Annotated in this window: 55 protein-coding genes and 1 rRNA gene (1 of these 56 only partly in view); 31 read left to right on the top strand and 25 right to left on the bottom strand. The window is 56.3% G+C overall.

Annotated elements, in window-relative coordinates:
- Positions 1–5 precede the first annotated feature (5 nt).
- Positions 6–121: ribosomal RNA gene (gene rrf, locus GT756_RS23770) — 5S ribosomal RNA — on the top strand.
- 198 nt (positions 122–319) lie between these two features.
- Here rrf and mobB read toward each other — a convergent pair.
- Entirely contained in the window at positions 320–826 is a 507-nt protein-coding gene (gene mobB, locus GT756_RS23775) for a molybdopterin-guanine dinucleotide biosynthesis protein MobB (RefSeq protein WP_002882596.1), read from the bottom strand.
- On the bottom strand, positions 823–1,404 hold the full coding sequence (gene mobA, locus GT756_RS23780; RefSeq protein WP_043521872.1) for a molybdenum cofactor guanylyltransferase MobA: 582 nt from the start codon (positions 1,402–1,404) through the stop codon (positions 823–825). The genes mobB and mobA overlap by 4 nt, the downstream gene beginning before the upstream one ends.
- Before the next feature lie 71 nt (positions 1,405–1,475).
- Between mobA and GT756_RS23785 the strand changes: the two genes are divergently transcribed.
- From GT756_RS23785 to dsbA, 3 genes are all read left to right on the top strand, one after another.
- Positions 1,476–1,745 (top strand): YihD family protein, encoded by a 270-nt coding sequence (locus GT756_RS23785; protein WP_002882612.1) that lies wholly within the window; start codon positions 1,476–1,478, stop codon positions 1,743–1,745.
- Between the two features lie 75 nt (positions 1,746–1,820).
- Entirely contained in the window at positions 1,821–2,807 is a 987-nt protein-coding gene (locus GT756_RS23790; RefSeq protein WP_065878550.1) for a serine/threonine protein kinase, read from the top strand.
- A 27-nt stretch (positions 2,808–2,834) separates the two neighbouring features.
- Entirely contained in the window at positions 2,835–3,458 is a 624-nt protein-coding gene (gene dsbA, locus GT756_RS23795) for a thiol:disulfide interchange protein DsbA (RefSeq protein WP_004203613.1), read from the top strand.
- A gap of 30 nt (positions 3,459–3,488) precedes the next feature.
- Here the strand turns inward: dsbA and GT756_RS23800 are convergent, their stop codons facing one another.
- Positions 3,489–4,406 carry an acyltransferase gene (locus tag GT756_RS23800; protein ID WP_032425949.1) on the bottom strand — a complete coding sequence of 306 codons (918 nt, stop codon included), beginning with the start codon at positions 4,404–4,406 and terminating at the stop codon, positions 3,489–3,491.
- A 396-nt stretch (positions 4,407–4,802) separates the two neighbouring features.
- On the opposite strand from GT756_RS23800, the gene polA reads away from it, so the two are divergent.
- Positions 4,803–7,595, top strand: a complete 2,793-nt coding sequence (gene polA, locus GT756_RS23805) for a DNA polymerase I (RefSeq protein WP_160125106.1) — start codon at positions 4,803–4,805, stop codon at positions 7,593–7,595.
- A 359-nt stretch (positions 7,596–7,954) separates the two neighbouring features.
- On the opposite strand, the gene yihA is transcribed toward polA, so the two are convergent.
- On the bottom strand, positions 7,955–8,590 hold the full coding sequence (yihA, locus tag GT756_RS23810) for a ribosome biogenesis GTP-binding protein YihA/YsxC (RefSeq protein WP_004203619.1): 636 nt from the start codon (positions 8,588–8,590) through the stop codon (positions 7,955–7,957).
- Positions 8,591–9,175: 585 nt separating this feature from the next.
- On the opposite strand from yihA, the gene yihI reads away from it, so the two are divergent.
- Positions 9,176–9,682 (top strand): Der GTPase-activating protein YihI, encoded by a 507-nt coding sequence (yihI, locus tag GT756_RS23815; protein WP_002882743.1) that lies wholly within the window; start codon positions 9,176–9,178, stop codon positions 9,680–9,682.
- Between the two features lie 188 nt (positions 9,683–9,870).
- Positions 9,871–11,244, top strand: a complete 1,374-nt coding sequence (gene hemN, locus GT756_RS23820) for an oxygen-independent coproporphyrinogen III oxidase (RefSeq protein ID WP_004203620.1) — start codon at positions 9,871–9,873, stop codon at positions 11,242–11,244.
- A 35-nt stretch (positions 11,245–11,279) separates the two neighbouring features.
- On the opposite strand, the gene GT756_RS23825 is transcribed toward hemN, so the two are convergent.
- From GT756_RS23825 to glnA, 4 genes are all read right to left on the bottom strand, one after another.
- Positions 11,280–11,390 carry a YshB family small membrane protein gene (locus GT756_RS23825; protein ID WP_004152951.1) on the bottom strand — a complete coding sequence of 37 codons (111 nt, stop codon included), beginning with the start codon at positions 11,388–11,390 and terminating at the stop codon, positions 11,280–11,282.
- Between the two features lie 110 nt (positions 11,391–11,500).
- On the bottom strand, positions 11,501–12,910 hold the full coding sequence (glnG, locus tag GT756_RS23830; RefSeq protein WP_002882749.1) for a nitrogen regulation protein NR(I): 1,410 nt from the start codon (positions 12,908–12,910) through the stop codon (positions 11,501–11,503).
- 8 nt (positions 12,911–12,918) lie between these two features.
- A complete protein-coding gene (gene glnL / locus GT756_RS23835; protein WP_004203621.1) occupies positions 12,919–13,968 on the bottom strand; it encodes a nitrogen regulation protein NR(II) in 1,050 nt (349 codons plus the stop codon).
- 188 nt (positions 13,969–14,156) lie between these two features.
- On the bottom strand, positions 14,157–15,566 hold the full coding sequence (gene glnA, locus GT756_RS23840) for a glutamate--ammonia ligase (RefSeq protein WP_004203622.1): 1,410 nt from the start codon (positions 15,564–15,566) through the stop codon (positions 14,157–14,159).
- Positions 15,567–15,944: 378 nt separating this feature from the next.
- Here glnA and typA point away from each other — a divergent pair, with 378 nt between their 5' ends.
- The 8 genes from typA (at position 15,945) to fabY (ending at position 24,043) form a co-directional block, all read left to right on the top strand.
- Positions 15,945–17,768: a ribosome-dependent GTPase TypA gene (typA, locus tag GT756_RS23845; RefSeq protein ID WP_002882755.1), complete on the top strand. Its 1,824-nt coding sequence runs from the start codon at positions 15,945–15,947 to the stop codon at positions 17,766–17,768.
- A 201-nt stretch (positions 17,769–17,969) separates the two neighbouring features.
- Positions 17,970–18,680 carry a GntR family transcriptional regulator gene (locus GT756_RS23850; RefSeq protein WP_017899841.1) on the top strand — a complete coding sequence of 237 codons (711 nt, stop codon included), beginning with the start codon at positions 17,970–17,972 and terminating at the stop codon, positions 18,678–18,680.
- Between the two features lie 7 nt (positions 18,681–18,687).
- Positions 18,688–19,668 carry a sugar phosphate isomerase/epimerase gene (locus GT756_RS23855; RefSeq protein WP_017899840.1) on the top strand — a complete coding sequence of 327 codons (981 nt, stop codon included), beginning with the start codon at positions 18,688–18,690 and terminating at the stop codon, positions 19,666–19,668.
- A 100-nt stretch (positions 19,669–19,768) separates the two neighbouring features.
- Positions 19,769–21,031: an MFS transporter gene (locus tag GT756_RS23860; RefSeq protein ID WP_048293950.1), complete on the top strand. Its 1,263-nt coding sequence runs from the start codon at positions 19,769–19,771 to the stop codon at positions 21,029–21,031.
- A 138-nt stretch (positions 21,032–21,169) separates the two neighbouring features.
- The gene (yihX, locus tag GT756_RS23865) at positions 21,170–21,769 is read left to right on the top strand and encodes a glucose-1-phosphatase (protein WP_017899838.1); all 600 of its coding nucleotides are present in this window, start codon (positions 21,170–21,172) and stop codon (positions 21,767–21,769) included.
- Positions 21,763–22,623 (top strand): virulence factor BrkB family protein, encoded by an 861-nt coding sequence (locus GT756_RS23870; protein WP_004203625.1) that lies wholly within the window; start codon positions 21,763–21,765, stop codon positions 22,621–22,623. The genes yihX and GT756_RS23870 overlap by 7 nt, the downstream gene beginning before the upstream one ends.
- Positions 22,620–23,057 carry a D-aminoacyl-tRNA deacylase gene (gene dtd / locus GT756_RS23875; RefSeq protein WP_004203627.1) on the top strand — a complete coding sequence of 146 codons (438 nt, stop codon included), beginning with the start codon at positions 22,620–22,622 and terminating at the stop codon, positions 23,055–23,057. Before GT756_RS23870 ends, dtd begins: the two co-directional genes overlap by 4 nt.
- 44 nt (positions 23,058–23,101) lie before the next feature.
- Positions 23,102–24,043 (top strand): fatty acid biosynthesis protein FabY, encoded by a 942-nt coding sequence (gene fabY / locus GT756_RS23880; protein ID WP_025999202.1) that lies wholly within the window; start codon positions 23,102–23,104, stop codon positions 24,041–24,043.
- Positions 24,044–24,054: 11 nt separating this feature from the next.
- On the opposite strand, the gene GT756_RS23885 is transcribed toward fabY, so the two are convergent.
- From GT756_RS23885 to fdnG, 5 genes are all read right to left on the bottom strand, one after another.
- Positions 24,055–24,972, bottom strand: coding sequence for an alpha/beta hydrolase (locus GT756_RS23885; RefSeq protein WP_135730636.1), 918 nt, complete (start codon positions 24,970–24,972; stop codon positions 24,055–24,057).
- Positions 24,973–25,296: 324 nt separating this feature from the next.
- The gene (fdhE, locus tag GT756_RS23890) at positions 25,297–26,226 is read right to left on the bottom strand and encodes a formate dehydrogenase accessory protein FdhE (protein WP_004203631.1); all 930 of its coding nucleotides are present in this window, start codon (positions 26,224–26,226) and stop codon (positions 25,297–25,299) included.
- Positions 26,223–26,858, bottom strand: a complete 636-nt coding sequence (gene fdoI / locus GT756_RS23895; RefSeq protein WP_004203632.1) for a formate dehydrogenase cytochrome b556 subunit — start codon at positions 26,856–26,858, stop codon at positions 26,223–26,225. Before fdoI ends, fdhE begins: the two co-directional genes overlap by 4 nt.
- Entirely contained in the window at positions 26,855–27,757 is a 903-nt protein-coding gene (fdxH, locus tag GT756_RS23900) for a formate dehydrogenase subunit beta (protein ID WP_002882822.1), read from the bottom strand. The genes fdoI and fdxH overlap by 4 nt, the downstream gene beginning before the upstream one ends.
- A 12-nt stretch (positions 27,758–27,769) precedes the next feature.
- Complete coding sequence (gene fdnG, locus GT756_RS23905; RefSeq protein WP_085956538.1) at positions 27,770–30,820, bottom strand: formate dehydrogenase-N subunit alpha; 3,051 nt, start codon at positions 30,818–30,820, stop codon at positions 27,770–27,772.
- 156 nt (positions 30,821–30,976) lie between these two features.
- Here fdnG and fdhD point away from each other — a divergent pair, with 156 nt between their 5' ends.
- From fdhD to GT756_RS23950, 9 genes are all read left to right on the top strand, one after another.
- Complete coding sequence (gene fdhD / locus GT756_RS23910; RefSeq protein ID WP_049093257.1) at positions 30,977–31,813, top strand: formate dehydrogenase accessory sulfurtransferase FdhD; 837 nt, start codon at positions 30,977–30,979, stop codon at positions 31,811–31,813.
- Positions 31,814–31,941: 128 nt separating this feature from the next.
- Positions 31,942–32,154, top strand: a complete 213-nt coding sequence (locus GT756_RS23915) for a YdgH/BhsA/McbA-like domain containing protein (protein WP_004203637.1) — start codon at positions 31,942–31,944, stop codon at positions 32,152–32,154.
- A 389-nt stretch (positions 32,155–32,543) separates the two neighbouring features.
- Positions 32,544–33,524: a 6-phosphofructokinase gene (locus GT756_RS23920; RefSeq protein ID WP_004203638.1), complete on the top strand. Its 981-nt coding sequence runs from the start codon at positions 32,544–32,546 to the stop codon at positions 33,522–33,524.
- Positions 33,525–33,535: 11 nt separating this feature from the next.
- On the top strand, positions 33,536–33,850 hold the full coding sequence (locus GT756_RS23925; RefSeq protein WP_004203640.1) for a PTS sugar transporter subunit IIB: 315 nt from the start codon (positions 33,536–33,538) through the stop codon (positions 33,848–33,850).
- Entirely contained in the window at positions 33,843–35,210 is a 1,368-nt protein-coding gene (locus GT756_RS23930) for a PTS sugar transporter subunit IIC (RefSeq protein WP_004203642.1), read from the top strand. The genes GT756_RS23925 and GT756_RS23930 overlap by 8 nt, the downstream gene beginning before the upstream one ends.
- Positions 35,197–36,039, top strand: coding sequence for a class II fructose-bisphosphate aldolase (locus GT756_RS23935; protein WP_025999201.1), 843 nt, complete (start codon positions 35,197–35,199; stop codon positions 36,037–36,039). Before GT756_RS23930 ends, GT756_RS23935 begins: the two co-directional genes overlap by 14 nt.
- 59 nt (positions 36,040–36,098) lie before the next feature.
- Positions 36,099–36,368, top strand: coding sequence for a hypothetical protein (locus GT756_RS23940; RefSeq protein WP_004203644.1), 270 nt, complete (start codon positions 36,099–36,101; stop codon positions 36,366–36,368).
- Positions 36,369–36,377: 9 nt separating this feature from the next.
- Positions 36,378–36,815 (top strand): PTS sugar transporter subunit IIA, encoded by a 438-nt coding sequence (locus GT756_RS23945; protein ID WP_004203645.1) that lies wholly within the window; start codon positions 36,378–36,380, stop codon positions 36,813–36,815.
- On the top strand, positions 36,812–37,405 hold the full coding sequence (locus GT756_RS23950) for a hypothetical protein (protein ID WP_004203646.1): 594 nt from the start codon (positions 36,812–36,814) through the stop codon (positions 37,403–37,405). The genes GT756_RS23945 and GT756_RS23950 overlap by 4 nt, the downstream gene beginning before the upstream one ends.
- Here the strand turns inward: GT756_RS23950 and GT756_RS23955 are convergent.
- Together GT756_RS23955 and GT756_RS23960 are read right to left on the bottom strand one after the other, a co-directional pair.
- Entirely contained in the window at positions 37,402–37,725 is a 324-nt protein-coding gene (locus GT756_RS23955; RefSeq protein ID WP_004203647.1) for an AzlD domain-containing protein, read from the bottom strand. The two genes, GT756_RS23950 and GT756_RS23955, sit on opposite strands and share 4 nt — an antisense overlap.
- Complete coding sequence (locus GT756_RS23960; RefSeq protein WP_032431168.1) at positions 37,725–38,384, bottom strand: AzlC family ABC transporter permease; 660 nt, start codon at positions 38,382–38,384, stop codon at positions 37,725–37,727. Before GT756_RS23960 ends, GT756_RS23955 begins: the two co-directional genes overlap by 1 nt.
- A 99-nt stretch (positions 38,385–38,483) precedes the next feature.
- Between GT756_RS23960 and GT756_RS23965 the strand changes: the two genes are divergently transcribed.
- From GT756_RS23965 to GT756_RS23985, 5 genes are all read left to right on the top strand, one after another.
- Positions 38,484–39,032: a helix-turn-helix domain-containing protein gene (locus tag GT756_RS23965; protein ID WP_002882865.1), complete on the top strand. Its 549-nt coding sequence runs from the start codon at positions 38,484–38,486 to the stop codon at positions 39,030–39,032.
- Positions 39,033–39,122: 90 nt separating this feature from the next.
- A complete protein-coding gene (locus tag GT756_RS23970; RefSeq protein WP_032455457.1) occupies positions 39,123–40,118 on the top strand; it encodes a substrate-binding domain-containing protein in 996 nt (331 codons plus the stop codon).
- Positions 40,119–40,232: 114 nt separating this feature from the next.
- Entirely contained in the window at positions 40,233–42,356 is a 2,124-nt protein-coding gene (locus GT756_RS23975) for an alpha-galactosidase (protein WP_004203653.1), read from the top strand.
- Between the two features lie 41 nt (positions 42,357–42,397).
- On the top strand, positions 42,398–43,663 hold the full coding sequence (locus GT756_RS23980) for an MFS transporter (RefSeq protein WP_004203654.1): 1,266 nt from the start codon (positions 42,398–42,400) through the stop codon (positions 43,661–43,663).
- Positions 43,664–43,714: 51 nt separating this feature from the next.
- Positions 43,715–44,308 (top strand): maltose acetyltransferase domain-containing protein, encoded by a 594-nt coding sequence (locus GT756_RS23985; RefSeq protein WP_017899831.1) that lies wholly within the window; start codon positions 43,715–43,717, stop codon positions 44,306–44,308.
- A gap of 122 nt (positions 44,309–44,430) precedes the next feature.
- Here the strand turns inward: GT756_RS23985 and rhaM are convergent, their stop codons facing one another.
- The 9 genes from rhaM to rhaB form a co-directional block, all read right to left on the bottom strand.
- The gene (rhaM, locus tag GT756_RS23990; RefSeq protein ID WP_017899830.1) at positions 44,431–44,745 is read right to left on the bottom strand and encodes an L-rhamnose mutarotase; all 315 of its coding nucleotides are present in this window, start codon (positions 44,743–44,745) and stop codon (positions 44,431–44,433) included.
- Positions 44,742–45,890, bottom strand: coding sequence for a lactaldehyde reductase (gene fucO / locus GT756_RS23995; RefSeq protein WP_017899829.1), 1,149 nt, complete (start codon positions 45,888–45,890; stop codon positions 44,742–44,744). The genes rhaM and fucO overlap by 4 nt, the downstream gene beginning before the upstream one ends.
- 88 nt (positions 45,891–45,978) lie before the next feature.
- A complete protein-coding gene (locus GT756_RS24000; RefSeq protein WP_032455459.1) occupies positions 45,979–46,983 on the bottom strand; it encodes an ABC transporter permease in 1,005 nt (334 codons plus the stop codon).
- Positions 46,980–47,987, bottom strand: a complete 1,008-nt coding sequence (locus GT756_RS24005) for an ABC transporter permease (RefSeq protein WP_017899827.1) — start codon at positions 47,985–47,987, stop codon at positions 46,980–46,982. The genes GT756_RS24000 and GT756_RS24005 overlap by 4 nt, the downstream gene beginning before the upstream one ends.
- Positions 47,984–49,495 (bottom strand): sugar ABC transporter ATP-binding protein, encoded by a 1,512-nt coding sequence (locus GT756_RS24010; RefSeq protein ID WP_004203660.1) that lies wholly within the window; start codon positions 49,493–49,495, stop codon positions 47,984–47,986. The genes GT756_RS24005 and GT756_RS24010 overlap by 4 nt, the downstream gene beginning before the upstream one ends.
- Before the next feature lie 145 nt (positions 49,496–49,640).
- Entirely contained in the window at positions 49,641–50,627 is a 987-nt protein-coding gene (gene rhaS, locus GT756_RS24015) for a rhamnose ABC transporter substrate-binding protein (RefSeq protein ID WP_160125107.1), read from the bottom strand.
- 81 nt (positions 50,628–50,708) lie between these two features.
- Positions 50,709–51,539, bottom strand: coding sequence for a rhamnulose-1-phosphate aldolase (rhaD, locus tag GT756_RS24020; RefSeq protein ID WP_004203662.1), 831 nt, complete (start codon positions 51,537–51,539; stop codon positions 50,709–50,711).
- Positions 51,540–51,688: 149 nt separating this feature from the next.
- The gene (locus tag GT756_RS24025; protein ID WP_004203663.1) at positions 51,689–52,948 is read right to left on the bottom strand and encodes an L-rhamnose isomerase; all 1,260 of its coding nucleotides are present in this window, start codon (positions 52,946–52,948) and stop codon (positions 51,689–51,691) included.
- Positions 52,945–54,411 (bottom strand): rhamnulokinase, encoded by a 1,467-nt coding sequence (rhaB, locus tag GT756_RS24030; RefSeq protein WP_064183869.1) that lies wholly within the window; start codon positions 54,409–54,411, stop codon positions 52,945–52,947. Before rhaB ends, GT756_RS24025 begins: the two co-directional genes overlap by 4 nt.
- 310 nt (positions 54,412–54,721) lie before the next feature.
- Here rhaB and rhaS (GT756_RS24035) point away from each other — a divergent pair, with 310 nt between their 5' ends.
- Together rhaS (GT756_RS24035) and rhaR are read left to right on the top strand one after the other, a co-directional pair.
- Positions 54,722–55,558, top strand: a complete 837-nt coding sequence (rhaS, locus tag GT756_RS24035) for an HTH-type transcriptional activator RhaS (protein ID WP_004203665.1) — start codon at positions 54,722–54,724, stop codon at positions 55,556–55,558.
- Positions 55,559–55,631: 73 nt separating this feature from the next.
- Entirely contained in the window at positions 55,632–56,477 is an 846-nt protein-coding gene (gene rhaR, locus GT756_RS24040) for an HTH-type transcriptional activator RhaR (RefSeq protein ID WP_004203666.1), read from the top strand.
- Between the two features lie 32 nt (positions 56,478–56,509).
- Here rhaR and rhaT read toward each other — a convergent pair whose 3' ends face one another.
- Positions 56,510–57,207, bottom strand: the 3' portion of a protein-coding gene (gene rhaT / locus GT756_RS24045; protein ID WP_004203667.1) for an L-rhamnose/proton symporter RhaT. The gene runs 337 nt beyond the window's last position; 698 of the gene's 1,035 nt are visible here — the last part of the coding sequence; its start codon lies beyond the right edge, outside the window — the gene reads right to left on this strand; its stop codon occupies positions 56,510–56,512.

Below are 57,207 nucleotides of genomic sequence, written 5' to 3' on the forward strand. Positions count from 1 at the left end.
ATTTGCCTGGCGGCACTAGCGCGGTGGTCCCACCTGACCCCATGCCGAACTCAGAAGTGAAACGCCGTAGCGCCGATGGTAGTGTGGGGTCTCCCCATGTGAGAGTAGGGAACTGCCAGGCATCAAACAAGTGAAGAGCCCATCCTGCCGGATGGGCTTTTTGCGTTTCTGTCGTCCGGCCAGCGTGCCGGTATGTCTCCCCGGTGGCGCTGCGCTTACCGGGGCTACGGATCCGACACGGGGCTACGTCCCTGTGGCCGGACAAGGTGCGCAGCACCGCCTCCGGGAAAATCCCTCCTATATCACCGTCGATAAATGACTATTGCCTCTCTAACCAACTCACAATAAATGTCGCGATCTGTGGTACATCATTTAAATCCAGCAACGGAAGTGAGGTCGCGATCGATACATCGCTGGCCACGGCGATGGTATGCTCATCAATTACCAGCTCTTCTACACGATGGCCGCTGTTTTGCCGAAAAAGCAGGATCTTCGGCACGGGTTCATGTTTGAACCCCTCCACTAAAACCAGGTCCAGTTTGCTGGCATCCATTCGACTGACCAGCCACGTGAGATCTAATTCCGGCTTCTCTGGCGTCTCGGTCATCAATGCCCACCGCTGTTCGCTGGCGACAATAGTTTGCGCAGCGCCCGCCTTACGCAGTTCATAGCTATCTTTGCCCGGCTTATCCACGTCCATATCATGATGGGTGTGCTTTATCAGTCCCGGGCGTAATCCTAGAGCGCAAAGCTCAGGGATAAGACGCTTTAATAATGTTGTTTTTCCGGTACCGCTCCATGCGGCGATCGCCAGTAATGGGATCATGATGGCTCCTGCATCTGCTGCAAATCTTCGAGCGTATTTACATTAATGAAAGCAGTTTTCACATCGCTGAAATTCACCGGGCGCCCACCCATTTGTCGCATAAAAACCATCACCCTGCGCTCTCCATGTGCCAGATAAGCCTCCAGTTCCGGAATGATTTGACGATGAACTAATGCAACGGCGGGATGATCCCGTTCGCCGTCATGGGCCCAAACCACCGGTGCAGCGCCTTTTTGCTGGATAAAGCGCTCAACTAAAAATGGCGGAATGAAGGGCGTGTCGCAGGGGCAAAAAACAAACCATGGACTCGCGACCTGCTGCATCACGGCAAGCATACCGGCTAAAGGACCCGGGTACCCCGTCTGCGTATCGCGAATCACCGGATATCCACTGGCTTGCCACTGCGTAAGGTGACGGTTGGCGCTAATCACTAACTCATCGACCTGTGGAGCTAATGCCTCCGCGACGTGTCGCCAGAGAGGACGTCCATTGAGCAACTGTAATCCTTTATCAATGCCGCCCATTCGCGTGGCCCTGCCGCCCGCCAGCACGACGCCGGTTATCGCCTCGCTTTGCATATGAATATCGCCTCTTTCATTGTGGGATTGACCCTGTTAACTTGTCCCTATCAAGAGTAAGGAGCATGACCATGAAATGTAAACGTCTGAATGAAGTAATTGAACTCCTCCAGCCCGCCTGGCAGAAAGAGCCAGAACTGAACCTGATGCAATTTTTGCAGAAACTGGCGAAAGAGGCTGGCTATGATGGCGAACTGAGCGATCTTTCCGACGATATTCTGATCTATCACCTGAAGATGCGTGATTCTTCAAAAGATGCTGTCATCCCGGGTATTCAGAAGGATTATGAAGAAGACTTTAAAACCGCGCTGCTGCGCGCCCGCGGCGTAATAAAAGAGTAAAAGGTTGTAAGCGCTGCCGCGTAAAGCGCAATGAGATGATATCCTGAACTATTCGTACGATTATCGGATGTCAGGATGCACGATAAGGCTTTTACTTTTCAGACGCTTCGCCCGGATACCATTATCGATGGGTTATTCGATCTGGGTATGCGGGTGGATTCCGGTCTTACCCCGCTGAACAGCTATGAGAACCGCGTTTATCAGTTCCAGGACGAAGAGCGTCATCGTTATGTGGTGAAGTTCTATCGTCCTGAGCGCTGGTCGGCAGCACAAATCCTTGAAGAACACAAGTTTGCGCTTCAGCTTGTAGAAGATGAAGTGCCCGTTGCGGCGCCGCTGTTATTTAACGACAGTACGCTTCATCAGCACCAGGGGTTTTATTTTGCCGTTTTCCCAAGCCTTGGCGGCCGACAGTTCGAGGCGGATAACCTTGATCAGATGGAGTGGGTTGGCCGTTATCTGGGGCGCCTGCACCAGACCGGGCGCAAACAGCGCTTTTCTGCGCGTCCGGAGATTGGCGTGCAGGAATATCTGCTGGAACCACGCCAGGTATTTGAACAGTCGACGCTTATCCCCTCAGGCCTGAAGGCCGATTTCCTGAAGGCGACCGATAAACTCATCGCTGCCGTCATGACGCAATGGCACGGTGGCGGGACTACTTTGCGCCTGCATGGTGACTGCCATGCAGGCAATATTCTCTGGCGCGATGGGCCGCTGTTTGTTGATTTAGACGATGCGCGAACCGGCCCGGCGATTCAGGATCTGTGGATGCTGCTCAACGGCGATAAGGCTGAACAGCGTATGCAGTTGGAGACCATCGTCGAGGCCTATGAGGAATTCAGCCCCTTTAACAGCGATGAAATCGCGCTTATTGAACCTTTACGCGCCATGCGACTGGTTTATTATCTGGCGTGGTTGCTCAGACGCTGGGACGATCCGGCATTTCCGGTTAATTTTCCCTGGTTAACCGGGGAGGATTACTGGCGAGGGCAGACGTCTACTTTTCTCGAGCAGGTGAAGGTTCTACAGGAACCCCCGCTTCAGTTAACGCCAATGTATTAATGTGATATATCCAGGAGAGAGTAAATCATGAAAAAAGTTTGGCTGGCGCTGGCTGGTATGATTCTGGCTTTTAGTGCATCCGCTGCCCAGATCACCGACGGCAAGCAGTACATCACCCTTGATAAGCCGGTTGCTGGCGAGCCGCAGGTGCTCGAATTCTTCTCATTCTACTGCCCGCACTGCTATCAGTTTGAAGAAGTGCTGCATGTCTCTGACAGCGTGCGCCAGAAACTGCCAGAAGGCACCAAAATGACCAAATACCATGTCGAGTTCCTGGGGCCGCTGGGCAAGGAGCTGACGCAGGCATGGGCTGTGGCTATCGCGCTGGGCGTTGAAGATAAAATTACGGCGCCGATGTTCGAAGCGGTGCAGAAAAACCAGACCGTACAGAGCCTGGCTGACATTCGTAAAGTGTTCGTCGACGCTGGCGTGAAAGGGGAAGACTACGATGCCGCATGGAACAGCTTCGTGGTGAAATCTCTGGTCGCTCAGCAGGAGAAAGCGGCAGCCGATCTGCAGCTGCAGGGGGTACCGGCTATGTACGTCAATGGTAAGTACCAGCTGAACCCGCAGGGGATGGACACCAGCAATATGGATGTCTTCGTCGCTCAGTATGCGGATACCGTGAAGCAGCTGGTTGAGAAGAAATAAAAAAAACGCCGGTCACTGACCGGCGTTTTTTTATCTACTTTGCCGTGACTTCCTTGCTTTGTCCCGCATGATGTCAGTTAACTGACGGTCTTTCTCTTCCCATAGCCCATTCAGCCAGCGCTGGAAACCACGCTTAAAGTTCTTATCGTTGACGTAATCGCCGTGTAGCTCTTCGCCAATCGGTACCAGATTGATACGAACCACAATGCGCGTCAGTCGGCCACTTAGCATGTCGTAAAACGGCCTTGCATGATTTTCCGGGTAGCACAGCGTAACGTTCAGCAGTTTATCGAACTGCGAGCCGAGAACATTGAGCGCCATGGCAATACCCGCCGCTTTCGGTGGTAAAAGATTGTCGTAAGGGGAGCGCGTCTCGCGCTTTTTTACGTCGGTAAAACGCGAGCCTTCCACGAAATTGACGATTGTCGTTGGGTGCGAGCGGAATTTCTCACATGAACGGCGGGTGGTTTCGACATCTTTACCGCGGCGTTCCGGGTGACGAATAAGATAGCTGCGCGAATAGCGGCGCATAAAAGGCATATCCAGCGCCCAGCAGGCGAGGCCTATGAACGGTACCCACGCCAGCTGTTGTTTAAGGAAGTACTTATTCATCGGAATATGCTTGCGGAACAGCACGCATAGCACCACGATATCTGCCCAGCTGTGGTGGTTGCTGATCAGCAGATACCAGTTCTTTTTGTTCAGGCCTTCCAGACCCTGGACGTCCCATTTTAGCCAGGGATTGAGATGCAACAGCAGCGCCAGCCCCTCGCACCAGCAGTACATCATAAAATTGCAAAAAACGGATATAGAGCGCCATACCGCTGGAATGGGGACCAGCAGTTTAATCAGCCCGGCGACGATGATCGGTACAGAGCAGATAACGGTGACTAAGATGGTTAAGGCGATACTCAGCGGAAGTGTTATCGCAGCGAGTAATCTCGACATAGTTAGTTTATTCAGAAAGTTAGGCTGACAAAGAGCGCCTTTAAGCTGCGCAAGAGGCTGATTTTACCAGAAAACGCGGCAAATGACGGGTCTTACCAGAACAGAAAAAAACAAGGATCTTCTATCCACATGGAAGATTAGGTCATCAAATTCATGCCAGGATCGTTGATCTTATTTTAAGTTATTGATAAATAATAACTAATGCTATTTATTCATTTATTTTCAGGGGCGGATAAGCTGACGTTGTAAAACTATGCACAAAGTTATCCACAAGCTAAGTTGTCGCGCGATCGCGAGGATCGTTGAATCTTTTCCGCGAAATGCGGGAAAAATTCAGGATTTCATGCCCGTCTGTGGCATCCTTTATCCATAATCTGATAAACAGGCACGGAAATTATGGTTCAGATCCCAGAAAACCCTCTCATCCTCGTTGACGGCTCCTCCTATCTTTATCGGGCGTATCATGCGTTTCCGCCGCTGACTAACAGCGCAGGGGAGCCCACCGGGGCTATGTACGGCGTACTGAATATGCTGCGCAGTTTGATTCTGCAGTATCAACCGACTCATGCCGTCGTGGTCTTTGATGCGAAAGGGAAAACCTTCCGTGATGAATTGTTCGAACATTACAAATCTCACCGCCCGCCGATGCCGGACGATCTGCGCGCGCAGATTGAGCCGTTGCATAAGATGGTGAAAGCGATGGGGCTGCCGCTGATGGCGGTCCCGGGCGTCGAAGCTGACGATGTGATTGGCACCCTGGCGCGGGAAGCGGAAAGGGCTGGACGTCCGGTGCTGATCAGTACCGGCGATAAAGACATGGCCCAGCTGGTGACGCCGGGGATCACCCTGATCAATACCATGACCAACACTATCCTCGGGCCGGATGAGGTGGTTACCAAGTACGGCGTCCCGCCAGAGCTGATTATTGATTTCCTGGCGCTGATGGGCGACTCCTCAGATAACATTCCTGGCGTGCCGGGCGTGGGCGAAAAGACCGCCCAGGCGCTGCTGCAAGGCCTCGGCGGCCTCGATACGCTGTATGCGGAACCGGAGAAGATCGCTGAACTGAGCTTCCGCGGCGCGAAAACGATGGCGGCGAAGCTGGAGCAGAACAAGGAGGTGGCTTATCTCTCTTATCAGCTGGCGACCATCAAAACCGACGTCGAGCTGGAGCTCACTTGCGAAGAGCTGGAGGTGCAGCCGCCGGCGGCAGACGATCTGCTGGCGCTGTTCAGACAGTATGAGTTTAAGCGCTGGACCACCGACGTTGAAGCCGGAAAATGGCTGCAGGCTAAGGGGGGCAAACCGGCTGCGAAACCTGCAGTGCCTGCAGCAGCGGCAGAAGCGGAAGCAGAGGTTGAGGCCGCTACTGCACTTTCAGCAGAGCACTATGTCACCATCCTTGATGAGGCTACGCTGCTCACCTGGATCGATAAGCTGAAGCAAGCGCCGCTCTTTGCCTTTGATACGGAAACCGACAGCCTGGATAACATCTCCGCCAACATGGTCGGCCTTTCATTCGCTGTTGAGCCGGGCGTGGCCGCCTATGTCCCGGTAGCGCATGATTACCTTGATGCGCCGGATCAGATCCCGCGCGAGCGCGTGCTGGCGCTGCTTAAACCGCTGCTGGAGGATGAGAAGCTGCTCAAGGTTGGGCAAAATCTCAAATACGATCGCGGCATTTTGGCTAATTACGACATTGAGCTGCGCGGGATTGCGTTCGATACCATGCTGGAATCTTACATTCTCGACAGCGTGGCGGGCCGCCATGATATGGACAGTCTTTCCGACCGCTGGCTGAAGCATAAAACGATTACCTTCGAAGAGATCGCTGGTAAGGGTAAGAGTCAGCTCACCTTTAACCAGATTGCGCTGGAAGAGGCGGGTCGCTACGCGGCGGAAGACGCCGACGTCACGCTTCAGTTGCATTTGAAAATGTGGCCGAAGCTGCAGCAGCATGAAGGTCCGCTGCATATCTTCCAGCACATTGAAATGCCGCTGGTGCCGGTGCTGTCACGCGTTGAGCGCAACGGCGTTAAAATCGACCCCGCCGTGCTGCATGCGCACTCGCAGGAAATAGCCCAGCGCCTGGTTGAGCTGGAGCAGCGGGCGCATGAGATCGCCGGGGAAGCGTTTAATCTCTCCTCCACCAAACAGCTGCAAACGATCCTGTTTGAAAAACAGGGTATCAAGCCGCTGAAGAAGACGCCGGGCGGTGCGCCGTCCACCTCTGAAGAGGTACTGGAAGAGCTGGCGCTCGATTATCCGTTGCCGAAAGTGATTCTGGAGTACCGTGGGTTGGCGAAGCTGAAGTCGACCTATACCGATAAGCTGCCGCTGATGATTAATCCCAAAACGGGCCGCGTACATACCTCCTATCATCAGGCGGTTACCGCCACCGGCCGTTTGTCGTCTACCGATCCAAACCTGCAAAACATTCCGGTGCGTAACGAAGAAGGGCGCCGTATTCGCCAGGCGTTTATCGCGCCAGAAGATTACGTTATTGTCTCGGCGGACTACTCGCAAATCGAGCTGCGCATTATGGCGCACCTGTCGCGGGATAAAGGCCTGCTGACCGCCTTCGCGGAAGGGAAGGATATTCACCGGGCGACGGCGGCTGAAGTGTTTGGCTTACCGCTGGACAGCGTCAGCAGCGAACAGCGGCGCAGTGCGAAAGCTATCAACTTCGGTCTGATCTATGGCATGAGCGCCTTTGGCCTGGCCCGCCAGCTGAACATCCCGCGTAAAGAAGCGCAGAAGTACATGGATCTTTATTTCGAGCGTTATCCGGGCGTCCTGGAGTATATGGAGCGCACCCGCGCACAGGCGAAGGAGCAAGGGTATGTTGAAACGCTGGATGGCCGTCGACTCTATTTGCCGGATATCAAGTCCAGCAATGGCGCTCGTCGTGCCGGTGCGGAACGTGCGGCGATTAACGCCCCAATGCAGGGGACGGCTGCGGATATCATCAAGCGGGCGATGATTGCCGTTGATGAATGGCTGCGGAGCGAGAAACCTCGCGTGCGAATGATCATGCAGGTTCACGATGAACTGGTCTTTGAAGTGCATAAGGATGAGCTCGATGCCGTATCGAAAAAGATCCACGAACTGATGGAGAACAGCACTACGCTGGCGGTACCGTTGCTGGTGGAAGTGGGCAGCGGAGAAAACTGGGATCAAGCGCACTAAGTATACAAAGCACAACGCGATTTTCTGTAAGTAAGCAACATAACTTATAGAGTTTTGTGAGGATCATTTGAATTTGCTATGTAAATAGTGAAAAAAAACTACAAAAAATGCTTTATCCGTGAGCGAAAGAAGAGTAAAGTTATTCGCGTAGGGTACAGAGGTAAGATGTTCTATCTTTCAGACCTTTTACTTCACGTAATCGGATTTGGCTGAATATTTTAGCCGCCCCGGTCATTTATGACCGGGGCGTTTTTTATTGCGCGAAAGAAAAGTGGCAAAAAGAAGGACGCGCTTGTGCTTGACGCTGGAGAGGAACCCGGACAAGGCGCGGCACGCTCTTATCCGGCTGTTGGTGACGATTACTCGTCTACGGCGCTCTCTGCTTCCTGCGGCGGGATTTCGTTAAACCAGCTATCCAGCTTCTGTCGCAGCTTATCCACGCCAGATTTTTTCAGCGAGGAGAAGGGTTCAACCTGAACATCGCCATTGAAGGCCAGCACCGCTTCACGCACCATATTCACTTGCGCTTTACGCGCGCCGCTGGCGAGCTTATCGGCTTTGGTCAGCAGCACCAGCACCTGAATATCGCTTTCTACCGCCCATTGGATCATCTGCTGATCGAGATCTTTAAGCGGGTGGCGAATGTCCATCAGGACCACCAGGCCCTTCAGGCACAGGCGTTTTTCCAGGTATTCTCCCAGCGCGCGCTGCCACTTGATCTTCATCTCTTCCGGGACTTGCGCATAACCGTAGCCGGGAAGGTCGACCAGGCGTTTGCCTTCGGCGACTTCGAACAGGTTAATCAGCTGTGTACGTCCGGGAGTTTTGGAGGTCCGCGCCAGGCTTTTCTGGTTGGTCAGCGTATTCAGCGCGCTGGATTTTCCCGCATTGGAGCGGCCGGCGAATGCCACTTCAATACCGGTATCGGCAGGAAGATGGCGGATATCTGGCGCGCTAGTGACAAAGTGCGTCAGTTGATAATTCCAGTTGGTCAAGACGGTCGTCTCCGTTAAAACAGGCTATGGCAGGGATTATACCTGAACAGCAGAAAAAGGCTGTTTTTACCGCACGCCGGTTCTGTAAGTAAAAACCATGCACTTTGTGAGACATTGGCTATTCTTCGTATAGGACATGCCTGAGAAAAATAAGACTAATAAATTATAACCTACTGAAAATAAATAGATTACAAGAATAGAGAAATCTGAAAAGTGGAATTTTAACGGCCAGACTGGTTGTCGATTTTTGTCAACAGGGTAAAGTAATACACAACGGCGGGGATGCTGAAAAGGATGAGGACTCAGGACGAGGGGTCAGGAAGCGCCAGGAGGCGAAGACCACAGGATTGTCAGGATGACGCGCGTTTTGGAAACGTTTCAAAGGGAAAAGGAAGAAACAGGGACCGTTGGACGCTAAGGGAAAGACAGGGTAAGTCGTTAGCGAACAGGGAAAGAAGAGCCCGTTAAGGGTGGTCAGTGAGGAAAAAGGCGACAGAGTAATCTGTCGCCTTTTTTCTTTGCTTGCTTTCTGCTAGATTCCGCCTCAATTCTATACTGAATAATACTGTCTGAAGATTACACACCATGAAAAAACCGACATCCGCCACCCGTGGCAAATCCGGCCGCAAGTCGCGTGAAGAGTTAAATCAGGAAGCTCGCGATCGCAAACGGCAGAAGAAACATCGTGGCCACGCGGCAGGTAGTCGCGCGAACGGCGGCGATGCGGCTTCAGCAGGTAAAAAACAGCGCCAGGCGCAAGATCCACGCGTGGGCAGCAAAAAACCCATCCCGCTGGGCGTGAGCGAAAGCAGCGCTCCAGCTCCCAAGCAGCATAAACCAAAGAGCGAGAAACCTATGCTTTCACCGCAGGCTGAGCTGGAGTTGCTGGAGAATGATGAGCGCCTGGACGCGCTGCTGGAACGTCTGGAAGAGGGCGGTACCCTGAATGCTGAAGAGCAGAGCTGGGTGGATGCCAAACTGGATCGCATTGATGAGCTGATGCAGCAGCTCGGCCTCTCTTACGATGACGAAGATGAAGAAGAGGAAGAGCGTCAGGAAGATATGATGCGTCTGCTGAAGGGTGGAAACTAACATTTGCATCCCATCGGATTCCCGGTACTGCTTATAACCCTTCTGGTTATATGTTATCTGCTGTGGTTATTCGTTAAACTACGACGGTTGTCGCGGCGTCAGAAATGGTTGCGCAACCGGCTCATGACCCGCGGTGCGGTGGGGCCGGGACGGCGTACCCGTCGGCGGCACCATCGGAAGGAGTGAGCATGTCTGAGCAGATAATCGACTGGGATCTGGCCCTGATCCAGAAATATAACTATTCCGGGCCGCGCTATACCTCGTATCCCACCGCGCTCGAGTTTTCACCACAATTCGGCGCGGCGGAATTCGATGCCGCTGTGGCCCGTTACCCACAGCGTCCCCTGTCGCTGTACGTGCATATCCCGTTTTGCCATAAGCTGTGTTATTTCTGCGGCTGCAATAAGATCGTCACCCGCCAGCAGCATAAGGCCGATCAGTATCTCGATCTCCTTGAACAGGAGATCATCCACCGTGCGCCGCTGTTTGCCAACCGTCAGGTTAAGCAACTGCATTGGGGAGGCGGCACGCCGACCTATCTCAACAAGGCGCAAATCAGTCGCCTGATGGATCTGTTGCGTACCCATTTTCATTTCAGCGCCGAAGCCGAGATCTCCATCGAGGTCGATCCGCGTGAAATCGAGCTGGATGTCCTCGATCATTTACGCGCTGAGGGATTCAACCGCCTGAGTATGGGCGTGCAGGACTTTAATAAAGAGGTTCAGCGTCTTGTTAACCGCGAACAGGACGAAGCGTTCATCTTTGATTTGCTCCGTCATGCGCGGGAGATTGGATTTACCTCGACCAATATCGACCTCATCTACGGCCTGCCGAAACAAACGCCGGAGAGCTTTGCCTTTACCCTGCAAAAGGTCGCCGAGCTCAATCCTGACCGCCTGAGCGTGTTTAACTACGCGCATCTGCCCACGCTCTTTGCCGCACAGCGCAAAATTAAAGATGCCGATCTGCCCTCCGCTGAACAGAAGCTGGAGATCCTCCAGGAGACCATCGGCTCGCTGACGGCGGCAGGCTATCAGTTCATCGGCATGGACCACTTCGCGCGTCCTGATGATGAATTAGCGGTCGCGCAACGTCACGGCGTACTGCATCGCAATTTCCAGGGCTACACCACTCAGGGCGATACCGATTTGCTGGGGATGGGCGTGTCCGCGATCAGCATGATTGGCGACAGCTACGCCCAGAACCAAAAAGAGCTAAAGCAGTACTACCAGCAGGTGGCAGAGCAAGGGAACGCCCTGTGGCGCGGGATCGCGTTAACCCGGGACGACTGTCTGCGTCGCGACGTAATTAAGGCGTTGATCTGTAACTTCCGTCTGGATATTGATGCAGTCGAAGCGCAGTGGGCCGTGGATTTTCAGTCTTATTTTGCTGAGGACCTGAAACTGCTGGCGCCGCTGGCGCATGACGGGCTGGTGGTGGTGGAGAGTAAGGCTATCCAGGTAACGGCGAAAGGCCGCCTGCTGATCCGCAACATCTGTATGTGCTTTGATGCCTATCTGCGGCAAAAGGCTCGGATGCAGCAGTTCTCAAGGGTGATTTAATGTTTTCCCCCTCTCTCGCAGGAGAGGGGGAACAATTAGCTGAACAGCCCGACCAGCGCAGCGCACAGAACGGCAGCGACTGCCGTTTGTGGTGTGTGACTCGCAGCGGCGCCGCTCGATATCATACTCACCAGTGATTCAAACATGATGCTCTCCCCTAATGCCGGGCACGATCATACTCAACTCATCGGAACAGTAAAGTACAAAATAGCAGCACTTTGCGCTGATCGGCTATTTTTCATCACGCCGTTTAACCCTACTCCATACCCAACTCTTTTAGCTTACGCGTCAGGGTATTACGACCCCATCCCAGCAGGCGCGCAGCCTCCTGTTTATGTCCCTGAGTATGACGCAGGGCGGTCGTCAGCAGCGTGCGTTCCATTTCGGGTTGCGCTTCTGAAAGCAAGTTTTGATGACCGGAACGCAGCGCCCGATCGGCCCACTGACCCAACAGCGTCGCCCAGCTGTCTGGCTGCATCTGCGTCGGGCTATCAGGAATGGTGGTCTCAAACAGTTCGCTCGGCAGATCCTGCGTCAGCACCTCCTGGCCGGCGGCCATGACGGTGAGCCAGCGACAGGTGTTTTCCAGCTGGCGAACGTTGCCCGGCCACGCCAGGCGGGTCAGCGCTGTCTCCGTTTCCGGATGCAGCTGTTTGGCTTCAACACCTAGCTCGCGGGCGGCAATCTGCAGAAAATGGCGGGCCAGACGTGGAATATCTTCCCGACGCTCGCGCAGCGGCGGCAAATGCACCCGGATCACGTTCAGGCGGTGGAATAAATCTTCACGGAATTTCCCCTCCTGCACCCGCTGCTCCAGATTCTGATGGGTGGCGGCGATGATCCGCACATCGACCTTCACCGGCGCGTAGCCGCCCACGCGATAAAACTGGCCATCCGCCAGAACGCGCAGCAGACGAGTCTGGACATCCAGCGGCATATCGCCAATTTCATCCAGGAACAGCGTGCCGCCGTCAGCCTGTTCAAAGCGACCCTGACGGACGGTATTGGCGCCGGTAAAGGCCCCTTTTTCATGGCCGAACAGCTCGGACTCAATCAGGTCCTTGGGGATCGCCGCCATATTCAGCGCGATAAACGGCGCTTTTGAGCGCGGGCTATGGCGATGCAGGGCATGAGCGACAAGCTCTTTACCGGTACCGGATTCGCCATTGATCAGCACGCTGATGGATGAGCGCGACAGACGGCCAATAATGCGAAAGACATCCTGCATGGCCGGCGCCTCGCCAATGATATCGGCGGTGGGGCTGCTTATCGGCGCATTTCGCGGCTGCTGCTGCTCCTGATAGTGGCTAATCGCCCGGTCGACGAGGGCGACAGCTTCATCGATATCAAAAGGTTTGGGCAGATAATCAAACGCGCCCTGCTGATAAGCGCTGACCGCGGCGTCCAGATCGGAATGCGCGGTCATTATGATGACCGGAAGCATCGGATGACGCTGCTTAATCTGTTTGAGCAGCGCCAGACCATCCATTCCCGGCATACGGATATCTGACAGCAGTACATCCGGGGTTTTGGTGGTGAGGGCATCTAGCACCTCATTGCCGCTTTCGAACGTTGTGCAGCTCAAGCCGGCTCCGGTGAGCGCGCGTTCAAGCACCCAGCGGATGGAGCTATCGTCATCAACGATCCAGGCTATCCCTCGTTGCATAAACACCTCTACTTCCGAATAGGCAGGTATACCGAAAATTCGGTATGACCCGGCCAGCTGGTGAATTCAATTTTGCCGGAGTGCTGATCGATAAGGCTGCGGGCGATAGATAAGCCCAGGCCAGTACCGCCTTCGCGGCCGCTGACCATCGGATAAAACAACGTATCCTGGAGCTGGGGCGGAATACCCGGGCCATTATCTTCGACGTCAATACGGGCGGCGAGGCGATAACGCACCCCGTGCAGCGTCAGCTGGAAAGCGGTCCGGGTGCGGAGAACAATTTCGCCCCCTTCCGGCCCCAGCGCCTGCAGCGCATTACGGACGATGTTCAGCAACACCTGTTCAATTTGATCCGGGTCGTGGGGGAGCTCCGGCAGGCTGGGGTCGTAATCACGGATCAACTTCACGTTGTCCGGCAACTCCATCGAGACCAGTTTCACTACCCGTTCGGCGACCTTGTGGATGCTTTCGGTAACGTGCATGCCCGGATGCTGTGGGCCGAGCAGGCGATCGACCAGATTTCTCAGCCGGTCGGCCTGCTCGATGATCACTTTGGTATATTCCGTTAGCGCCGGGTCGGGCAGGGCTTTGCTGAGCAGCTGTGCCGCGCCGCGCAGGCCGCCTAACGGGTTTTTTATCTCGTGCGCCAGGCCGCGGACCAGATCGCGGGCGGCGACCTGCTGCGCGTGCTGCAGTTGCTCCTGGCTCAGGCGGCGCTGGTTATCCATCGGCGCCATTTCCAGCAGAATAAAGCCTTCCGGCAGCCGCTGGGCGGTCAGCGACAGGATATGCGAGCGGCCATCGATAACCAGCGTCACTTCGTTATCGGTAAAACCCTGGCCCGCCTGCAGACTCTCCTGCATCAGCCCAATATTTAATGAGAAATAGCTCAACAGCTCAGGTAACGGGGTGCCAAACAGCTTGCGCGAACTCTGCGCCAGCAACTGCTGCGCCGCAGGGTTGGCAAAGTGCACCGCCAGGTCATCATCGACCAGTAAGATACTGTTGATAAGAGAGTTGAGGATCTGCCCAGCATCGGGCAGTGTGCCTGTTGCCATTCGACAGTCTCCTGAAAAAGAGTGCACCAATTTAGTGCAGTATAGCTTTTTATCGGTAAAAAGCTCGCGAGATCAGCGTGTTGGTGGAGAAAAAAGCCCATCCTGAGATGGGCTGAAAGTTTCCACGGCAACAAAATATCCCGGGCATCCCGCGCCACAACACGACATACCCTGGATTTACAGCAAAATTAGACGCTGTAGTACAGTTCGAACTCAACCGGATGCGGAGTCATGCGTACGCGGTCGTTCTCTTCCAGACGCAGGGCGATGTAAGCATCGATAGCGTCATTGGTGAATACGCCGCCAGCCGTCAGGAACTCGCGGTCAGCATCCAGGGCCTGCAGGGCTTCTTCCAGAGAACCGGCAACCTGCGGGATCTCTTTCGCTTCTTCCGGCGGCAGGTCGTACAGGTTTTTGTCCATTGCTTCGCCCGGATGGATTTTGTTCTTGATACCATCGAGGCCAGCCATCAGCAGCGCCGCAAAGCACAGGTACGGGTTAGCAGCCGGGTCCGGGAAGCGCACTTCGATACGACGCGCTTTCGGAGAGGTCACCACCGGAATACGGATGGAGGCAGAGCGGTTACGGGCAGAGTAAGCCAGCATAACCGGCGCTTCGTAACCCGGAACCAGACGCTTGTAGGAGTTGGTGGTCGGGTTCGCCAGGGCGTTGATGGCTTTAGCGTGTTTGATTACGCCGCCGATGTAGAACAGCGCCTGCTCAGACAGACCTGCGTATTTGTCGCCGGAGAACAGGTTAGTCCCGTTTTTCGCCAGAGACATATGGCAGTGCATGCCGGAGCCGTTGTCGCCGAACATTGGTTTCGGCATAAAGGTCGCGGTTTTACCAAAGCGGTGAGCGACGTTGTGAACAACGTATTTGTAAATCTGAATTTCGTCCGCTTTTTTGGTCATGGTGTTGAAGCGGGTTGCCACTTCGTTCTGACCTGCGGTAGCCACTTCGTGGTGGTGAGCTTCAACAACCAGGCCCATCTCTTCCATGATCATACACATGGTGGAGCGGATATCCTGAGAAGAGTCTACTGGCGGAACCGGGAAGTAACCCCCTTTCACGCCCGGACGGTGACCTTTGTTACCGCCTTCGTATTTGGTGGAGGAGTTCCACGCACCTTCGATATCATCGATCGCGACATGGGAGCCGGAGATAGAGGCGCCGAAACGGATGTCGTCGAACAGGAAGAATTCTGGTTCTGGCCCGAACAGGACGGTGTCAGCGATGCCGGTAGCGCGCAGGTACTCTTCAGCGCGTTTCGCGATGGAGCGCGGGTCACGGTCATAGCCCTGCAGGGTGCCAGGCTCGAGGATATCGCAGCGGATGATCAGGGTCGGTTCTTCGTAGAACGGGTCAATGACCGCGGTGGAAGCGTCCGGCATCAGGACCATGTCAGATTCGTTGATACCTTTCCAGCCACCAATCGAGGAGCCATCAAACATTTTGCCTTCTTCGAAGAATTCGGCATTTACCTGATGAGACGGAATCGTGACGTGCTGTTCTTTACCTTTGGTATCGGTGAAGCGCAGATCGACAAACTTCACTTCGTGCTCGTTCAGCATCGTCAAAACGTGTTCAGCGGACATACTTAAACTCTCCCGGATTGGTCATTGTCGTCGTGGTAACGAAAACTTCATACTGCTTAAAAGTGGCGTTGTTGCCTTAAAAAATATAAAGCGAAATCTGTGCCAACTTTTAAATGCCCCATAAAACGCTGTATCATGCGCACCATAGTGCAAAAGGACTGCACCATGATGGAGATAATGCACCAAAATAGTGCCTCAGTGTGAACATTGAGCACCATTTTGGTGCAATTTTTGTTACGGTGCCCTTTTATCGCTCCGTGAAAGCGGTCACAAAGAAACTCTGCAATACTTGTTTGCGGAGGATGTTTGTGATCCTGTTCAGTCCTTCGCTTAATACGTGTACAATAACGCGCTATTTCTAATGCCTGAGGCAAAGTTGTGATCGAAAATCTGCGTAATATCGCCATCATCGCGCACGTTGACCATGGTAAAACTACCCTGGTTGACAAGCTGCTACAGCAATCCGGTACGTTCGACGCACGTACTGAAGCACAAGAACGTGTGATGGACTCCAACGATTTGGAGAAAGAGCGTGGGATTACCATCCTCGCGAAAAACACCGCAATCAAATGGAATGATTACCGTATCAACATCGTTGATACCCCTGGGCACGCCGACTTCGGAGGTGAAGTTGAGCGTGTTATGTCCATGGTTGACTCTGTGCTGCTGGTGGTAGATGCCTTTGATGGCCCGATGCCGCAAACGCGCTTCGTGACCAAAAAAGCTTTTGCCCACGGTCTGAAGCCGATCGTGGTCATCAACAAAGTTGACCGCCCGGGCGCGCGTCCGGACTGGGTTGTCGATCAGGTGTTCGACCTGTTCGTTAACCTCGACGCGACCGACGAACAGCTGGACTTCCCGATCGTTTACGCGTCCGCGCTGAACGGTATCGCGGGTCTGGACCACGAAGACATGGCTGACGACATGACCCCGCTGTACCAGGCGATTGTCGATCGCGTGCCGGCGCCGGACGTTGACCTTGACGGTCCGCTGCAGATGCAGATCTCCCAGCTGGACTACAACAACTACGTTGGCGTCATCGGCATCGGCCGCATCAAACGCGGTAAAGTGAAGCCGAACCAGCAGGTCACTATCATCGATAGCGAAGGCAAAACCCGTAACGGTAAAGTCGGTAAAGTGCTGACTCACCTGGGGCTTGAGCGTATCGAGAGCGACGTAGCTGAAGCTGGCGACATCATCGCGATCACCGGTCTGGGCGAGCTGAACATCTCCGACACCATCTGCGACCCGCAGAATGTCGAAGCGCTGCCGGCCCTGTCCGTTGATGAGCCGACCGTTTCCATGTTCTTCAACGTCAACACCTCTCCGTTCTGCGGTAAAGAAGGTAAGTTCGTTACCTCTCGCCAGATTCTGGACCGCCTGAACAAAGAGCTGGTGCACAACGTGGCGCTGCGCGTTGAAGAAACCGAAGACGCTGATGCGTTCCGCGTTTCCGGCCGTGGTGAACTGCATCTGTCCGTTCTGATTGAAAACATGCGTCGCGAAGGTTTCGAGATGGCGGTTTCCCGTCCGAAAGTTATCTTCCGTGAAATCGATGGCCGTAAACAAGAGCCGTTCGAGAACGTGACGCTGGACGTCGAAGAGCAGCACCAGGGTTCTGTTATGCAGGCGCTGGGCGAGCGTAAAGGCGACCTGAAAAACATGAATCCGGACGGAAAAGGCCGCGTACGTCTCGACTACGTGATCCCAAGCCGCGGTCTGATCGGCTTCCGTTCAGAGTTCATGACCATGACCTCCGGTACCGGTCTGCTGTACTCCACCTTCAGCCACTACGACGACGTTCGTCCGGGCGAAGTGGGCCAGCGTAACAACGGCGTGCTGATCTCCAACGGTCAGGGTAAAGCGGTAGCGTTCGCGCTGTTCGGTCTGCAGGATCGCGGTAAGTTGTTCCTCGGTCACGGTGCGGAAGTTTACGAAGGCCAGATCATCGGTATTCACAGCCGTTCTAACGACCTGACGGTAAACTGCCTGACCGGTAAAAAACTGACCAACATGCGTGCGTCCGGTACTGACGAAGCCACGGTTCTGGTTCCGCCGGTTAAGATGACCCTGGAGCAGGCTCTGGAGTTCATCGATGACGACGAACTGGTAGAAGTCACTCCGACCTCTATCCGTATTCGTAAACGTCACCTGACCGAGAACGACCGTAAACGCGCAATGCGCGGTGCAAAAGAAGAGTAATTGATCCTTCTTGCTGTTCGCTAAACCCCGCCTCTCTCCGGCGGGGTTTTTTTATGGGTGAGATCTGACAATCGCTGCGCTAACCCGGGGCCTCCAGGAGACCCTGGTCACATTTATACCTAAAGTTTGTCCGAGGAATTGCTTTCTTTTTTTGCAGAAGAGTAAGATGAGTTATCTGGTTTAAACCAAATGGATTAAACAATGACTGAAAATCTTTCTACTGTCGAAAATGCAAAAGAGAAACTGGATCTGTGGCTTAAGCAAGGGCTGACGGCTGCGGGTGGAAAACTGCCTTCAGAGAGAGAGCTTGGCGAACTGCTGGGGATCAAACGCATGACGCTGCGTCAGGCGCTGCTCAGCCTGGAAGCGGAATCGAGGATCTTTCGTAAAGACCGGAAAGGATGGTTTGTCGCGCAGCCGCGTTTTAACTACAGTCCTGAGCTCCCCGCGAGCTTTCAGCGGGCCGCCATTGAGCAGGGAAGAGAACCCTCGTGGGGCTTTATTGAAAAACAGCGAACCCGAGACTATCCCGACGCCGCTAAACCCCTGCTGGATGTCACTCCGTCTGATGATTTATATCTGGTCACCGGCTGGGGAGCGTTGGAAGGGCATAAAGTTTTCTACCACGAGACTTTTATCAACCCTAACGTCGCGCCAGATTTTATTGACCGGTTGAAGAACCAGTCTTTTTCCTCCGTCTGGGAGCGTGAATATCATAAGCCTGTGGTGATAAAAAAACTGGCTTTTAGACCCGTCAGAATGTCGGGCGATGTGAGCAAATTCATCGGTGGCTCTGCAGGTCTGCCGGCTATTCTGATAGAAAAACACCGTGCCGATAGTGCCGGCAATATTGTGCAAATAGATCTCGAATACTGGCGATTTGAGGCTGTGGATCTGTTTATTAACTTGTAGGTATTTTATGGTCACTAAAGATAACGCCGGGAAGATCCTTTCCCGTATTGATAATATACCACTCTACCTTCATGCTTATGCCTATCATTTGAATATGCGGCTTGAACGTATTTTACCTAATGATTTACTGACCATTGCAGATAGTCTGCATTTAAAGGGGGTGAAAATACACGTTCTTGATGGTGAGCGTTATTCGCTGAGCAATATGAATGATGCCCAGTTAGCCGGGTTTGCTGACAAAGCGAAAGCGTTGCAGCTGGATATTCACATCGAAACCAGCGCCTCCGATAAACAGACCATCGATCAGGCCGCGACTATCGCTTTAAAAACAGGAGCGACTTCCGTTCGTTTTTATCCGCGTTATGAAGGCCATTTACATGACGTAATGGAAAAAATTTCAGCAGATATTCAATACATTAAAAAGGCTTATAGCCATACCGGCCTGACCTTCACCCTTGAGCAACATGAAGATCTCAAAAGCGCTGAACTGGTGAATTTAATTAAACAAAGCGAGATGCCATCGCTATCGCTCCTTTTTGACTTCGCCAATATGATCAACGCTAATGAGCGACCGCTTGAGGCGTTAGCGTTGATGTCACCTTACATTACGCAGGTTCATATCAAAGACGCTTGTATTATTACTGAGAACGGTGGGCTTGGGCATCGGGCCTGTAATTCAGGCCAGGGCGATATGCCGTTTAAGGCGCTGCTGACGGAATTAATTTGTCTTGGTGATGATCATCCGCAGGTCATGGCATACGGTCTGGAAGAAGAAGTGGATTACTATGCCCCCCCGTTCCGTTTTGCCTCGGAGGGGGACAACCCGTGGATCCCCTGGCGACAAATGAGCGAAACCCCACTGCCAGACGCCGATCAGCTTGAAGCGCGACTGCTAAAAGAAAAAGAGGATGCGATAGCGCAGCTCCATTATGTCAAAGAGACGTTGCAGAGAATAAAAGACGAAGCGCTTACGGCGCTGGCACACTAAATTTACTATTAATTCGTTATGCCGGGACATCATTTTTAATAAATGATGATGGTCTGTTATTATCCTTAAACCAAATGATGTTCAATCATTAGGGGAACTTATGCTCACAAAAAAGAAATGGGCTATATTCAGTTTATTAACCCTGTGCGGTGGCACCATTTATAAACTGCCTTCTCTGAAAGATGCTTTTTATATTCCGATGCAGGACTATTTCCATCTGACTAATGGCCAGATAGGCAATGCCATGTCGGTGAACTCCGTGGTGACCACGATTGGTTTTTTCCTGTCAATTTACTTTGCCGATAAACTGCCTCGCCGCTACACCATGTCGCTATCGCTGATTGCGACAGGCTTGTTGGGGATCTATCTGACGACTATGCCAGGCTACTGGGGAATTCTCTTTGTTTGGGCTCTCTTTGGCGTTACCTGCGACATGATGAACTGGCCGGTGCTATTAAAGTCGGTAAGCCGGTTGGGCAACAGCGAACAGCAGGGGCGTTTGTTTGGTTTCTTTGAGACCGGGCGGGGGATTGTCGACACGATTATTGCTTTCTCTGCCCTGGCTATTTTCACCTGGTTTGGCAGCGGTTTGCTGGGGTTTAAAGCCGGGATCTGGTTCTACGCTCTGATCGTGATTGTTGTCGGGATCATGCTGTTTTTTATGCTGAAAGAAAAGGATGAGGATGCGCCTGAGAAAGCTACCGTCGACAGCGCCACAGAGAAAAGTAGCATCTCTTCGGTCTTAAAAGATAAAACCATCTGGCTTATCGCGTTCAACGTCTTCTTTGTTTATGCGGTTTACTGTGGGCTCACTTTCTTTATTCCCTTCCTGAAAAATATCTACCTGTTGCCGGTGGCGCTGGTGGGCGCCTACGGCATCATTAACCAGTATTGTTTGAAAATGGTGGGTGGGCCGATTGGCGGCCTGATAGCCGATAAAATCCTCAAGTCGCCAAGCAAATATCTCTTCTATACCTTCTGTGCCAGCACCGTAGCCCTGGTGGCGTTAATATTGCTGCCCCACGAAAGCATGCCAGTCTACCTCGGCATGATCTGCACCCTGGGATTTGGCGCAATTGTGTTTACCCAGCGAGCGGTCTTCTTTGCCCCGATCGGTGAAGCCAACATCGCGGAGAACCGGACCGGCGCCGCCATGGCGCTGGGGAGTTTCATTGGCTACGCACCGGCCATGTTCTGCTACAGCCTGTATGGCTACATTCTCGATCTCAACCCTGGTCTGACAGGCTACAAGATAGTCTTTGGCATCATGGCGTGCTTTGCGCTCTGTGGCGCGTTCGTTTCGGTCATGCTGGTTAAACGCATTCGCGGTGGCAGGAAAACGCTGCGCGCTGCGACAGAATAACCGCCAGCCTGATTCTGCTTATTCAAAGCCGCATTATGCGGCTTTGTTCGCGAGTGGCTTGTTGTTTCAGGTTTATGCATAGTCAAACCTCATCTTTCCCGCTAAAGTTAATTTTCCACGGCGCGGAAGGAGACGAAAATGCTCTATATCTTTGATTTAGGTAATGTGATTGTCGACATTGACTTCAACCGGGTATTGGGGGCCTGGAGCGATTTAACCCGCATCCCGCTGGCGACGCTGAAGCAGCATTTCACCATGGGAGAGGCTTTCCATCAGCATGAGCGCGGCGAGCTCAGCGATGAAGACTTTGCCGCCGCCATGTGTCATGAAATGAATATGTCCCTCAGCTATGAGCAGTTTGCTCACGGCTGGCAGGCGGTGTTTGTCGCGCTGCGTCCGGAAGTGATTGCGATCATGCAAAAACTGCGTGCCCAGGGCCATCGCGTGGTGGTGCTCTCCAATACCAATCGTCTTCACACCACGTTCTGGCCGGATGAATACCCGGAAGTGCGCGCTGCCGCCGATCGCATCTATCTGTCACAGGAGATGGGAATGCGTAAGCCTGAAGCGCAAATTTATCAGCGAGTACTGGAAGAAGAGGGCTTTTCCGCCGCAGATACGGTCTTTTTTGATGATAACGTCGATAATATAGCAGGGGCTAACCGGTTGGGGATCACCAGCATTCTGGTGACCGGGAAGAAGACCATCCCTGACTATTTCGCGAAACAGCTATGCTAAGAACCGTTCATCAAAAATTACTCCACCATACCCGGCCGCTGCTGGCGTGGCTAAAGCTGCTGTGGCGGCGTATTGATGAAGACCATATGACGACCCTGGCGGGGAACCTCGCCTATGTGTCATTACTGTCCCTGGTGCCGCTGATTGCCGTCGTGTTCGCGCTGTTTGCGGCCTTTCCCATGTTCTCCGAAGTCAGCGTGCAGATCCGCCATTTTATTTTCGCCAATTTTATTCCGGCGACCGGGGATGTGATCCAGGGGTATATCGAGCAGTTCGTCGCCAATTCCAGCCGCATGACCGCCGTAGGCGCCTTTGGCCTGATCGTCACCTCGCTGCTGCTGATGTACTCGATCGACAGCGCGCTAAACACCATCTGGCGCAGCACGCGCAGTCGCCCCAAAGTTTACTCCTTTGCCGTTTACTGGATGATCCTGACCCTTGGTCCGCTGCTGGCGGGCGCCAGCCTGGCGATCAGTTCCTATCTGCTGTCGCTGCGCTGGGCAAGCGACCTGGACGGCGTAATTGATAATCTGCTCCGCCTTTTCCCGCTGATCCTCTCCTGGGCGGCATTCTGGCTGCTCTACAGTATTGTACCCACCACCCAGGTACGTAACCGCGACGCGGTGATCGGGGCGCTGGTGGCGGCGCTGCTGTTTGAGGCAGGTAAAAAAGCGTTTGCCCTCTATATCACCACCTTTCCGTCCTATCAGCTCATTTATGGCGTGATTTCGGTGGTGCCGATTTTGTTCGTCTGGGTGTACTGGACCTGGTGTATCGTCTTGCTTGGCGCTGAAATTACTGTCACTCTCGGTGAATACCGCAAACTTAAAACAGAAGAAACAGAACAACCATGATTGCATTAATTCAACGCGTATCCCGTGCAAGCGTTACCGTGGCGGACGAGGTGACGGGCGAAATTGGCCCGGGGCTTCTGGTGCTGCTGGGGGTCGAAAAAGACGATGATGAACAAAAAGCGAATCGCCTCTGCGAGCGCGTGCTGGGCTACCGCATCTTCAGCGATGCGGAGGGGAAAATGAACCTGAACGTTCAGCAGGCGGGCGGCAGCGTGCTGGTGGTTTCGCAATTTACGCTGGCGGCGGATACCGAGCGGGGAATGCGGCCAAGCTTCTCGAAAGGCGCCGCTCCTGACCGCGCTGAGGCGCTGTATGAGTATTTCGTCGCCCGCTGTCGCCAGCAGGAAATGAACACCCAGACCGGAAGATTCGCTGCGGATATGCAGGTTTCTTTGGTCAATGATGGTCCCGTGACCTTTTGGTTGCAAGTATGACCCAGCTTCCGGGCAGGCTGCGGGTAACAAAAGAGAGTACGACTATGTATCACCTTCGTGTACCGCAAACAGCAGAAGAGTTAGAGAGCTACTATCAGTTCCGCTGGGAGATGCTGCGTAAGCCGCTGCATCAGCCTAAGGGTTCGGAACGTGACGCCTGGGATGCGATGGCGCATCATCAGATGGTGGTGGATGAAGAGGGCAACCTGGTGGCTGTCGGCCGGCTATATATCAATGCAGAGAATGAAGCCTCCATTCGCTTTATGGCCGTTCATCCCTCGGTGCAGGATAAAGGGCTGGGTACGCTGATGGCGATGACCCTGGAGTCCGTCGCGCGTCAGGAAGGGGTTAAGCGGGTCACCTGTAGCGCTCGCGAAGATGCGGTGGAGTTTTTCGCCAAGCTCGGCTTTATCAATCAGGGGGAGATCACCACCCCGACCACCACGCCGATCCGTCATTTCCTGATGATTAAGCCGGTCGCATCGCTGGACGACATTCTCCACCGTGGCGACTGGTGCGCGCAGCTACAGCAGGCGTGGTATCAGCATATCCCGCTGAGTGAAAAAATGGGCGTGCGCATTCAGCAGTACACCGGGCAGAAATTTATTACCACCATGCCGGAAGCGGGAAATCAGAATCCGCACCACACGCTGTTTGCCGGCAGTTTGTTCTCGCTCGCCACCTTAACCGGATGGGGGCTTATCTGGCTGATGCTGCGCGAGCGGCACCTGGGGGGCACCATCATTCTGGCGGATGCGCATATTCGCTACAGTCAGCCTATTAGCGGCCGCCCCAGCGCCATCGCCGATCTCGGTTCGCTGAGCGGCGATCTCGACCGTCTAGCGCGTGGGCGTAAAGCCCGCGTGCAAATGCAGGTGGAGCTTTTTGGCGACGATAAACAGGGCGCCGTTTTCGAGGGGATCTACATCGTGCTGCCGGCGAAGCCCTTTGGCTCTTACGAAGAGGGCGGCAACGAGGAAGAGTAAGCCGCGGGCGGTTATCGTCCTGGCGATGCTAAGCGCCAGGCGATATCCCGCATGGCATCTCGCGCGGCGCGGCTGATCCCACCCAGCTGAAAGAAGCCGTGGATCACCCCCAGATAGCGCTGACAGGAACTCTCCACCCCTTGCGCCATCAGCCTTCGATGCAGCGCTTCGCCCTCGTCGCGTAAAGGATCGAACTCCGCCGTCAGAATATGCACCGGCGGCAGACCGTGAAAATCGTCGCGCCAGAGCGGACTGGCATCCGGATGGTTCGCTGGCGTCGAGGCGAGGTACATTTCATAGCCGCTCAACAACGTGTCCCGGGTAATCACATAGTCAGCGCCGTTGCTGACGTAGCTCGCCATGCTGGCGGTGGGGTCGAGCATGGGATAAATCAGAATCAGTTGCGCGGGTTGCCACGCCGCATTCGCTTTCAGGCGCAGGGCCGTTACCAGAGCGAGGTGCCCGCCGGCGCTGTCGCCAGCCAGTGTGATGCGTGAGGCGTCAACGCCAAGCTGCTCCGCGTGCCGGTGGATGATCATGACACCTTGTTCTGCGTCATCGTGCGCCGCCGGAAAGGTATGCTCCGGCGCCAGGCGGTACTGCACGGCGATCACCCGGCAACCGCTGAACCAGGCTAGCTGGCGGAGCTGATTGTCGTGGGTGGCAAAGCCGCCGCTGACAAAACAGCCGCCGTGATAATACACAATGGTGGGTAGTAAGCCGTTGCTTTTTGGCGGCGAGACGACGCGCAAGGTCATGCCATCGAGCGCGATGTCTTCAACCTGCACCCGCATTTCTGTTTCCCCTGCGAGAACGGCGCTGGCGAGATAGCCGTTTCTCCGGTCATCAATACTCTGTTCTCGCGATGATGGCCGCCCCGCAGCAATAAACTCCTCAACCAGCGAAGCAATCCCTTTTTCCAACGTCATGGCAAGTCCCTTTTACTGGGTTAATATCCAGTGTTATAGCCTGGTTATTGCGAAAAAGATATACCGAATAAAGCCGCGATCGCATTGTGGAAAGCGGCTCGCAGAAGCGTATTTCTCAGCAAAGATCTGCTTTTTCTTCGTTTTTATCAGGTGTAATTTGCTCGTTATCCGGTGCGCCGTAATACCTTGTCCTTCTGAACAGCACCCTAAAAGTTGAACAATATCTGGAGAAGCAGAAACGGGCTAAGGAGAGCATTTCCGGCGTGTTCACACCGTATGAATGATAACGAGCGACCTGAGTCGCCCGTTATAGGAGCGCAGAACTTATTCCCCTTCGCCGGGGAACATGAACGGGTTAATTGAGCTTCTGGCGAAGCCTTCCTGCTCCATGCGGGCGTCAAGCACCAGGGATGCCAAATCGTCGGCGACGGCTTCGACTTTCGGATCCTTCTCCTGATACATAATCTTCAGGTAAGTTCCGCAGTCGCCACAGCTTTCGGCTTTCACCGCAGCCTGCTCGTTGTCCAGCGACCAGTAGTGCAGATCGCGGCTCTGTTCGCAGTTGCTACATTTGACGCGTACCACGTGCCACTCGGTTTCGCACAGATTGCAGTGCAGATAGCGTAGCCCCTGGGTGGTGCCGATCTGCACGATGCTGGAGACCGGCATCGAGCCGCACACCGGGCAGAACTGGCGCTGTTCGCCGTATTCAGCGCGCGCTTTCCCCGGAATCAGGCTGGCCATCTGCGCCCAGTAGAGCGACAGCGCGGCCCAGATGAACGGCGCTTTATCGCTGCTGACCGAGGCGAAGTCGGAAGCAAACAGCGCGCTGGCCATCTGCTCCAGCTCCTGCTCAGAGGCTTTTTCCAGATTTTCAATGACCGCCAGCGCTGGGCCGCTCATCTCCGGCTTCAGCTCGGCAATCAGCGAGTGCAGCAGCTTGTGCCAGTGTTTGTCGCGCGGCAGGACGTGGATATCCAGCGGCGGCTTGCCCTGTTCGCTGGCCGCTTTAATACGGGCGGTGAGATCCATCTGCAGCGGATGGTCGTACAGCACCACTTCCTGGGCATGGGCGATCAGCGCGGCAAAGCGCAGGTAATCGCCCAGCGGGTTATTGGCGGCCAGCTCGCGCAAACGTTCAGCGCGGCGGTTATACAGATTTTTCAGCCTGGGGAACAGTAGCGGCGGAATTGCTTCCGCCGTGCGTTTCTCGCTCGAACCCAGCTCGTCTTGCGGGATTATGCGAATACTCATTCAGATGACTTTTCCTGTTTCTGGCGGACCTCTCGGTACCAGCGCGGGTGATGTTTCTTCGCCCACGTACTGGTGACCCAGCCTTCCACCATCGCGGTAATGGTGCCTTTCACCCAGAGGGCGGCGTAGATATGCACCATGATAACCACAATTAACGCCACTGCGGCAAATGAATGCAGCATCAGCGCAAATCGGATCACCGGGATTGAGAAAGCCGGCGCAAAATACGGACGCCAGATGATCACACCGCTCACCAGCAGCAGTACCAGGAAGATAATCGCCGCCCAGAATACGCATTTCTGGCCGAAGTTATAGCGCCCGGTATCGCCCACCTCCTCGTTGACGACGATCTTACGAATATTCTTCGCCCAAAAGATATCATCCCGATTGATTAGGTTGTGGTGCCAGTAACGGAAAAACATGATGATGAACGACGCGAACATCACCACCCCGACGAACGGGTGGAGAATTCGCGCCAGCTGCGGCGTGCCGAGGATATGCATCAGCCAGTTAAAGGACGGGAAGAAAAAGCCTAACCCGCTTACCGCCGCCAGGATGAAGCAGAAGGCGGTGACCCAGTGGTTGATGCGTTCCGGCGCCGTGTAGCGCACGATGGTGTCACGTCTTTTCATTTGCGCACCTCGTCTTTCTCTTCATGCAGGTTGTCCTCTTCCTCTTCCGCGCGGTTCGGACCGACGCCGACGTAGTGGAAGATACTGGCTGCGAAGGTCGCGGCGAAGCCGACGGCCGCCAGCGGTTTCCAGATGCCTTTCCAGAACTTGACGGTCTGGCTGATCTCCGGGTTTTCCGGCAGGCCGTGGTACAGATTCGGCTTATCGGCATGGTGCAGCACGTACATGACGTGGGTACCGCCGACGCCGGCCGGATCGTACAGGCCCGCATTGTCGTAACCGCGGGTTTTCAGTTCAGCTACGCGCTCGCCGGCCAGCGTTTTCATATCCTCTTTGGAGCCAAAGTGGATGGCGCCGGTCGGGCAGGTTTTCACGCAGGCCGGTTCCTGGCCGACGGTGACGCGGTCTACGCACAGGGTACATTTGTAGACGCGGTTGTCTTCCGGGTTCAGACGCGGCACATCGAACGGACAGCCGGCGATACAGTAACCGCAGCCGATGCACTGCTCGGACTGGAAATCGACGATGCCGTTGGCGTACTGAATGATCGCGCCTTCTGATGGGCAGGCCTTCAGGCAGCCCGGATCGGCGCAATGCATGCAGCCATCTTTGCGGATGAGCCATTCAAGCTTGTCGTTTTGCTCCACTTCCGAGAAGCGCATCACCGTCCATGACTTGGCGGTCAGGTCCGCCGGGTTGTCATACACCCCAACGTTGTGACCGACTTCATCACGAATATCGTTCCATTCGGAGCAGGCCACCTGACAGGCTTTGCAGCCGATACAGGTGGTGACGTCGATAAGCTTCGCCACCTCCTGCTGGTGGTCCCGCGCCTGAGGCGCGGGGGTGAAACCGTTAGTCGCGGAACGACGAATAATATCTTGCGATTGATAAGCCATAAGTCGTCTCCGTTACACCTTTTCCACGTTCACGAGGAAAGCTTTGAACTCCGGCGTCTGCGTATTCGCATCACCGACGAACGGCGTCAGGGTATTGGCAATAAAGCCTTTTTTCGCCACTCCCTCATAGCCCCAGTGAATAGGAATGCCGATGGTATCGATATCCTTACCGTCAACTTTTAGCGTGCGAATACGTTTGGTCACCACCGCCTTGGCCTTAATGTAGCCGCGGTTGGAGGAGACCTTGACGGTATCGCCATGGCTGATGCCGAGTTTATTCGCCAGTTTTTCACCGATCTCCACAAACTGCTCCGGCTGCGCGATGGCGTTAAGCAGCGCGTGCTTGGTCCAGTAGTGGAAGTGCTCAGTCAGGCGATAAGTGGTGCCGACGTACGGGAATTTCTCCGCTTTGCCCATCTGCTCGAGATCGCCTTTGAAGACGCGAGCGGCCGGGTTAGAGACCACGTTCGGGTGCAGCGGGTTAGTCCCGAGCGGCGTTTCAAACGGCTCGTAGTGTTCCGGGAACGGTCCTTCCGCCATCTTATCGATAGCGAACAGACGGCCCATCCCTTCCGGCTGCATGATAAACGGACCGACGTCGCTGCCAGGCGCAGCGGCGCTGTAGTCCGGAATATCCACGCCGCCCCATTTCGCGCCATCCCACTTCAGCAACTGACGCTTCGGATCCCACGGTTTACCCTGCGGGTCCGCGGAGGCGCGGTTATACAGGATGCGGCGGTTGAGCGGCCATGCCCATGCCCAGCCCAGCGTATTGCCGAGGCCTGACGGATCGGCGTTATCCCGGCGCGCCATCTGGTTACCTTCCGGCGTCCAGCTTCCGGCGAAGATCCAGCAGCCGCTGGAAGTCGTGCCGTCGTCGCGTAGCTGTGCGAAGGAGCTCAGCTGCTGGCCTTTCTTGACGATCACCGCGCCGGTTGCCGGGTCGGTAATATCCGCCAGCGCTTTACCGTTGCTCTCCATCGCCACTTCTTCTGACGCCGGCTCGTGTGGCGTGGAGTAGTTCCACGTCATGTTGAGAACTGGCTCTGGCGCCGGGCCACCCTCTTCGGCATACATCTTACGCAGGCGCGTAAAGATACCGGCGAGGATTTCACCATCGGTGACAGCGATCCCCGGGGCGTCCGCGCCTTTCCAGTGCCACTGCAGCCAGCGGCCGGAGTTGACGATAGACCCATTCTCTTCGGCGAAGCAGGTGGACGGCAGACGGAACACTTCGGTCTGGATTTTCGACGGGTCAACATCGTTCGACTCACCGTGGTTTTGCCAGAAGGTGGACGTTTCGGTATTGAGCGGGTCGATGGTCACGAGGAACTTCAGCTTCGACAGGGAAGCGACGACCTTGTTTTTGTTCGGGAACGAGGCGACCGGGTTAAAGCCCTGGCAAATATAGCCATTCACTTTTCCCTGATTCATCATCTCGAAGTACTGCAGAACGTCGTAGCTCTTATCCCATTTCGGCAGCCAGTCAAAGCCCCAGCTGTTTTCTGCGGTCGCTTTATCGCCGAAGAAGGCTTTCATCATGGAGACGAAGAACTTCGGATAGTTGCCCCAGTAGTTGACCTGGTCTTTCAGCAGCGGCTTCGGCGTGTTAGCCGTCAGGTAGGTCTGCAGGTCGGCCTGTTTTTCGTTCGGCAGCGACATGTAGCCTGGCAGGCTGGTGGAGAGCAGGCCGAGGTCGGTCAGACCCTGGATATTGGAGTGGCCGCGCAGGGCGTTGACGCCGCCGCCCGCCATCCCCATGTTGCCCAGCAGCAGCTGGATCATCGCCATGGTGCGGATGTTCTGCGCGCCGATGGAGTGCTGGGTCCAGCCGAGAGCGTACAGGAACGATGCGGTCTTATCCGGCGCGCTGGTTTCAGCAATGTATTCACAGACTTTGAGGAAGTCGGCCTTCGGCGTACCACAGATGTTTTCGACCACATCCGGGGTATAACGGGAAACGTGCTGCTTCAGCAGGTTCCAGACGCAGCGCGGATGCTGCAGCGTAGTATCGCGTTTGGCGAAGCCGTTTTCGTCCAGCTCATAGTTCCAGCTGGTTTTGTCGTACTGGCGTTTTTCTGCGTTATAGCCGCTGAACAGCCCGTCGTCGAAGCTGTAGTCCTCACGCACGATCAGGCTGGCGTTGGTGTAGGCTTCGGTGTATTCGCGGTTGAATTTTTCGTTATTCAGCAGATACAGGATCACGCCCGACAGGAAGGTAATGTCGGTACCGGAACGAATCGGGGTATAGAAATCAGCCACCGACGCTGTACGCGTGAAGCGCGGATCGATAACGATGAGTTTGGCACCGTTATGGATTTTGGCTTCCATCGCCCAGCGGAATCCCACCGGATGCGCTTCAGCGGCGTTACCGCCCATCACCACGATCAGGTTGGCGTTCTTAATATCCACCCAGTGGTTGGTCATCGCACCGCGACCAAATGTTGGAGCAAGACTTGCTACCGTTGGTCCGTGTCAGACACGCGCCTGGTTATCCACCGCCAGCATCCCGAGGGCGCGGGTGAATTTTTGCGTTAAATAGCCGGTTTCGTTACTGGAGGCGGAGGCGCACAGCATCCCGGTGGTCAACCAGCGGTTGACGGTGGTGCCAGCGTCGTTTTGCGCGATAAAGTTGGCGTCGCGGTCCTCTTTCATCAGCTTGGCGATGCGATCGAACGCTTCGTCCCAGCTGATTTGCTGCCATTTATCGGAGCCTGGCGCGCGATATTCCGGGAATTTCAGGCGGCTTTCAGAATGGATAAAGTCCACCAGACCAGCCCCTTTCGGACAGAGCGCACCACGGTTGACCGGATGATCCGGATCGCCTTCGATATGGAAAATGGATGCTTTGGCGTTTTTCGCGCCGTCGCCGAGGCTATACATCAACAGCCCACAGCCGACAGAACAGTATGTGCAGGTGTTACGGGTTTCGCGCGTGCGCAGCAATTTGTACTGCCGTGTCTCCGCGAGCGCAGTCGCCGGGGCAAAGCCCAGCGCTGCTGCCGTGGTTCCCGCCATACCGCCAGCGCAGATCTTAAAGAACTGCCTTCTGCTGACCTGCATGGTTCGCTCCTTGTTTCGACATTGTCACATGTAGTTATTTGCTTTGCGGTGAGAGCCGCAAAGGTTCAGAATTAGGGCATATTTCCCTCATTCCTGAAGGGATAAAAACAGAATACCACATTGTGTGTATGCCTGTTCCAATACGGTTAAAGCAAAGTGAATAAGAAGCCTCTCGAACAAATCGAAAATGTGACGAATGTCACAGGATATCGCCAGGTCTCCCTCTGGAAGCGCGAGGATCTGCAACATCCTCAGCCAGATGAGTTAGCGGAAGAGGTACCGGTCGCGCTGGTCTACAACGGTATCTCCCACGTGGTGATGATGGCCACGCCGAAAGACCTGGAGCCGTTCGCCGTCGGCTTCTCCTTATCCGAAGGGATTATTGAGCATCGGCGGGAGATTTTCGGCATGGACGTGGTGTCGGTATGCAACGGCCTTGAGGTGCAGATTGAACTCTCCAGCCGGCGTTTTATGGGGCTCAAAGCCCGGCGTCGCGCGCTGGCCGGGCGCACCGGCTGCGGGGTCTGCGGCGTCGAGCAGCTCAATGATATTGGTAAGCCGGTTCAACCGCTGCCGTTCACTCAGACGTTCGATATCGCCAATCTCGACCAGGCCCTGGCGCATCTTAACGACTTTCAACCGGTCGGCCGACTCACCGGCTGTACCCACGCGGCCGCCTGGGTCCGGTCGACGGGCGAACTGGCGGGCGGTTTTGAAGACGTCGGCCGGCATGTGGCGCTGGATAAACTGCTGGGCCGGCGGGCGGAAATCGGCGAGGGCTGGCAGCAGGGCGCCGCGCTGGTCTCCAGCCGCGCCAGCTATGAAATGGTGCAGAAAGCCGCGATGTGCGGGGTCGAGATCCTGTTCGCGGTATCAGCAGCCACCACCTTAGCGGTGGAGGTCGCCGAGCGCTGCAACCTGACGCTGGTGGGCTTTTGCAAGCCGGGCAGGGCGACGATCTACACCCACCCGCAGCGTTTGATCGCGGGTTAAAAGTTAATCAGTAAATTTGAATAATGACAGCAAATCCTTCCGCTTTTTGTTTGGTGATGTGCGGGCTACTATTTAACACATCAAGGCACAACGCCTTATCTAAACAACTAAATGAAAGGGTTTATATCATGAAAAGCATCAAAACTTTTGTCGCAGTAATCGCTATGGCCGCCTCTTTTGCTTCCTTCGCCGCTGAAACCGTCACCGCTACCGCTGCAACGATGGACGGCGCGGAAGCGAAAATCGCCGCACAGGCCCAGGCAGCAGGCGCTTCGTCTTACAAAATTACCGAAGCGTTTACCGGCAACCGCGTGCATATGACTGCGGAACTGAACAAATAAGCGTAACGCTACTGTCGAAAGAGCGCCTCAGGGCGCTTTTTTTGTTTCCATTTCGGCAAAAAACAGTCACTATTCCCCACCGCCGCGAAAAAAATGTGGCAGTACTCACGTTTCCGTTCTTTTCTTAACTCCCCATTATTACCGCCAATGAAACATCTTCATTGTTGAATATCTCGATATTTTAACGCTATGAAATATAAAGATATTAAAAAGGAAAAGCGATGAAGAACACGCTTCGCATGTGTGATCTTTGTCACAAAAATAAACCCGCCGTTGCGACTGTCAACTATTCATGTACGTAATTTAATACGCATTATGTGATCTCCATTGCAAATAGAAGTCTTGCAGTCAGGGAAAAATGTCGTCAGGCAAATGAGCGAGGAGGCGTCATGAAAATTGGCATCGTTATTAGCGGCGGGGATGTTTCGGGAATGAATAATTTTATATTCCAGATTGCCAGGCAGGCTGATGCCGATATCACGCTGTTTAATGGCGGTATTCCTGGCCTGCTGGAGAAAAATCATCAGGATATCGCGTGGCGCGATCTGGTTGATTTCTCCATTACCGCGGTGCCGATCATTACCTCCGGACGAACCAGTCGCAAACTACAGCGCAGCGAATATGAAATGATTGCTAAAAAACTGAAATCGCTGCGTATTGACGTGCTTATTATGGCCGGGGGGGACGGCAGCCTGCAGTTTCTCAATACCCTAAGTGAATTTGATATTAATTGCTTTGGCGTGGGAATGACTATCGATAATGACGTGTATGGCAGTGATTATACGATTGGTTTTTCCACGGCCTGCGAGCAGATTATTAAAGAAGTCTCCCGTTTAAGAAATACCGGAAGAGCGCTGCCGGGGCGGGTTTTTATGGTTGAGATATTAGGAGGTTATTGTGGAGAATTAACGTTACAGTCCGCCATTAAATGCAATGCGGATATTGCCCTGATCCCGGAGGCGCAGATGCCGCTGGCCATGCTTGCGGAGCGGATTACCCGGAAGCTGAGCACGCAGAACAGCGTCGTTATCCTCTGCTCAGAAGGCTACACCAAAGAATACTCTCCCGGCTTTCAGGGAGCCATTGATACCATGATCAAACAGCTGGAACCGCAAATCGGCGTCCGAATCCGTAAAACGATTGTCGGTTATGGCCTACGCAGCGGTGACCCGACCTGTGAAGAGATTTATCAGGGCACCATTATGGCCAGTGAAGTGGTTCGCTGTATTCAGTCAGGTATGAAAAATAAAGCCATAATAATTAATTCCAGTAACAAACCTATTCCGATTGATTTAGTCAGTATGAAAAAACGTCTGGTCGATACTGAAGGACATCATTATAAACTTGCCAAGCAACTCAATATTATTTGAGGAGACCCTCCATGCTGAAAATTTTATGCGTATGTGGCTGCGGCCTCGGTTCAAGCTTTGCCATTGAAATGACGGCGAAGGCAGTTTTAAAAAAGCTGGAAATTCCCGCTCATATTGAACACACCACCGTATCCGAAGCCGGAGCCTTTAAATCGGATATGATTTTGACGCAAAAAACCTTTGCCGACATCTTAACCGCCGATGCTACTGAAGAGGAAATTAAACGCGTCGTGGTGCTCAATAAGCTTACGGATAAAGAGGAAATTGAAACCAAGATCGTCGCATTCTTAAAAGAACGTCATCTGAAGGTGGCTGATTATGAATAGCTTCGTTGCGTTTATCGTTAAGGATTTACTTGGCCAGGCATCCATTCTTATTGCTTTTATTGCCATGCTTGGCCTGATCCTGCAAAAGAAATCGCCGGGCAAAACCGCGGAAGGGACGTTTAAAACGCTGCTTGGCTTCTTAATTATGATGGCCGGGATCAACATCATTGTCGCCACGCTAACCTTTCTGAACGATATCTTCACCCAGGGATTTGGCATGAAAGGCTATATTACCGATGTGGCCGCCATCGCCGGGTTAGCGAATCGGGAATTAGGTTCGGAAGTGGCGCTGACGCTGCTGGTGATCTTTGCCGTCAATATTATTATCGCCCGTCTGACGCCGCTTAAATATATTTTCCTGACCGGCCAGGCGCTGCTGTGGATGGCGACGATCGGCGCCGTGATTGGCTATAAGTCCGGGCTCACTGGCGTACCGCTGATTTTAACCGGGGGCATCTTCGGCGGCGTGATGGCGGTGTTAATGCCGGCCCTGGCGCAGCCGGTGGTCAGGCGCATTACCGGATCTGACGACGTGGCCCTGGGGCACTTCTGTACCATCGGTTATCTGGTGCAGGCCGCCGTCGCAAAGGTCGTCGGCAAAGGCTCCCGCTCCACGGAAGATCTCGAGCTGCCTGATAACTTTAAGTTTCTGCAGGATACCTATCTGGCCATGGCGGTGGTGATGGTGCCGATGTATCTCATCCCGGCTATCGCGGCGGGCCCCCAGTACATCGCGCAGTTCTCCGGCGGGATTAACTACCTGATGTATGCCTTTATGCAGTCCATTCAGTTTGTCGCCGGGGTCTTTGTCCTCTATAGCGGCGTGCGTTTATTGCTCAATGAGCTGGTGCCGGCCTTTCGCGGTATTGCGATGCGTATTGTCCCGGATGCGAAGCCGGCTCTTGATTGCCCGGTACTGTTTCCTTATGCGCCGAATGCGGTGATTGTCGGATTTCTGGCGACGACCGTCGGCTCGATTATCGGCATGCTGGTTTTCCCGATGTTCGGTCTGGCGATGATCCTCCCCGGGCTGTTAACCAACTTTTTCGCCGGCGGCACGGCAGGGGTTTTTGGCAACGCGCTGGGCGGACGCCGCGGGGCGATGATCGGCGGGGTTATTCACGGTCTGTTTATCACGTTTCTGCCGGCCATTCTGGTGCCCATGCTGGAGAGCTATGGCTTTACGGGCGTCACCTTCAGCGACTCTGACGTCATCAGCTCGGGTCTGGTATTAGGCCACGCCTTCCAGAATAACTGGCTCTTTGTCGCCTTATTTATTGTGTTTGTCGCCGCACTGGCATGGTTTGTCAACGGGAAATCCGCTAAGCCGAAAGGGGAAAATGTTCATGAGTCTGTATAATTTCAATGAGATTTTAAAAATTGCCCAAGCGAGAAATTTTAAAGCGATTGGCTCGTTTAACTTGCACTGTATTGAGATGCTGCCGGCGTTTTTCAAAGCCGCGCAAAACAGCCACAGCCCGTTAATGATCCAAATTTCAACCGGGACCGCGGAGTACCTCGGCTATCGTTTGCTGGTCGACGCCGTGCGTTCATTAGCGGACAGTGAAAATATTCCAGCCTGTCTGCATCTTGACCACTGCTCAGATATTAAGGCCATCGAGACGGCAATGAACGCGGGCTTTTCGTCGGTGATGTACGACGGCTCACATTTAAGCCTTGAGGAAAATATCGGTAATACGCGGATTGTGGTGGAGATGGCCCGCCCGCGCAATATTACGGTAGAAGGCGAACTGGGGGCGATCGGCGGGTCTGAGGATGGAAAAGCGGTGGCGGCGGAAGATATCTGTTTTACCACCGTCGAAGACGCGAAACGCTTTGTGGAAGAGACCCAGGTCGATATGCTGGCCGTTTCGGTAGGCACCGTGCATGGCCTCTACACCGGTAAAGCGCAGATACAGCACCAACGGCTGAAACAGATTAGCGCGGCGACCGGCGTGCCGCTGGTGCTGCATGGCGGTACCGGCGTAAGCGATGAGGATATGCGGCTGGCCGTCACCGAAGGGATTAATAAAGTGAACGTCGGGACGGAAATGAACGTGCAGTGGGTTGACCGCTGTAAAACGACGTTTGAGAAAGGGAAGGTGAATGACAGCGTACGGAAATTCTTAATTCCCGCCAACCAGGCGGTCACTGATGTCTTAATGGAAAAAATGGCGTTATTTAAATAACGTTTTCTCCTTTACTCTCTATTTCATTGCCCTGTCTTCCGCCAGGGAGGGAACTTGCTATGTTTGAATCATTGAAAACGTTGTGGAAAAAAGAACAAACCCCGCTGCAGGATTATGATCAACAGTCCCGTCAGTTGGCGGAGGAAATTGCCAGGCTGGAGGGCGAACTACAGCGCCAGCCTGGCAATAGCGAGGTGCAAAAAACATTGATGCTGACTTACAACCGGGCGCTATCGATATATGCCAAAAGCACCGCCCACCGGCAGGATATCGATACGCTGTTTCTGCAGATTGATAATTTACGCAATATTATTCGCCGCAATATTTAGGAATACAGAATGACCATAAAAGAACTGCTTATTGAGGCCGATGCCATTCAGGTTGGCGTTGTGGAGTCCGACTGGCAGCGGGTAATAAAGCTGGCTGCCCGCCCGCTGGAGGCAAAAGGCTTTATTTCGACGGAATATAGCCAGGCGGTGATCGACAATACCCTGAACCATGGCGCCTATTACGTCTTCGATGAAGGTATTGCTATCCCCCATGCCCGACCCGAGTGCGGCGTCAGACGCAACTGCTTTAGCCTGGTGCTGCTGGAAAAGCCGATTCCTTTTGCGGACAGTGAAAAAGCCGACATTGTCATTATGTTTGGCGCCCGGGACAGCAATGCGCATATCGAGGAGGGGATCCGCTCCATCGTCGCGCTGCTGGATAACAATGACACGATGGCCAAACTGCGGATGGCCCGCAGCCGGGAGGAGGTTGTCGCATTACTATGAACAGACATCTGACCCCAGTCTGCAAAACGGCTATTTTAATCAACGGCATTCCGGCCTCGGGGAAGAGTACCATCACCCGTTTGCTGGCGGAGACCTTCAGCCTGCCGGTATTGACGATCGACGGCATCAAAGAGCCGTTTATGGCGCGTCTGGCCCCGGTCGACCGGCCAATGAATCGCCAGCTGGGCTGTGCGGCGTATGAGGTGATCTGGTCGATTGTCGGCGCGTCGCCTGCCAGCATGGTTTGGTTGATCGACGCCTGGTTCGGCTTTCAGCCCCGGGAGACCTTGCAAAAATTGCTGCGGCAGGCGGGCGTGGAGCAGGTGATTGAGATCTGGAACCATATCTCCCCCGAGCTGGCGGTCGCGCGCTATGCCTCGCGGCTGGCGACGCGGCCGCCGGGCCACCCCGGCGAAGAGTATCTGCCGGAGCTGGCCCAGCTGGCCGGGCGTGCGCAGCCCATGTCTTTAGGACCCCTTCTGACGATAGACCAGCAGCGCCCGCTGGAGATAACGGCGGTTATTCACTGGCTTGAAGGCACAATTAGCGGACAACGCACCGGTTTGGCGAATTACGCCTACCCGTCCTAGGACATACCCGCCAGCCGCAGCAGCGCCGTCACCACCGCCGCGGCGATAATCACGCCGATCAGCGGCACCTTGCGCCAGGCGAGAAATACAGCGACAGCCACGCCCAGAACGCGCGCCATGCCGGCGAAATGCGCGCCTTCATAGAAAGTGGTGGCCAGGGCGACGGAAAAAAGCAGCACCGTCGCCGCATCGGAAAGCAGCGCCTGCGAGCGCTCGGAAAATGCCAGCCGATTACCAAGCTTCGCGCCGCCAAGACGCATCAGATAGGTTCCCAGCGACAGGATGGCGATACCGGCGATAAACAGCGTCATATTGCCCATTATTTTTTCCTCGACAGTAAACCAAACAACGAGAGCAGCACCGGCAGCCCGGTAGGCGCAAACGGCACGGCAGCAAGCGCCAGCGCGGCGCCGCTGACGGCGCGGATCAGCGTGGTACGGTTTTTAAAGGCCGGGATCACCAGCGCCAGCAGGATTGCCGGGAAGACCGCGTCAAGCCCGATGGTTTCCGGCGCCGGCAGCAGTTTGCCGACGGCGGCGCCGGTGAGCGTACCCAAAGGCCAGATCAGCGCTACGCCGGCGCCGCACAGCCAGTAGGCCGCTTTGCGCTGCGCGGGGGTGGGCTGCGACAAGCCAAAGACCACGCTCTCGTCGTTCATAATGTGGCACCCGATAAAGCTTAAGGCGCGCCGACCAACCAGTTCGCGCACGGTCACCCCGAAAGGGATATGGCGCGCGTTGACTAACAGGCCGGCGGCGGCGGCGGCCAGCGGGCTACCGCCGCTGGCGACAATACCGATAAACATAAATTCAGAGGCGCCCGCCAGCACGGACACCGAAAGTACGAGCGGCACCCATAAGGGGAAGCCGTAAGCCACCGCCAGCGACCCATAGGACATGCCTACCACCCCGACGGCGAGGCAAACTAAAACAATCGCTTTTATCGTGTCTCCGCTGAGACTGGAGAGAGTTTGTTTCATATCACTTAGCCATATCGAACGAATTTCCATTATAATGAACACATAATGGTCGTTTTTCAAGACGAACAAATCGTTCGATATAAAAAACAAGGGGCGGGTATGACACAGCCAATCAGCGTTATCGCCAAAAGTCTGGTGCGGGAGCGGGCGCGGACCGGGCTTTCGCTGGCGGAAGTCGCGCGTCGGGCGGGTATCGCAAAATCCACGCTATCGCAACTGGAGTCCGGCAACGGTAATCCGAGTCTCGAAACGCTGTGGTCGCTCTGCGTAGCGCTGGATATTCCATTTGCCAGGCTGCTTGAGCCGCAGGTGAACAAAACTCAGGTGATCCGCCGCGGCGAGGGGACAAAAGTGGTGGCGGAGCAGGCGAACTATCAGGCTATTTTGCTGGCCGCCTGTCCACCCGGCGCGCGTCGGGACATCTATTTGCTGCTCACCCAGCCCGGCGCCGACCGCATTTCGCATCCGCATCCGCCAGGCTCGGTGGAACATATTATCGTGACCCAGGGGCGGGCGCGGGTAGGGCTGACGTCGGCGCCGGAAGAGCTCGGTGAGGGCGACTATATCTGCTATCCGGCGGATCAGGAGCATGTGTTTCAGGCCCTGGAGCCGGATACGCAGGCCCTGCTGATCGCTGAGCAAAACTGACATCGCACCGGCGGGTGTCGCGCTCTCGCTGGACGCCATAGCCGTATTGCGGGACACTAGCCGCATTCTTCCGCGAAGACAGGCATACCTATGTCGCTGAAAGCCATTGCTAAAGAACTTGGGATCTCGGTAACGACCGTCAGCCGCGCGTTAAACGGCTATGATGATGTGTCGCAGGAGACCCGTGCTCGCGTGGAGGCTGAAGCGCAGCGTCGCGGATATCGGCCAAACACGTTCGCGCGTCGCCTGAAAATGGGCAAAATCGACGCCGTTGGCCTCGTTTTCCCCGTGCGCCCCGCGCCGCTGAATAACAACGTCTTTCTCGAAATGGTGGGAGAAATCAGCCACGAGCTGGCGCGCTATGAGATTGATTTACTGCTGATCGCCGATGATGAACAGGCCGATAAACACGGCTATATGCGCATGGTGCAGAGCCGTCGCGTCGATGCGCTGATCGTCGCGCATACCCTGGACGACGACCCGCGCCTGATTCAGCTGCTCTCTTCCGGCTTTCCTTTTCTCGCGCTGGGCCGTAGCCGCCTGCCGCAGCCCTACGCCTGGTTTGATTTCGATAACCAGGCGGGCACGTATCGCGCCACCCGTCATCTGATTAGCCAGGGGCACCGGCGCATCGCGCTGCTGAGCGAAAATAATAATCAGGCGTTTATTACCCAACGCCGCAACGGTTACCTGGAAGCGCTGCGCGAAGCGGGCCTGGCGGAAACCTGGCTGCGCAGCGTGCCGCCCACCCGCCGCGGCGGGTTTCAGACAACGATGGAGCTGCTGCGCTTGCCTGAACCGCCAACGGCGATTGTCACCGACTGCAATACCCATGGCGACGGCGCGGCGATGGCCCTGGCTCAGCTCGGACGTCTTACCGGCGCCGATCGCGTCTCACTGGTGGTCTACGACGGTTTGCCGCAGGATAGCATCATCGACACCCCGGTGGGCGCGGTGGTTCAATCCACCCGACAGGGGGTGGGCCGCCAGATAGCCACGATGGTCCGCCGCTTAATTGCCGGCGAAGATCTGACCTCGCTTCAGGTGCTCTGGCAGCCCGAATTCATTCCCGGCGAAACCGCCTGATAATTCTCTCCACAGATTAATTTCCTGAACTCGATCACGGATCCGAAACGTTTTGGTTGGCGTCCGAAACGTTTCGGATCAACAGTAAGACATTCCTTGATATGGAGATGTCTAATGTCAGATTCGATTATACGCCTGCAAAGCGCAACGGTTGACGTGGTGATCAAAGCCCGCCCTTTCGCCGAAATTATCTACTGGGGGCCGCATTTAAGCCACTTTTCGCCGCAGGATGCCGACAGCCTGACGCGACCGGTCGCCAATGGCCGCCTCGATGTCGATTCCCCGGTCACTTTAATGGCGGAACTGGGCCATGGTCTGTTTGGCGCGCCGGGCATTGAAGGCCATCGCCAGGGGCTGGATGCCTCGCCGATTTTCGCCACCAGCAAAGTGCGGCACGAGGGCCAGACGCTAACCCTGGTCAGCGAAGACCCGCATGCCGGCCTGCGTTTGTACAGCGAGATCGCATTGGATGCCAGCGGTGTGTTGAGCGTGCGCCATGGCGTGACCAATCTGCGCGTCAGCCCATGGCAGGTGGATCGCCTGGCGGTCACGCTGCCGGTCGCCGAACGCGCTCGTGAGGTAATGGCTTTCCATGGCCGCTGGATCCGCGAGTTTCAGCCTCACCGCCTGACCCTGGAGCACGACAGCTTTGTGCTGGAGAACCGCCGCGGGCGCACCTCTCACGAACATTTCCCGGCCCTGATCACCGGCAGCCACGCCTTTAGCGAGATGCAGGGTGAAGTCTGGGGCGTGCATCTGGCCTGGAGCGGTAATCATCGCCTGCGGGCGGAGGTGAAAACCGATGGCCGCCGCTATCTGCAGGCCGAGGCGCTCTATCTGCCGGGCGAAATGGCGCTGGCAGAAGGGGAAACCTTGTGGACGCCTTACCTGTATGCCAGCTACTCGGCGAACGGGCTGAACGGCATGAGCCAGCAGTTCCATCGTTATCTGCGCGAACGGATTATTCGCTTCCCGGGCAACAAGCCGCGCCCGGTGCATCTCAACACCTGGGAGGGGATCTATTTCGACCACGATCCGGACTACATCATGCGCATGGCGGATGAAGCGGCGGCCCTGGGCGTGGAGCGTTTTATCATTGACGACGGCTGGTTTAAAGGACGCAACGACGACTGGGCGGCGCTCGGCGACTGGTATCTCGATGAGAAAAAATACCCCCACGGCCTGACGCCGGTTATCAACCACGTGAAATCGCTGGGGATGGAGTTCGGTATCTGGGTGGAGCCTGAGATGATTAACCCGGATTCCGATCTGTATCGGGCACACCCTGATTGGGTGCTGGCGCTTCCGGGCTATACGCCGCTTCCCGGGCGTCATCAGTTTGTCCTGAACCTGAATATTCCGGAAGCCTTTGATTATCTGCTGGAGCGGATGAGCTGGCTGCTGGGCGAACATGCGGTGGACTACGTGAAATGGGATATGAACCGCGAGCTGGTGCAGCCGGGCCATAACGGCAAAGCCGCCGCCGATGCGCAGACTCGCCAGTTCTACCGCCTGCTGGATACGCTGGTGGCCCGCTTCCCGCATATTGAATTTGAATCCTGCTCCTCCGGCGGCGGTCGTATCGATTATGAAGTCCTCAAGCGCAGCCATCGCTTCTGGGCTTCTGACAACAATGACGCCCTTGAGCGCAACACCATCCAGCGCGGCATGAGCTACTTCTTCCCGCCGGAGGTGATGGGCGCGCATATCGGTAATCGCCACTGTCATGCCACCTTCCGCCAGCACAGTATCGCCTTCCGCGGCCTGACGGCGCTGTTCGGTCATATGGGGCTTGAGCTGGATCCAGTGAGCGCCGATGAAGAAGAGCGCGCCGGGTATAGGAAATACGCGGCTCTGCATAAGCAGTGGCGCGACGTGATCCATCACGGCGTGCAGTGGCGGATGGATATGCCGGACGCCACCACCCTTGCTCATGGCGTCGTCAGCCCGGATAAAGCGCAGGCGATTTTCCTCGTCAGCCAGCTGGCGATGCCGGACTACACCCTGATGGCGCCGCTGCGCCTGGCGGGGCTGGAGGCGAGCGCCCGCTATCAGGTGACGCTCCTCGATCATCCGAACATTCAGATCACCGGCGAGGGCGGCCACACCATGCGGAAGCTGCCGGCATGGATGACGACGCCGCAGACGGTGAGCGGTGAGTGGCTACAGCAGGCGGGGCTGGCGCTGCCCATCCTCGACCCGGAAAGCGCCATTCTGATTGGCCTGCAACGCGTGTGATGGTATCGGGCCGCGTCGCGGCCCTTCTTGAGGAAAATATAATGAACCCGACCGTCTGTACCCACAAAAACAACCCCAACTTCTGGATTTTCGGGCTGTTCTTCTTTCTCTACTTCTTCATCATGGCCACCTGCTTTCCGTTTCTGCCGATCTGGCTGTCGGATGTTATCGGCCTGAATAAAACTGAAACCGGCCTCGTTTTCTCCAGCCTGTCGCTGTTCGCCATCTGTTTCCAGCCGGTTCTCGGGGTGATCTCAGACAAGCTGGGGCTGAAAAAACATCTGATGTGGATCGTGACCGTTCTGCTGGTGCTGATTGCTCCCTTCTTCCTCTATGTTTTCGCGCCGCTGCTGAAAACCAACATCTGGCTCGGGGCGCTGAGCGGCGGCGCCTATATCGGCTTTGTATTCTCCGCAGGCGCCGGCGCGATGGAGGCCTATATCGAACGGGTAAGCCGCAACAGCGGGTTTGAATACGGCAAGGCGCGCACCTTTGGTTGTCTGGGATGGGCGCTGTGCGCCACCACCGCCGGCATGCTGTTCAGCATTAATCCCGAATGGGTGTTCTGGATGGGGTCGGCCGCCGCGCTGCTGCTGGTGGTGCTGGTGGCTATCGCCAAACCGCAGGCCAGTCAGTCCGCGCAGGTAATGGACTCGCTCGGCGCCAATCGCCCGGCGATCGATTTAAAAACGGCGGTGCGCATGTTCCGTCAGCGGAAGATGTGGATGTTTATTCTGTATGTTATCGGCGTAGCCTGCGTGTATGACGTTTTCGATCAGCAGTTCGCCACCTTCTTCAAATCGTTCTTTGCGACCCCGGAAGCAGGCACCCGTGCCTTTGGTTTCGCCACCACCGCGGGAGAAATATGTAACGCCATCATTATGTTCAGCTCGCCGTGGATTATTAACCGCATCGGAGCGAAGAATACCCTGCTGATCGCCGGGATGGTGATGGCGGCCAGAATGATTGGCTCTTCCTTCGCCACCACCGCCGCGGAAGTGGTGGCGCTGAAGATGCTCCATGCGCTGGAAGTGCCGTTCCTGCTGGTGGGCGCCTTTAAATACATCACCGGCGTGTTTGATGTCCGGCTGTCGGCGACCATTTATCTGGTGGGCTTCCAGTTCGCCAAACAGGTGGCGGCGATCTTCCTCTCCGCCTTCGCCGGCAATATGTATGATCGGATCGGCTTCCAGGAGACCTATATGATCCTCGGCGGAATAGCCCTGACGGTCACCTTAATATCCGCGTTTACGTTAGCGGGCAAGGCGAAAAGTGAGCCGCTGCGCGATAATGCGATGACCGTTTAATTATCAACATTCCGTGGCACAGGGTGGTGCCTGACAGAGAAGGAAGATGTCATGATGGATATGAAAAAACGTATGAACAGCGGTGAGCTTTACCTGGATGCAGGATATGGCTTGCCGGAGCAGCGGCTGATGGGTAAAGCGCGGGCCTATGAATATAATCATTCGCATCCGTTTAATCAGGAATTGCGCAACGATATTATTCAGCGCATGTTCGCGAAAGTCGGCGAACAATGCTGGATAGAGCCGCCGATCAATATTGCCTATGGGATCCATACGACGATTGGTGATAATTTTTATGCCAATTTTAACCTCACGCTGGTCGACGATGCGGACATTATCATCGGCAATAACGTCATGTTTGCGCCAAATGTCACTATCTCCACCGCCGGGCATCCCATCCACCCCGCGCTGCGCCATACGCATCAACAATTTTCATTACCGGTAGTGATTGAAGATGGGGTCTGGTTAGGCACGGGGGTGATTATTAATCCCGGGGTAACGATTGGCCAGAATTCAGTCATAGGCGCGGGCAGTGTGGTAAATCGCTCTATACCGGCGAATGTGGTTGCCGCTGGCGTACCTTGCCGGGTATTAAGAGAAATTACCGATGCGGATAAAGACAAATACGCACTTTTCCCCGGATGATGGACGAGAGAAACAGGGGAGCGTAAAGGATCGTGTCCCCTGTTTTGCATTATCGCCGTTGAACCGGCCTCCAGCCCGCATGGGGGGAGGCCGGGGAAAGTACTCTCCGGCGTCGCGGGGTTTCACGCCAGATAAAACACTTCTTTGAGCTCCGCGCTCAGCGGGCTGTTGTCCGGGTTGCTGGGCATCACCTCGCGCATGTATTTCCACCAGCGCTGGCACACTTCCGTGCTGGCGACCGCCTCCCAGCGGGCTTCCGACTCAATCTCCACCGTGGCGAACAGCAGGTTGCGCTCTTTATCGAGATAAATGGCGTAGTGGTGCGCGCCGTGCGTTTTCAGCACCGCCTCCAGCTCCGGCCAGATGGGGTTGTGGCGACGTGCATACTCCTCGTGCGCGTCAGGGTTAACCTGCATCACAAAGGCTTTGCGGATCATAATGCCTCCAGATAGAGCTCGCGAACCTCATCGCGGCTGGCGGGGCGCGGGTTACACGGCGCGCACGGGTCGGCCAGCGCTTTATCCAGCCAGCCTTCGATATCGGCTTTGCTGACGCCAAGCTGGCTGAAGCCCTGGGGGATCCCTACGCGTTTGCTCAGCGCGCGAATGGCGTTGATGGCCTCCATGCTGGCGGCTTCATCGCTCATGCCGTGGGTATCGACACCCATCGCCTGCGCCACGCGGGCGAAGCGCGCCACCGCGTTCGGGCGGTTAAAGTTTTCGATGATCGGCAGCAGGATGGCGTTGCACACTCCGTGTGGCAGGTTGTGGGTGGCGCCAGGCTGATGGGCCAGGGCGTGTACCAGCCCGAGGCCGGCGCTGTTGAACGCCATGCCCGCCAGATACTGGCCAAAGGCCATCTGTTCGCGGGCCTGCAGATCGTGTCCCTCCTCTACCGCTTTTGGCAGCCACAGGTTGATCAGGCGGATGGCCTCGAGGGCGTTGGCGTCGGTGAGGGGATGGGCGCCAACGGAGACAAAGGCCTCGATGGCGTGGGTCAGGGCGTCCATGCCGGTGGCGGCGGTAACGGCTGGTGGGATGTCGAGCATCACGCTGGCGTCGTCGACGGCGATATCCGGGATCAGGTTCGGGTCGATAATCACCTCTTTTACCTGACGCTCGCTATCGATAATCACGGCGTTGCTGGTCATCTCCGCCGCCGTGCCGGCGGTGGTGTTGATGGCCACCAGCGGCACGCCAGCGTTTTTCACTTTGCCGACGCCGGAGTAGGCTGTGGAGGGGCCAGGGTTGGCGGTGAGGATTTTTATCGCCTTGGCGGTATCAATCGGGCTGCCGCCGCCGAAGGCGATCAGGTAATCGCAGCGGGCCGCCTGGTACGCCGCATAGCCTTGCTGCACCAGCGCTTCGGTGGGATTAGGGTACACGCCGTCAAACAGCTGATAAGCCATCTGCTGTTCATCCAGCGCGGAAAACAGACTGTCCAGCAGGCCCAGCTTCACCAGTTGACCGTCGGTGACGATCAGCGCCTTGCCCCACTGTTTGCCCGCTACCAGCTTGACCATATCACCGATAGCGCCTGCGCCGTGGAGGCTGATTTTAGGTAGTGCCAACATAAAACTCATGATAATTCTCCTTAATGTTGATTTTGGGAAATCCGTTTCCCCTCACCCCGCCCTTCTCCCTTGGGAGAGGGCCAGGGCGAGGGGGAAATTAACATCGTCTTCGCTGCAGCATCCGCCGGGCCATAATCGGCAGGGAGATCACCACGATCAGCATCGCGCCGATAATCACCGACATCACGATGCCGGGTACGTTCAGCAGGCTCAGGCCGAAGGTCACCAGCCCCATCAGAAAGGCGGCGATGATCACCCCGGGCATGCTGCCGGAACCGCCAAGAATATTGACGCCGCCGAGCACCGCCATGGTGACAACCGCCAGCTCCCAGCCCATCGCCAAAGTGGGGCGGGTACTGCCGAGCCGTGAGGTCAACAGGATCGCCGCCAGCCCGGCCATCAGCCCGACCAGCGCGAACAGCGCGAGGTTATGTCGCTTCACGTTGATCCCGGAGTACCAGGCGCCGGTCGGGTTATTGCCGATGGCATAGGTTCGGCGGCCAAAGTTAGTTTTATGCAGCAGGAAGGTGAAGGCGGCCGCGAGGAGGATAAACAGCGCAAACTCAAAAGAGAGCGCCCCCCACACGTACCCCTGGCCGAACCAGGCAAAGCTCTCCGGGTAGTGGTTGAGCGCCTGATCGCCCAGCAGGATATAGGTGATGCCGCGATACAGGCTCATGGTGCCGATGGTGATCACGATCGACGACAGGTTAAAACGCGTCACCAGGATACCGTTGAACAGACCGCATAGCAGACCCACGCCCAATCCGACCAATACCAGCAGCGGCGTATCCATCCCCGCCGCCGCGCAAAAGCCCATCACCGTTGAGCTGAGCGCCATCGTCGAGGCTACCGAAAGGTCAATTTCGCGGGCGATAATCAGCATCGCCATCGGCAGAACGACGATCGCCTTCTCAGTAAAGGTGAAGGTGGCGTCCGACAGGTTCCAGATATTGAGGAAGTACGGGGAAGCCAGGGCGTTGCCGATAAATACCGCGAGGGTCACCGCCAGTAAAAACCCTTCCCAGCACAGCAGGCGGCGCAGCGGCGACGGCACGGCCGGGGCGTTTTTCATCTCTTCAGATACCATCATCTTGCTCATGATTTCATCCCTTGTTTCTGCCGGGCTAACGCCGCGTTACGCAGGATTAACCGCCCGTGACCGCGATTGCCGCGCTCGTTAAGCAGCACCGCCATGACGATCACTGCCCCGGAAATCGCCATTTGCCAGAACGGCGAAATGCCGATCACCGGCAGGGCATTATTGATGACCCCGAGGAACAGCGCGCCGCACAGGCAGCCCAGTACCCGTCCGCTTCCGCCCATGGTGCTGATACCGCCGATCACGCAGGCGGCGACCACCTGCAGCTCAAAGCCGTTCGCCACATCGACATAGGCGACAGCGAAGCGCGAGATCCACAGATAGCCGCAGAAGCCAGCCAGCGCGCCGGAGAGGCAGAAGCTGACGAACTGCATTTTCCCGGCGTTAATGCCGGTGTAATACGCCGCCGTCGCGTTGCCGCCCGCGGTATACAAGGCCCGGCCGGTGCGGCTGTAGCGCAGGAAGTAACCCACCAGCAGCAGCGCGGCGATGGCGCACCAGCTCAGCAGCGGCAATCCCAGGAGGGTGCTGCGCGGCAGACTGAGAAAATCAGCGCTCATCTGATGTGAGTTAACCCAGCCGCCGTCGGTCAGCAGGAAGATAATGCCGCGATAAATGCTCATGGTGCCCAGGGTCACCACGATGGCGGGAATGCCGAGGCGCCAGACCAGCAGGCCGTTAATCATCCCCATCAGCAGGCCCAGCAGGGTTGCCAGCGCCAGCAGCGCTACCACCGGAATACCCGGATTATGGGCATTGAGCAGGGCGACGATCATCCCGGTCAGCGCCAGGTTGGCGGCCATCGACAAATCGATGCCTTTGGTGAGCAGCACCATCATCTGTCCGAGGGCGAGAATGATAAGGATGGCAGTATCGTTAAACATCTCCACCAGATTACCCGGTGAAACGAACGACGGCGCCCGGCTGCCAATGGCGCCGATCATCAAAATGATGACCAGCGCCAGCAGCGCTTCGCGATGCTTCAGCCATGCGTGTCCCATCATGCTGCCTCCTGGCCGATGCCGCTGGCGGCGCTAACGATGGTTTCCGCCGTCGCTTCCCCGGCCCGGTACTCGGCGACCATCAGCCCTTCATGCATCACGATAATCCGGTCGGCCATGCCCATGACTTCCGGCAGCTCTGACGAGACCATAATCACCGCCAGCCCCTGGCTGACCAGCTCGGACATAAACTGATGCACAGCGGCTTTTGAGCCGATATCGATGCCTTTGGTCGGCTCATCGAGGATGATCACCTCGGGCTGGGTCGCCAGCCATTTGCCGATCACCACTTTCTGCTGGTTGCCGCCAGAGAGGGTCTCCACCGGCTGCCGCCAGCTGGAGGCTTTAACCTGCAGGCGCGAGGCGTACTCGTCCGCCAGCCGCCATTCCCGGGCGTCGTTCAGGACGCCGTTAGGATTGAGCTTGCTCAGCTGCGGCAGACTGATGTTCTGGGCGATAGGCAGGGCGATGATCGCCCCCTGTTTCTGTCGCTCTTCCGGTACGCAGACGATGCCCGCGCGGATAGCGTCGGCGGGTTGGCGAAAGCGCATGGGGCTGCCGTTCAGTCGGATCTCGCCGGAGGAGGGATGCGTTACGCCGGAGAGCGCCTGCATCAGTTCGGTGCGTCCGGCGCCCACCAGGCCGTAAAAGCCGAGAATTTCTCCCTTGCGCAGGCTGAAGCTGATATCGGCAAACTCGGTAGGATGACAAAGATCGTTGACCTCCAGCACCGTTTCCCCTGGGGTACAGTCGACTTTCGGGTAGGTTTGGCTGATCGCCCGGCCCACCATCATCGACACCATCCGCTCTTCGGTAATATCGCTCATCATCCCGGAGCTGACGTACACCCCATCGCGCAGGATGGTGTAATAGTCGGCCAGCTCGAAAATTTCATCGAACTTATGCGAGATAAACAGGATCGCTTTGCCGTCCTGCTTCAGACGCTCAACGATGTGATAAAACTCCAGGATTTCATGCTGGGAAAGCGCGGCGGTCGGCTCATCGAGGATCACCGCCTGGGCGTCGAAAGCCAGCGCCCGGGCAATCGCCACCATGTGCCGCTGGGCGATGCTGAGCGTTTTTAACGTTGCCCGCGGGTCGATCTGGACTTCCAGCCGGGCGAGGATCTCACCAGCCCGGCGGTGCATCGCCGGCCAGTCGAGCGTTTTGAGCAGTCCCTTATACAGATACTGGCCGACGAAAATGTTTTCGCTGACCGAAAGTTCGTCAAACAGTATGGTTTCCTGGTGGATGGCGGTGATCCCCATCTTGTGCGCCGATTCCGGCGTCGGCAGATGAATGGGAATCGCTTTATAGAGGATCTCCCCCTCTTCGGGCTGATAAATACCGGTCATCACTTTGACCAGCGTGGATTTCCCCGCGCCGTTTTCGCCGATGAGGGCGGTCACTTTGCCGGGCCAGAGATCGAGCTGCACGTTCTCAAGGGCGCGCACACCGGGAAAAATCTTGGTGATCCCCTTCAGCGACAGCAGTGGTGTTGATGCTGACATGATAGTTCTCCGTAAAATCGCCCCTCACCCTAACCCTCTCCCCAAAGGGGAAAGGGAACGGTCCGGCGCCCGCAGGCCGCATCGCGCAGAGGGCCAGCTGTTCCCCCTCTCCCTCTGGGAGAGGGCCGGGGTGAGGAAACAAGGGTTAGAAAATTTTCGAGAACTTATCGATGTTGCTCGCATCGTAGACAAACGGCTCGGCCATCGCGCCATTCCCTTCGGCGTCCAGCTTCACTTTGCCCAGCTTGCCCATACTGGCTTCGGTTTTGGTCGCCGTGCCTTTGACTAAATCGTCGGCCAGATAGGTGGCGGCGTAACCGAGGTCAATCGGGTTCCAGATGGCGAAGCTTTTGCTGGCGCCAGACTTGATCGCGCCGGCCATTTCCGACGGCAGCCCCAGCCCGGTGACATAGACTTTGCCAATTTTTCCCTGGTCCTTCACCGCCTGCGCGGCGGCAACAATTCCCACCGATGACGGCGAAACAATGACTTTCAGGTCCGGATATGATTTCAGCAGGCCCACCGCTTCGCGGTAGCTTTTATCCGACAGATCGTCACCGTAGGCGACGGTCACCAGATTGACGGACGGATACTGCGGCAGCACCTTTTTCATCTCCTCAATCCAGAGTTTCTGGTTAGTGGAGGTCGGGGTGGCGCTTAACACCGCCACATCCCCCTTCTCCACGTTCAGCGCCTTCAGCGCATCGGCGGCGAGCTTGACGTTGGTCTCGCCAATTAAGGCGTTATTGGAAGGATTAAGATGGATCTGGCGGCCTGTCGGCGCCACGCCGGAGTCCCAGGAAACCACTTTGATGCCGCGCTGCATCGCTTTTTTCAGCACCGGCACCACCGCGTCCGGATCGTTGGCGGAAATGGCGATCGCATCCACCCCCTGGGCGATCAACCCGTTCAGCACATCGATCTGCGCTTCGGCGGTGGTGGTGGTCGGGCCGGTGTAGATCACTTTGACATCACCTAACTCTTTGGCGGCCTGTTGGGCGCCAACGTTGGCGGCTTCGAAGAAGCCATTTCCCAGCGATTTCGCCACGAGGGCGATTTTAACTTCTGCTAAGGCGGAACCGGACAACGCCAGGGCGGCAACGGTGAGGATCAAGCTTGTCTTTGTTTTCATTGCTTTTACTCCACATGAGTCAGTTTTGTAGGGTTTGCAGGTGAGGCTTCGCCCCGTCTCGGTGAGCGGGGCGCGATGTTGTTATGGATAAAGATCTAACGCGGACTGCAGCGGCTGGACGTTGAAGCGTTTGCCAAGAGCGATAAGCTCTTCGCGAGTGATGGTCTGCTTCATCCCGCCCATGGACAGGACTTTCACCAGCACTTCGGCGGACTTCTCGGCAGTGTCGATCAGGCCGAAGGTCTCATCCAGGGTTGGGCCGCTGCCGAAGACGCCGTGGAACGGCCACAGCACCAGCGAGTGTTTTTGCATGGTTTCCGCAGTCGCCTGGCCGATTTCATCGGTGCCTGGCACCATCCACGGCAGAATGCCGACGCCATCCGGGAAGACCACCAGACATTCGGTGCTACCTTCCCACAGCTTGCGGGTGAACAGATCGCTGTGGTTCTCCAGGACGTAGGTCAGGGCGATCAGATTGGTGGCATGACAGTGCATGATCACCCGGTCCTTGCCGTCGGTCAGTTTGATGCGCTCGCTGTGCGACAGGAAGTGTGCCGGCAGCTCGGAGGTCGGCACCGCATCCTCCGTCAGACCCCACAGGATATGGTATCCCGCGCCGTCGCTGTCGACTTTCACCACGCCAAGGTTAGCGGCCGGGTCGAGCTGGACATTACGGAAGAATTTGCCGGAACCGGTGACGATAAACGGCTGATTGGCCAGGGTTGGCATCGGCTGGCTGAGGGCGATATAGCGGGGTTTAGCGTGGAAATCCGCCGCGTAAGGTTCGATATCCGCCTCATCCAGACGCAGCGTCAGGTTGCCGCCGTTGCGCTCGTCCCAGCCTTTCAGCCAGGCGTCGGAGGTGGCTTTGATCATGCCCTGGACGAACCAGGCGTCGATAATGGTCTGCATAGTCTTGTCTTTCCTGTTGATTCGGTGAGGGGTTGACCCCCTCACCCTAAATATGTGCGTGCCCCCGGATTGCGCCGTAAACGGCTTATCCGGGCTACCGGTTCGTAGCCCGGGTAAGGCGTCAGCCGCGACCCGGGGAAGCCCGTGCATTACCCGCGCTGGCTCAGAACCGCATTCTCATAAGCCCGCACGTTGTCCAGCCACTGGCTGCCCGCCGGCGTGTCGTGACGCTGGCAGTACATCTCCCAGATGGCCTGCCACGGCAGGGATTTTTGCTCTTCGAGCAGCGCCAGGCGGGCGGTGTAATCGCCGTCGTTCTCCAGCTGGCGCAGCTGGTTGGTCGGTTCCAGCAGGGCGCGCAGCAGCGCTTTTTTCATATTGCGGGTACCAATCACCCAGGCCGCGATGCGGTTGATGGAGGCATCGAAGAAGTCGAGGCCGATGTGCACGCGGTCAAACAGGTTATGGCGAATGATTTCGCTGGCGATGGCCTGAGTCTCATCATCCAGCAGCACCACGTGGTCGCTGTCCCAGCGCACCGGGCGGCTGACGTGCAGCAGCAGGCGCGGGATGTAGAGCATGGCGGCGGAGATCTTGTCGGAGATGACCTCCGTCGGGTGGAAGTGGCCGGCATCCAGGCACAGCGCCGTCTGGCGGCTGGTGGCATAGCCCATATAGAACTCGTTGGAGCCGACGGTGTAGCTTTCGGCGCCGATACCGAACAGCTTGCTCTCGACGGCGTCAATGTGGTGCGCCGGGTCGAATTTTTCGCTGATGACTTCATCCAGCGCGTTCAGCAGCCGCTGGCGCGGCGCGAAGCGGTCAACGGTAATGTCCTTCATGCCGTCCGGCACCCAGATATTCATCACCGACGGGGTGCCCAGCTGTTCGCCAAAATAAGCGGATACGCGGCGGCTGGCTTTGCAGTGGTCGATCCAGAACTGGCGGATCTCATCGTTGGCATGCGACAGGGTAAAGCCGTCGGCGCTCAGCGGATGCGAGAAGCAGGAGGGGTTGAAATCCAGCCCCAGTTTGTTGGCTTTCGCCCACTCGACCCAGTTTTTAAAGTGCTCCGGCTTTATCTCATTGCGCGCCACCGGCGCGTCGGCTTCCAGATAAATAGCGTGCAGGTTGAGACGTTTTGGCCCCGGAATCAGGCTCAGCGCCTGCTCAAGGTCGGCGCGTAGCTCCTGAGCATTGCGCGCTTTGCCCGGGTAATTGCCGGTGGCCTGGATGCCGCCGGTCAGGCTTCCCGCCGGATTTTCGAACCCGGCGACGTCGTCACCCTGCCAGCAGTGCATGGAAACGGGCAGACGGTCCAGCTGGCGCAGGGCCTCCTCGACATCCACGCCGACGGCGGCGTAGCGCTGCTTAGCAATTTCCCAGGCTTGTTCAAGTTGAGTGGTCATGCGCAAAGCTCCTTGGTCTGTTGTGGCTGAAACTGCGCCACGAAACGGGCAATTTCACTATCAGGATTGGGGGTAAAGGTGGTGAGGGATGCGTTGCCGTGCACCACCTGACGAAACTCATCGACGCTGGCCAGCTCGTCGAGGGTCATTAACTGGATGCCGATATTGCCGAGGGTGGAGGCCTCTGTCGGGCCGGCCACGACGGCGATCCCGCAGGCGTCGGCGCACAGCTGGTTGAGCAGTTCGTTCTGGCAGCCGCCGCCGACGATATGCAGCTGGCTGAAGGGCTGGCCGCGCAGCGCCGCCAGCTCGTTAAGCACCCGGGCGTAGAGCAGCGCCAGGCTGTCGAAAATGCAGCGCGCCAGTTCGGCGTCGCTGTGAGGAACCGGCTGGCCGGATCCGCGGCAGGCGGCCTGGATCTCGGCGCTCATACTGGCCGGGTTGATAAAGCGGTCGTCATTGCAGTCAATGATGAAGCGACACGCCGGCAGCGCGGCAGTGCGGGCGATCAGCCCCTGCAGGTCGCTGACGTTTTGTTCTTTCAGCACCCGCTGCAGCAGCCACAGGCCCATGATATTTTTCAGCACCCGATAGCGGCCTTCGGCTCCGCCTTCGTTGGTGATATTGGCCTGCAGCGCCGCGTCGCAGGTGTAAGGGGTCAGGCTTTCAAACCCCATCAGCGACCAGGTGCCGGAGGAGAGATAGGCGGCGTGGCGGTCGGCCAGCGGGGAGGCGATCACCGCGCTGGCGGTGTCGTGACTGGCGACGGCGACCACCGGAATACGGTTGCCTTGCGGGCAGATCCAGTGGCCTGTCACATTGCCGGGATGCGTCGGGGTGCCAAACCACTCGCGCGGCGCGCCGGTCCAGTTCAGCAGCGTCTCATCCCAGTTATCGCTGTGGATGTTGACCAACTGGGTGGTGGTGGCGTTGGTATATTCCCAGTTCAGATTGCCGGTCAGGCGGAAGCTGAAATAGTCGGGGATCAGCAGGGCATGGGCGGCCTGACTGACCAGCTCCGGTTGCTGTTCCACCAGGGCGCGCAGCTGATAAAGGGTGTTAAACGGCAGAAACTGAATGCCGCTGCGGCGATAGATCTCCGCCCGGCCCAGCTGTTCTTCAGCGTGACGTAGCAGGCCCTGGGTGCGATCGTCACGATAGGAGACCGGCAGCCCGACGCGCTGACCCTGCTTATCCAGCAGGACATAATCCACGCCCCAGGTATCGATGCCGATGCTGTCGATCAGGATGCCCTGCTCACACACTTTCTCCAGCCCGCGGCGGATCTCGCCTTCGAGGCTATCGAGATCCCAGCAGTCGAAGCCATCGACCTTCTGCAGGCTGTTGGTGAAGCGATGAATTTCACGCAGCGTCAGGGCGCGCGGCCCGGACTGATAGCTGGCGAGCATGACCCGCCCGCTGGAGGCGCCTAAATCGACGGCGACACAATGACGAATACTCATGGAACGATCCTTCTTAAAATCATTGTCCGCAGTCTAAAAAAGGGCGCTGACTCACACCTTCTCGCTACGGACAGCCGAAACTGGCCGCTGGCAAGAAAGCAAAGGTGACCGTGAGGAAAATCACAAATTGCGGTTTTGGGCGGTGGTGAGGAGGATGTGATGGGGTCCGCAGTTCCGCATCTTTCCGGCTGATTCTTGAAAAAGCGGCAGGATTTACGAATTTCGCGGTCAAAAATTGAAGGCCGGATAGCCAACCCTTCATTACTATCAGCCGGTGACTGATAATTTTTCTCATTACGAGGGTGGCATCATGACCATATTGCACAGTACGGATTTCTTTAAGGCCGGGATCTCGACGGTGGCTATTGAACCCCGCCTCCCTCAGTCGGCCTTTCCTGAACATCACCATGATTTTCATGAAATTGTCATCGTGGAGCAGGGTACGGGCATTCACGTCTTCAATGGCCAGCCCTATACCATCGGCGGCGGCTCGGTCTGCTTTATTCGCGATCACGACCGGCATCTTTACGAGCACACGGACAATCTGTGTCTGACCAACGTGCTTTATCGCGCGCCGGATGCGTTTCGGTTTCTCGCCGGGGTCAGCCAGCTGTTGCCCCAGGAGCAGGAGGGCAACTACCCGTCGCACTGGCGGGTGAACCAGACGGTTCTGCAGCAGGTGCGGCATATCGTGGCGCAGATGGAGGCCATGGGGAGCGAAACGGATACCCATGCCGTCGCCAGCCGTGAGATCCTGTTTATGCAGCTATTGGTGCTGCTGCGGAAAAGCAGCCTTGCGGAAGAGGCCACCAACAACGATGCACGGCTGAATCAGCTGCTGGCCTGGCTGGAAGACCATTTTGCGCAGGAGATCTGCTGGGAGGAGGTGGCGGCGCAGTTTTCGCTATCGCTGCGTACCCTGCACCGTCAGCTGAAGCAGCAGACCGGCCTGACGCCGCAGCGCTATCTCAATCGGGTGCGCCTGATGAAAGCCCGCCACCTGCTGCGCCACAGCGATGAAAGCGTGACGGATATCGCCTATCGCTGCGGATTCGGCGACAGTAACCACTTTTCGACGCTTTTTCGCCGCGAGTTTTCCTGGTCGCCGCGCGATATCCGCCAGGGGCGCGACGCTATTCTTCAGTAACGCGAGAGGAGTCAACGTATTGCGGAGCAAAAACGCGAATAATGCGCCCTTATCCGCGTTGGGAGTGTGAGCCGTGGCCGGTTTGATTCTACGTAAAGAGGAATTTTTCCCTTCCGCCACGCAGGCGGTGGCGGTGGCTGACCGCTATCCGCAAAACGTCTTCGCTGAACACACCCATGAGTTCTGCGAGCTGGTGCTGGTGTGGCGGGGCAACGGGCTGCATGTTCTCAACGACCGTCCCTGGCGCATTACCCGCGGCGATCTGTTCTATATTCGCGCCGAAGATAAACACTCCTATGCTTCCGTTAACGATCTGGTTCTGCAGAACATCATCTATTGCCCGGAGCGGCTGCAGCTCAATTTCGACTGGGCGGGGGCGATCCCTGGCCTCTTCGGCACCCCGTGGAAGCCCCACTGGCGCATGGGCAGCACCGGTATGGCGCAGGCGCGTCAGGTGATTAGTCAGCTTGAGCATGAGTGTTCCCGGCACGATGCGCAGGGGAATGCGATGGCCGAGCTGTTGTTTGCTCAGCTGGCGCTGACCCTCCAGCGGCATCGCTACGCGACAGATAATCTGGCGGCGACGCAGCGCGAAGCGCTGTTGGACAAACTGCTGGCCGCGCTGGCGGCCAGCCTGAGCCGCCCCTTTGTCCTGGAGCGTTTCTGCGAGCAGGAGGGTGGCAGCGAGCGGGCGCTACGTCAGCAGTTTCGCCAGCAAACCGGGATGACCATCAATCACTATTTACGCCAGCTGCGGATCTGCCATGCGCAGTATCTGTTGCAGCATACCGAGCGCTTAATCGGCGATATCGCCATGCAGTGCGGCTTTGAGGACAGTAACTACTTTTCGGTGGTGTTCAGCCGGGAAATCGGCATGTCGCCGGGGCAGTGGCGGCAGCGCAGTCGCGCCGCCGCCTGAAGCGCGTCTTTGTCAGGCAAATGCTCCGGTGCTTAACGGGCCATTCCCAGACCGACGATGTTGGCGGCGATGATGATCACCACGCAGCCGAGGCTCAGGACGCTCACCGGACGACGACCGGCGTTGTTCCACTCCTTCAGCACCAGACCCACCAGACCGCCGCACAGTACGTAGAAGCTCATGTGCAGCATCCAGCTCATATAGTCATACTGCGCCGGAATGCTGGCGTGGCCCCAGGCATAGAAGAAGAACTGGAGATACCACATCAGGCCGCCGAGGGCGGAAAGCAGCAGGTTGCTGATGATGAGGGGTTTGGCCAGCGAGAAATCGGCTTTGACGGACAGGCTCTTCACTTTTGCCAAACGAATAAAGCAGAAGCCAAGGTTAACCAGCGCCCCGCCGCCCATAATCACCACGTAGCTTGGCAGCGCCGCATATAACGGGTCGACGCCGAGCGCCGCGGCGGCATCATGCATCGGTTTGGCGGCGTTCATCGCGAACGACATCCCTGCCGAGAAGATACCGCACATCACTGCCAGCAGAAGCCCTCTCTTCAGATTGAACTCTTCGGCTTTGATGCCCATTTTGCGCTCTTTCAGCTGGCCCGCGCGGGTGACGATGCCAACGCCAACCACCGCCACCAGCACGCCGAGCAGCGTCATTTGACCGCCCTGGGTGTGCATCAGCACTGAAAACTGACCGTTAATAATCGGCGTCATCAGCGTACCGA

The organism is Klebsiella sp. Q2 (genome assembly GCF_009900705.1).
Classification (GTDB): Bacteria; Pseudomonadota; Gammaproteobacteria; order Enterobacterales; family Enterobacteriaceae; genus Klebsiella; species Klebsiella quasipneumoniae.

Excerpts from the sequence above, each read along its gene's own strand:
- mobB (WP_002882596.1), bottom strand. The coding sequence starts at position 826 with ATGATCCCATTACTGGCGATCGCCGCATGGAGCGGTACCGGAAAAACA.
- mobA (WP_043521872.1), bottom strand. The coding sequence starts at position 1,404 with ATGCAAAGCGAGGCGATAACCGGCGTCGTGCTGGCGGGCGGCAGGGCC.
- GT756_RS23785 (WP_002882612.1), top strand. The coding sequence starts at position 1,476 with ATGAAATGTAAACGTCTGAATGAAGTAATTGAACTCCTCCAGCCCGCC.
- GT756_RS23790 (WP_065878550.1), top strand. The coding sequence starts at position 1,821 with ATGCACGATAAGGCTTTTACTTTTCAGACGCTTCGCCCGGATACCATT.
- dsbA (WP_004203613.1), top strand. The coding sequence starts at position 2,835 with ATGAAAAAAGTTTGGCTGGCGCTGGCTGGTATGATTCTGGCTTTTAGT.
- GT756_RS23800 (WP_032425949.1), bottom strand. The coding sequence starts at position 4,406 with ATGTCGAGATTACTCGCTGCGATAACACTTCCGCTGAGTATCGCCTTA.
- polA (WP_160125106.1), top strand. The coding sequence starts at position 4,803 with ATGGTTCAGATCCCAGAAAACCCTCTCATCCTCGTTGACGGCTCCTCC.
- yihI (WP_002882743.1), top strand. The coding sequence starts at position 9,176 with ATGAAAAAACCGACATCCGCCACCCGTGGCAAATCCGGCCGCAAGTCG.
- hemN (WP_004203620.1), top strand. The coding sequence starts at position 9,871 with ATGTCTGAGCAGATAATCGACTGGGATCTGGCCCTGATCCAGAAATAT.
- GT756_RS23825 (WP_004152951.1), bottom strand. The coding sequence starts at position 11,390 with ATGTTTGAATCACTGGTGAGTATGATATCGAGCGGCGCCGCTGCGAGT.
- glnG (WP_002882749.1), bottom strand. The coding sequence starts at position 12,910 with ATGCAACGAGGGATAGCCTGGATCGTTGATGACGATAGCTCCATCCGC.
- glnL (WP_004203621.1), bottom strand. The coding sequence starts at position 13,968 with ATGGCAACAGGCACACTGCCCGATGCTGGGCAGATCCTCAACTCTCTT.
- glnA (WP_004203622.1), bottom strand. The coding sequence starts at position 15,566 with ATGTCCGCTGAACACGTTTTGACGATGCTGAACGAGCACGAAGTGAAG.
- GT756_RS23850 (WP_017899841.1), top strand. The coding sequence starts at position 17,970 with ATGACTGAAAATCTTTCTACTGTCGAAAATGCAAAAGAGAAACTGGAT.
- GT756_RS23855 (WP_017899840.1), top strand. The coding sequence starts at position 18,688 with ATGGTCACTAAAGATAACGCCGGGAAGATCCTTTCCCGTATTGATAAT.
- GT756_RS23860 (WP_048293950.1), top strand. The coding sequence starts at position 19,769 with ATGCTCACAAAAAAGAAATGGGCTATATTCAGTTTATTAACCCTGTGC.
- yihX (WP_017899838.1), top strand. The coding sequence starts at position 21,170 with ATGCTCTATATCTTTGATTTAGGTAATGTGATTGTCGACATTGACTTC.
- GT756_RS23870 (WP_004203625.1), top strand. The coding sequence starts at position 21,763 with ATGCTAAGAACCGTTCATCAAAAATTACTCCACCATACCCGGCCGCTG.
- dtd (WP_004203627.1), top strand. The coding sequence starts at position 22,620 with ATGATTGCATTAATTCAACGCGTATCCCGTGCAAGCGTTACCGTGGCG.
- fabY (WP_025999202.1), top strand. The coding sequence starts at position 23,102 with ATGTATCACCTTCGTGTACCGCAAACAGCAGAAGAGTTAGAGAGCTAC.
- GT756_RS23885 (WP_135730636.1), bottom strand. The coding sequence starts at position 24,972 with ATGACGTTGGAAAAAGGGATTGCTTCGCTGGTTGAGGAGTTTATTGCT.
- fdhE (WP_004203631.1), bottom strand. The coding sequence starts at position 26,226 with ATGAGTATTCGCATAATCCCGCAAGACGAGCTGGGTTCGAGCGAGAAA.
- fdoI (WP_004203632.1), bottom strand. The coding sequence starts at position 26,858 with ATGAAAAGACGTGACACCATCGTGCGCTACACGGCGCCGGAACGCATC.
- fdxH (WP_002882822.1), bottom strand. The coding sequence starts at position 27,757 with ATGGCTTATCAATCGCAAGATATTATTCGTCGTTCCGCGACTAACGGT.
- GT756_RS23915 (WP_004203637.1), top strand. The coding sequence starts at position 31,942 with ATGAAAAGCATCAAAACTTTTGTCGCAGTAATCGCTATGGCCGCCTCT.
- GT756_RS23920 (WP_004203638.1), top strand. The coding sequence starts at position 32,544 with ATGAAAATTGGCATCGTTATTAGCGGCGGGGATGTTTCGGGAATGAAT.
- GT756_RS23925 (WP_004203640.1), top strand. The coding sequence starts at position 33,536 with ATGCTGAAAATTTTATGCGTATGTGGCTGCGGCCTCGGTTCAAGCTTT.
- GT756_RS23930 (WP_004203642.1), top strand. The coding sequence starts at position 33,843 with ATGAATAGCTTCGTTGCGTTTATCGTTAAGGATTTACTTGGCCAGGCA.
- GT756_RS23935 (WP_025999201.1), top strand. The coding sequence starts at position 35,197 with ATGAGTCTGTATAATTTCAATGAGATTTTAAAAATTGCCCAAGCGAGA.
- GT756_RS23940 (WP_004203644.1), top strand. The coding sequence starts at position 36,099 with ATGTTTGAATCATTGAAAACGTTGTGGAAAAAAGAACAAACCCCGCTG.
- GT756_RS23945 (WP_004203645.1), top strand. The coding sequence starts at position 36,378 with ATGACCATAAAAGAACTGCTTATTGAGGCCGATGCCATTCAGGTTGGC.
- GT756_RS23950 (WP_004203646.1), top strand. The coding sequence starts at position 36,812 with ATGAACAGACATCTGACCCCAGTCTGCAAAACGGCTATTTTAATCAAC.
- GT756_RS23955 (WP_004203647.1), bottom strand. The coding sequence starts at position 37,725 with ATGGGCAATATGACGCTGTTTATCGCCGGTATCGCCATCCTGTCGCTG.
- GT756_RS23960 (WP_032431168.1), bottom strand. The coding sequence starts at position 38,384 with ATGAAACAAACTCTCTCCAGTCTCAGCGGAGACACGATAAAAGCGATT.
- GT756_RS23965 (WP_002882865.1), top strand. The coding sequence starts at position 38,484 with ATGACACAGCCAATCAGCGTTATCGCCAAAAGTCTGGTGCGGGAGCGG.
- GT756_RS23970 (WP_032455457.1), top strand. The coding sequence starts at position 39,123 with ATGTCGCTGAAAGCCATTGCTAAAGAACTTGGGATCTCGGTAACGACC.
- GT756_RS23975 (WP_004203653.1), top strand. The coding sequence starts at position 40,233 with ATGTCAGATTCGATTATACGCCTGCAAAGCGCAACGGTTGACGTGGTG.
- GT756_RS23980 (WP_004203654.1), top strand. The coding sequence starts at position 42,398 with ATGAACCCGACCGTCTGTACCCACAAAAACAACCCCAACTTCTGGATT.
- GT756_RS23985 (WP_017899831.1), top strand. The coding sequence starts at position 43,715 with ATGATGGATATGAAAAAACGTATGAACAGCGGTGAGCTTTACCTGGAT.
- rhaM (WP_017899830.1), bottom strand. The coding sequence starts at position 44,745 with ATGATCCGCAAAGCCTTTGTGATGCAGGTTAACCCTGACGCGCACGAG.
- fucO (WP_017899829.1), bottom strand. The coding sequence starts at position 45,890 with ATGAGTTTTATGTTGGCACTACCTAAAATCAGCCTCCACGGCGCAGGC.
- GT756_RS24000 (WP_032455459.1), bottom strand. The coding sequence starts at position 46,983 with ATGAGCAAGATGATGGTATCTGAAGAGATGAAAAACGCCCCGGCCGTG.
- GT756_RS24005 (WP_017899827.1), bottom strand. The coding sequence starts at position 47,987 with ATGATGGGACACGCATGGCTGAAGCATCGCGAAGCGCTGCTGGCGCTG.
- GT756_RS24010 (WP_004203660.1), bottom strand. The coding sequence starts at position 49,495 with ATGTCAGCATCAACACCACTGCTGTCGCTGAAGGGGATCACCAAGATT.
- rhaS (WP_160125107.1), bottom strand. The coding sequence starts at position 50,627 with ATGAAAACAAAGACAAGCTTGATCCTCACCGTTGCCGCCCTGGCGTTG.
- rhaD (WP_004203662.1), bottom strand. The coding sequence starts at position 51,539 with ATGCAGACCATTATCGACGCCTGGTTCGTCCAGGGCATGATCAAAGCC.
- GT756_RS24025 (WP_004203663.1), bottom strand. The coding sequence starts at position 52,948 with ATGACCACTCAACTTGAACAAGCCTGGGAAATTGCTAAGCAGCGCTAC.
- rhaB (WP_064183869.1), bottom strand. The coding sequence starts at position 54,411 with ATGAGTATTCGTCATTGTGTCGCCGTCGATTTAGGCGCCTCCAGCGGG.
- rhaS (WP_004203665.1), top strand. The coding sequence starts at position 54,722 with ATGACCATATTGCACAGTACGGATTTCTTTAAGGCCGGGATCTCGACG.